The organism is Vibrio sp. FF266 (assembly GCF_041439695.1).
Taxonomy (GTDB): domain Bacteria; phylum Pseudomonadota; class Gammaproteobacteria; order Enterobacterales; family Vibrionaceae; genus Vibrio; species Vibrio tasmaniensis_A.
The window spans coordinates 1-40,472 of record NZ_JBGOOO010000039.1 but is presented as its reverse complement, the minus strand read 5'-3'; the positions used below and the strand labels follow the sequence as shown (position 1 = coordinate 40,472).

Sequence of the window (40,472 nt, the reverse complement as noted above, 5' to 3'; positions counted from 1 at the left end):
TATTCATCAACGAGTGCCCACACAGATTGATAGGTTTAAATTGTTAAAGAGCTTCTCTTCGTTGTGACTTACATCACTTCGGAAGAGGCGGCCATTCTAGCGTTTTAATTCTCAGTGTCAAACACTTTTGAAAATTAATTTCTACTTTCTAAAAGTAGAAGCGAATTATCGCTTAAAGCTAGTTGCCTTACTAACATTCTTCGCTGAAGCCTTGTGGCGTCTACCGTGTCAGTGAGGCGGCATTATAGAGATGTTCCTCACATTGGCAAGTGTTTATTAAAGAAAAATGTAAAAATAACGGTTAGATGACGAATAAACACTCAAAGCCTTATTTGTGCAAGTTTAACTACAAAGTACCTACAGAATAACCACAGACTTATCCACAATTGCTCTAATTTTCACCCTAGAAAACAAAAAAACTGCCTTATGGCAGCTTTTTAAATGGCAATGAGTCTAAATCCCAGAGCCATATTGCTCTCCATCGTCTTCATGGAGACCACATTCTCGTTTTAGACCATTAAAACGGGTTTCTTCTTCAGTCATACCCGGTTCCCATTTCTTAGTAGTATGAGTATCTCCAACAGAAAGGTACCCCTGATCGCGAAGTGGGTGGTAACTGAGACCATGCTCCTCTAAGTAATAATGAACATCTTTATTTGTCCAATCAATTACTGGCAAGAACTTAAACACACCATTTTGGATAGATAAGATAGGTAAGTTTGCACGCGATTGAGATTGCTCTCTTCTCAACCCAGAAAACCAAGTGCCTGCCTCTAGTTCATCCAACGCTCTTCTCATCGGTTCAACTTTATTAAGCTTGTTGTACTTCTCTATCCCTTCTATACCTTGATCCCAAAGTTTGCCATATTGCGCTTCTTGCCAATTAGGGCTCTGCTGAGAACGAAAGACTTGAAGGTTTAGAGTCAACTTCTGACTTAACTCATCGATAAATCGATACGTTTCCGGGAATAGATACCCAGTGTCCGTAAGAATAACCGGAATATCTGGTTTTGCTTGAGTCACTAAGTGCAGCATCAACGCCGCTTGGATTCCGAAACTAGAAGACACCACATGTGTCCCTTCTAAATGTTCTAGTGCCCACTTAACTCTTTCTAATGCGGTTAGCTGCTCTAACTCAGCATTGATTTGTCCAAGACGAAGTATTTGCTCCGTCTTAGTCAATGCGAGTAGCTCTGCTAACTTCAGTTTTGAAGCGACAGAATTATGCATGCAGATCCCTCTTTGAAATGATCACCTCTTCGATGATGCCAGCTCGGATTGTAAAATCACCGAACCCTTCATTGTCGTTACGTTCCGTAGCCCAACGTCCCACCAGCGAATCAATCTCTTCTAAGATCTGAGCTGAAGTGATGTTCTCTTTATACATCTTCGGGATACGAGTTCCGGCTTTGTTGCCACCTAAGTGCATGTTGTAACGCCCCGGCGCCTTACCGACTAAACCCAACTCAGCCAACATTGCACGACCACAGCCGTTTGGACAACCCGTGATGCGAAGGATGATGTTATCTTCTTCTGGTAATCCGTGTTTCTTCAGAATGTCTTCAACATCCGTTACAAACTCAGGAAGAAAACGTTCGGCTTCTGCCATTGCTAACGGACATGTTGGGAATGCCACACACGCCATTGAGTTCTTGCGCTGTTCTGAAACGGCATCATCCATCAGACCGTATTGACGTGCCAGCTTTTCAATTTGTGCCTTTTGGCTCTTAGGTACACCTGCAACAATGAGATTTTGGTTCGCTGTCATGCGGAAATCACCTTTGTGGATCTTCGCTATTTCAGCAACACCTGTTTTCAGCGCTTTACCCGGAAAATCAAGTAAACGACCATTTTCGATGAATAACGCTAAGTGGTGCTTACCATCAATACCTTCCGCCCAACCGATACGGTCGCCACGGCCAGTAAACTCATAAGGACGACTTTCAGCAAACTCAACGCCTGCACGTTTTTCTACTTCTGCTTTGAATACATCAATACCAACACGGTCTAGTGTGTATTTGGTTTTGGCATTCTTACGATTCGAACGGTTACCCCAGTCACGTTGTGTCGTCACAACAGCTGCCGCTACATCTAACGTTTTCTCTAATGGCACAAAACCAAAGTCGTCAGCTTTACGTGCATAAGTAGAAGTATCGCCGTGCGTCATTGCAAGACCACCGCCCACTAATACGTTAAAGCCCACCAGCTTTCCGTCTTTAGCAATCGCAATAAAGTTAAGATCGTTAGCATGAACATCTACGTCATTTTGCGGAGGAATTACAACCGTCGTTTTGAACTTACGTGGTAAGTAGTTACTACCTAAGATAGGTTCTTCATCTGTTGTTGCGAGCTTTTCACCATCTAACCAGATCTCAGCATAAGCACGAGTTTTAGGTAATAGGTGTTCACTGATCTTTTTCGCCCACTCATAAGCTTCTTGGTGTAGCTCGGACTCAACCGGGTTCGTGGTACACAAAACATTTCGGTTTACATCACCCGCAGTAGCGATCGAATCAATACCAATACTGTTTAGTGTTTGGTGCATTAACTTAATGTTCGGCTTCAACACACCATGGAACTGAAAGGTTTGACGTGTTGTTAGACGAATTGAACCATAAGAGGTGCTTTCATCTGCGAATTTATCAATCGCGAGCCACTGCTTAGGAGTGATGATGCCGCCTGGCATACGCGCACGTAGCATTACATTATGTAAAGGTTCTAATTTTTGCTTGGTACGTTCGTTACGAATATCACGGTCATCTTGTTGATACATACCGTGGAAACGGATCAGTTGAAAGTTATCTGCGGTAAAACCACCAGTGATACGATCTTGAAGATCTTGTTCAATCGTACCGCGAAGGTTTTTACTTTCACGCTTCAGACGTTCATTGTCAGCCAAAGGTCCCAGTACTTGACCTAGCACTTCTTGCTCTATTACTTGCTTGCTCATTAGTACACATCCCTTTGGTAACGTTTCGCTTTACGTAAATCATTAATATATTGTTCAGCTTGTTCGCGGCTCTGATTGCCATGTTTTTCCGCTATCGTAACTAACGCTTCATGGACATCTTTTGCCATTCGAGTTGCATCGCCACATACATAGAGGTACGCGCCCTCTTGAAGCCATTGCCAAACCTGCTCTGCCTGCTCAATTAATCGGTCTTGAACATAAACCTTTTCTTTTTGATCACGACTAAACGCAACATCAAGCTTGGTTAATGCACCAGATTTAAGATACCTCTGCCATTCAACTTGATATAAGAAATCTTGAGTAAAGGTACGGTCACCAAAGAACAACCAGCTTTTACCTTCAGCGTCATTGTTTTCACGCTCTTGAACAAAACTACGGAAAGGTGCGATACCTGTACCCGGGCCAACCATGATGATTGGTGTGTTGTCGTCTTGCGGCAGTTTGAAGTTATTGTTGTTCTCTACAAACACCTTAACTTCACCACCTTCTTCAAGGCGTTGAGCTAAGAAACTTGAAGCACCACCCAGACGAGATTCATCGCCCTTTTGGTATTCAACCAGACCAACCGTTAAGTGAACTTCTTCATCCACTTCAGCTTGGCTTGATGCAATAGAATAGAGGCGTGGAGTTAACTTACGTAGTAGGCCAATCAGTTCATCAGCCGATAGCTTGGTCTTCTTCTCAGCTAAAACATCAACAACTTGAGTATTACCCGCGTATTCACGAAGCTTGTCTTTATCTTCCACCAGCTTAATTAACTTCTTGCTGCCCGATAGCTCAGCAAACTTAGTCACTAGCTGAGGGTTTGAAGATGTAATCTCAAATTTGCTGACGAGTGCGCTATGCACAGACAAGTTGTCACCATCGACATCGACACTTTCGATACCAGACAGCCCAACCTTAGAAAGAATTTGATTTGCGAGTTCTGAACTGTTTTCAAACCATACGCCTAGCGCATCACCCGGTTGGTAAGTAATACCCGACTCATCAAGATCAATTTCGATATGACGAACATCTTTGCCCGAATCACGACCAGTGATCTTTTGGCTCGTCAATAATGTCGCGGTGTATGGGTTTTGTTTGGTGTATTGCGAATGACCAGCAGCCGCTTGACCGACTGGTAATTGAACCACATCGGCTTCAGTACCTGTCGATAGCGTCTCTTTTACTTGCTCTAATGCTTTAGCGCGCCATTCCGTTGCTGATTCTTCGTAATCAACATCACAATCAAGACGGTCAACAAACGATTTAGCACCAAGCTTAGCGAGGAAGTTATCGAAGTCTTTAGCCGTTTGGCAGAAGAACTCATAGCTTGAGTCACCTAAACCAATCACACCGTATTGTAGGTTTGATAATTTTGGCGCTTTCTTCGATTGAAGGAATTCATGCAACTCAATAGCGTTATCAGGGGCTTCGCCCTCACCATTGGTTGAAGCTACAAAAATGACGTGTGTCTCTTTGGCTAAGTTCTTACCTTTATAATCACTTGCATCGAAAAGCTCGACAGCAATCCCTAAGGCTTTCGCTTCTGCCTCAAGCGATTCGGCGACACCTTTCGCATTACCGGTTTGGGATGCGAAGATAATGCTGAGCTTACCCGCAGGTTTTGCGGCTACTGCAGCGGCTGCTTGAGCGATTGGCGCGGCGGCCCCCACCGGCTGAGTTTGGCTCACACCCCAAAGGTAACCACTGACCCATGCCAGTTGTTGAGAAGATAATTCAGAAACAGTTTGCTGAAGATGACCCAATTGTTGGTCATTAAGTGGTGCTGCTAGCCCAGGTAACTCAGTAGCCCCAGACTGTGCATTATTATTTTGTGAAGACTCTTTCTTATTTAAAGACATGGTCACGACATCCCTAATCATTGCGTGACGATAGATTAACCACTCCTTTTAATAACAAGAAAGAATAGAAAAGTATGTTTTATAACTTTTTGGAAGTAAAAACCGATTGAAACGTCAATTGAGTTACTGATTTTCAATACGAACTTGTTGAAAGCCAACCGCCATTGCCGACTTAGATGCTAGGTCTAAATCCGCGTAATGACACTCTTCACCATGAACATCAGTAAGCAAAACAAAGCCACCGCCCATATGGCGAAACTCCACAACCCAAGACCCCTCTTGAATTGAGGGCTCTATGATCGCTTCAACCAACAGATTTTCTCGATATAAATTTCGTAATTCATTGAGTGTCATATTCCATCCCTTGCTTTGACCTCACAACATAGACCTTATAAGAATAGACGCTAATTAGATCTCTGTATTAAGGATGGTCGAAAGTGATGAATGTGCTAACTAATTCCAGAAAAGTATATACCCAAGTAACTTCAAGATGCTTGGGTATAACCAATAGATATAAAAAAACGCCACTTAATAAAGTGACGTTCTTAAATTTCGTTCTAGATTCGTTTTAATTGCCTAAAAGCGTACTTCTACGCCAGCAAACCAACCATCAACCATAACAAACGATTTAGGTGGCCCTGGCTTTGGGTCATCTAACGGATCAGGTTCTTTGTCTGTCTCAAGAGGTTTGTTCAGCTCTGAAGAGAAGAATTTGTCCGAATCAAGGTCGATCACACGATAGCCACCACGAAGTGCTATTTCAGTATCTGCCACTGGAATACGGTACTGAACACCCGCCATCAAATCGGTACTCTTAATACCGTTGCTATCACCAAATTCCATCGTACCAATGATATCAAGCTGAGTATTAGGGACATTGATTTCTGCGTTACCGTAGAAGCTCCAGGTAAACTCATCAAAACTTGTCGTTTTCGAACTGTACGGATCTTTGTAATGTGAGTTTGCATACTGAGTAAATGTCACACCCGCATCGAAGTTCATCAACTTGTGATCCAACATTGTGTAGTAGAACGTGTAGTCATACTTATCAAACGCTAACAATGTTGTATCAACAGTAGAGTAGCGGAAACTCGCATTTGGCAGCTTAGGGGCATTATGCTCAAATGCGAAATACAACGAAGGTGAGTTTGAGTCACTCGACCTAGCTTCGTTCAGCTTTGTACTTCCCCACCACATATCAGCACCGATCTTAGTCGTGTAAGAAAACTCTTCTTCAGCGGACACAGCCGAACTTAAAGAAAGCATTCCCACTAAAGCAATTAATGGCATTTTATTCATTTGAGATAGCTCCAATTCCATATCGTTGTGCTAATTGTATGCACATTCATAGATTATTGGGGAAAATTCTACCACACATCTTAAATTCTAAAACGATAAACCGCTGACGAGTAAAGATTTGACGACACGATGACCTTAATAACGTCTTTGGTTAGAGCTGTGTACATAGTTTTTGAAAAACCACACACCCACTGCAATCACGATCAGCCAAGGCAGCAGTTTAAACACAACGCCCATCATACCTAAGACCAGCATGACCGCTAACGCGATTCCGGTTGCCGCTAGTACCGTCATAAACGTAATACCAGTAACGAGTAAAGTTGCGACGAAAATAAGAACAAAGATTAATTCAAACATAATGGTCTCCCTAATGAGTTCATGACCTATCTTTCCTACTTTCTAACATTGCAGCTTCCATACCAAGTTAGCCACAACCATAAACTCCTTATTTATCAGGCAAATAAAAAGCCACGCATCTTCATGCGTGGCTTTTCGGAAACTCACAGTGGTAAATTTAGCCTCTAATGGCGAATTTAGCCTTGTTATTTAAACCTTAAGCTTCTAACTTTTAATTCTTAGCTTTTGGCTTTTGCTTTAACCTTAAGGGCGTCTATACATTTAGCTCTTTAGGGATCTTAGCCAATGCCGTCTGAATCACCTCAATGCCCGCGCCTTTCTTATGTGCATTCTCACTGATGTAACGACGCCATTGTCTTGCGCCCGGCATGCTTTGGAACAAACCAAGCATGTGACGAGAGATATGACCAAGGCTCGCTCCATTCGAAAGCTGACGCTCAATGTACGGGTACATCTCTTCAACCACTTGTGAACGCTTCTTGATTGGCGTGTCTAAACCAAAGATCTGCTGATCAACTTCAGCCAAGATAAACGGGCTATGGTATGCCTCACGACCGATCATCACACCATCAAGGTGCTGCAAGTGCTCTTTAGTCTGTTCTAATGTTGTGATACCACCATTTACCGCAATCACAAGATCTGAGAAGTCTTTCTTGATTTGGTACGCGCGATCGTAATCTAGCGGTGGGATCTCACGGTTCTCTTTCGGGCTAAGGCCACTCAACCACGCCTTACGAGCATGGATAGTAAATTGCTCACAACCGCCCTTTTCAGAAACAGTAGAAACAAACTTAGTCAGAAACTCGTAAGAGTCTTGGTCGTCGATACCAATACGCGTTTTCACCGTAATTGGAATATCCGTGACTTCTTTCATCGCTGACACACAATCTGCCACCAGCTCAGGCTCAGCCATTAGGCAAGCACCAAAGCGACCATTCTGAACTCGGTCTGAAGGACAACCTACATTGAGGTTCACTTCATCATAGCCACGCTCTCCAGCAAGCTTGGCACAAGCCGCCAAATCAACCGGGTTTGAACCACCAAGTTGAAGAGCTAATGGGTGTTCTTGCTCGTTATATTCTAGAAAGTCGCCCTTACCATGTAAGATCGCGCCTGTTGTGACCATTTCCGTGTACAGAAGCGTCTGCTGAGATAGCAAACGGTGAAAGTAACGACAGTGGCGGTCAGTCCAATCCAACATGGGTGCAACGGATAAGCGGTTAGCCGCGTATTTACTGGTATTGTCAGGTTTCATAAAGCGTTACTCAAAATCTATACACTGCATATATATACAGAAACTCGCTAGTTCTGCCGCAAACTCACCCACTCAGTACGCCTATAGTACGTATTGATGAAGTGAAACGAAGGCATCTAGCATTAAAAAGAACACTTCAAAGCGGTGAATCACGCTTCACAGTGGACATTGTAGTCAAAAATAATTGGGCGATTATACACAGGGAATCGAAAACATTCAGGAACAAAGACGAACTTATTTTCCCTTACAACTCACGAAGTGTTAGTGCAGGTTTGCAGCGAGTAAGAAACGAATTGGGTATTGAGGATTTGAGGTATCACGACCTACGAAGAGAGGGAGCAAGTCGATTGTTTGAAAAGGGCTACTCAATTGAAGAAGTAGCCCAAGTCACTGGGCACAGGAATCTGAACATTCTTTGGCAAGTTTATACTCAATTGTTTCCGCACAATTTACATAAAAAATAGATCATTGTCTTATCCATAAGAATACTCAATTGATCGCGTATTCATATGAGCACATAATGGCCTTTTACCTTAAAAATAGGAAGGTTATATGAGCGTTCATCATTATTTCCCGAGATTACGTTGGAAAGCCGCAGAATGGGAAGCTCTTCAATTGCTTCCAAGTAGTGTTTTAGAGGGGGTCACTCCCATTTTCAATGTTCTAAACATTGATTGGGATTATGTAAATAGTTGTTATAAAAAAACGCTAGCGGATTACCTGAGTAATTTCGGATCAACATTGGCAACGTCTTGGACTTTACCTCGAGCGGTTATGCTTGATGTTGAGCACTTAGATATCCATAGCTCTGTGACTCATCACCCACTAGATATATGTTGCCATGACGCCAACACACATGGGAAAAGTATAATTCCTGTGTATTCACCTCATTACTCAAACAACTATCTTTTATCAGTGCAAAGAAACAATCACCACGGCGTAGCGCTGAAGCTAAAGGCCGGCCTATTGTCACAAGGGCACTACCAATTGAATTCTATCTTGGCTGCAATAGGAGTTGCCTCAAACCAAGTAGACCTAATCATAGACTTTGAAGATATTGAGACGAATACTGCGCAGCATGTTCAGCAAACAATTACGACTTGCCAGAACTTAATTAACGCTGCTAGTTGGAGAAATATTATTATCTCTGCAACGTCTTATCCAGCATCGCAAGCCGGTATCCCACAACATGCTATTCACTTGCATAGACGTGAAGAATGGGATCTTTGGAAGAGCGTAATCCAATCACGACAACTATCTAAAACACCTGGATTTAGTGACTACCCGACAGCCTCAGCTCAGGTAACGCAGGTAGACCCTAGATTTATGTCTCAGTATGTATCGATTCGCTACTCTGATGAGACATATTGGATTTTTGTAAAGGGTACTGCAGCAAGAGGGAATGGCTGGGGGCAAACACAACAACTTTGCGATATTTTGGTGAACTCACCTTACTATTACAGCCCTCAATTTAGCTGGGGAGATCTGTATATTAGCGAGCGAGCGCAAGGTACAAATCGAAGCGGAGGCTCTAAAGAATGGAGAAAAGTAGCACATACTCATCATTTAACTTTAGTTGCAGGCCAATTGCTTAATCTCTCAGCAACACACCCTGCAATCTGATTAAGCCCCCTTCCAGTCAGGCCTTTGTTTAAGTAATACACGTACCTCATCTCGGAGTTTATTTTCAGGAATACATTCCGAGATTATTGGCCAGAGTAGGTGTCTCGGCTTACTTTTATTCCCTTTAATAGCTCCCCATTTATCAAGTAAATTCAAGCATTCTTCTTTCCAAAGTAGTTGAACTAAACTAATAGGGTCAATCTGTTTATTCTTTTTTTCCGCACGTTCATGAGCTATGTGATAGCTACCATTCTTTCCTTCAGATACAATTTTCAATCCCCACCATTCAGGAACGATTTTTTTTGCTTCCAAGAAATGATTTTCAGCGACAACTAACGTGACTTTGTCCATTACAGCAGAGTAATACTGTACCTGACTTGGCAACCTGTCCAACGTATCTTTTGAGCTTTTTAGCTCATAACCATGCAGTGAACCATTAACAACTGCAATGTCAACGCGGCAAGCCCCCAAACAAATACCTAACTCATCAACAACCAATGTATCAGGATCGTTATGATGCTTTTTAAGAAGTTTTTTGTGTACTGCCCGACGGACATCTATATCATTCATTTCCACACCAATACAGCTAGACACTTTTGAGGGCGGGTATCATAGCTCCAAAGTTGAGTCCAAACAATTTATACCAATCAAATATGTTTTCGATTGTATATCCCATATTGTAAATCAGTACATATTTTCATGCCTCCCAGTAACAACAGTGGGTCATATATCCAAAAATCGCCAATTCAATGTGATTTCCCCTCCAATCTAACTAACCTTAATCCATCTTTTCCATCATTAAGCGCAGCCACTTAACATCGGTCTTGAGTGTAATGCCAACGCCCACACCGCTAGATAACGCACTAACAATGGCGATTATTAATGTTTGATACTCTGCCATTACTTGAACTCATTGCGTAGGGTTTCCCATAGGCCAAATACTATTGGAGTACTTGCGCCAATAATGCCTCCGAATTGAACACCGTCTGCCGATACACTCGCGGTGATAAGTTCAGGGTGACCAGATACCAAAACTGCTCCTGCGCCAGATAACACTTAACCCTTTTTAGTCGATGACAGGCCAATGTCGATTAAGAACTTTCGCCCAATAAGCACATTGTTGCAATTGATATTTTCAAACTCATTCACCAGATCTCTAATTCAGCTTGATTAATCAGTTATGCCTTGAGTCACACTGTCGTTTTGAGTTACCTTGTCTTATTCAAAGTCGTAGGTCACAATACGCTCTGTACCTGACTTTAATAAAATCAATGTCTCCTCAAACAAGGTTACCTAGCAATAGGGGCTGAATGGGGATGTTTGATTGAACGGTGAAAAATTTGGACCACACATTAATAGAGCAAGTTGAAGGGATATGCGTATCGCGAGGTGTTAGGCTAACACCCCAAAGAAAGCGAGTGTTTGAGCTTATCCTATCTAATAAAAAAGCCTCCAGTGCTTATGAATTATTAGAGCAATTGAAAGTCAGTGAACCGCAAGCCAAGCCTCCTACAGTTTATCGCGCTTTGGATTTTTTGTTAGAGCAAGGGTTCATTCACCGAGTTGAGTCAACGAATAGCTTTATATGCTGCTGCTCTTGCAATGCCAACACGCATTTTTCCCAATTACTGATCTGCGATAAATGTGGCACTGTGATAGAATTACAAGACGATGCGCTTGTCGCCCTACTCGCGAGTAACGCCGAGCAGCATGGATTCAAGTTGACCAACCATGTCATTGAATCGCATGGCATTTGCCAAACTTGCTCCTCCGAAATGAAAGAATAAGATTATAGAAGAACATTATGCGCGCTGAATTTGTAAACCCGTTTTTAGCTTCTTTGATGAACGTACTAAAAACGATGGCATCTCTAGAATTAAAGCCTCAGAAACCAAGAGTGAAGAAAGATGAAATCGCTCGTGGTGATGTGTCCGGCCTAATTGGTATGGTTGGTACACAGTCTCGTGGCTCAATGTCGATCACCTTTGATGAAGGGCTTGCTCTAGAAATCATGGAAAACATGCTAGGTGAACGACCAAACGGTTTGAACGAAGAAGTGACCGACATGGTGGGTGAAATCACTAACATGGTAACCGGTGGCGCAAAGCGTATTCTTGCAGAAAGCGGCTTTGACTTCGATATGGCAACGCCAATCGTGGTTTCAGGTAAAGGCCATACTATTCGTCACAAGTGTGAAGGCGCAATCATCATCATGCCTTTCTCATCTCAGTGGGGTAATGCTTTCATCGAGATCTGTTTCGAATAGAGACAATCGACTAAATAAAAAGCGAAAGGCTGACGTACATACGTCAGCCTTTTTTTATTGCCGTAAATCAACGGACATAAAAAACGCCAACCGAAAGGTTGGCGTTTACAATTATTACTTGGTGTTACTTAAACAGTCTTAAGCTTTCAGCGCTTTAAATGCGTTGATTAGACCGTTAGTAGAGCTGTCGTGAGACGTTACTTGTGCATCGTCTGCAAGCTCTGGAAGAATTTGGTTTGCTAGTTGCTTACCAAGTTCTACGCCCCATTGGTCGAAGCTGAAGATGTTCCAGATAACGCCTTGAACGAAGATCTTGTGCTCGTACATCGCGATTAGGTTACCTAAAGAGCGAGGGTTGATTTGCTTAACAAGAATAGAGTTCGTTGGGCGGTTACCTTCAAATACTTTGAAAGGTACTAGCTCAGCAACTTCTTCAGTTGTTTTGCCAGCCGCTAGGAATTCAGCTTCTACTGTCTCTTTTGTCTTACCGAAAGCTAGCGCTTCAGTTTGAGCAAAGAAGTTAGACATTAGCTTCTGGTGGTGATCAGATGCTGGGTTGTGGCTGATAGCCGGAGCAATGAAGTCTGATGGGATCAGCTTAGTGCCTTGGTGAATCAGTTGGTAGAACGCGTGCTGACCGTTTGTACCAGGTTCACCCCAGATGATAGGGCCTGTTTGGTATTCTACTGGGTTACCTTCACGGTCAACGAATTTACCGTTAGATTCCATATTACCTTGCTGGAAGTAAGCAGCAAAACGGTGCATGTATTGATCGTAAGGTAGGATTGCTTCTGACTCAGCGCCGTGGAAGTTGTTGTACCAAACACCAATTAACGCAAGGATCACTGGAATGTTGCTTTCAAATTCCGTTGAAGCAAAGTGGTTATCCATCTCATGTGCGCCATCGAGTAGCTCAGCGAAGTTATCGAAGCCGATAGATAGTGAGATAGAAAGACCGATCGCTGACCATAGTGAGTAACGACCGCCTACCCAATCCCAGAATTCGAACATGTTGTCAGTATCAATACCAAACTCAGCAACTGAAGCCGCGTTTGTTGATAGTGCTGCGAAGTGCTTAGCAACATGTGCTGAGTCGCCTGCTTCAGCCAAGAACCAATCACGCGCAGAGTGTGCGTTCGTCATTGTTTCTTGAGTGGTAAATGTCTTAGATGCCACTAGGAAAAGTGTTGTTTCTGGGTTAAGAGGCTTAAGTGTCTCAACGATGTGAGTGCCGTCTACGTTAGAAACAAAGTGCATGTTTAGGCGAGTTTTGTATGGCGTAAGTGCTTCAGTTACCATGTATGGACCAAGGTCTGAACCGCCGATACCGATGTTGACGACATCAGTGATCTCTTTACCTGTGTAACCTTTCCACTCACCAGAAACGATACGGTGTGTGAACAATTCCATTTTTGCTAGTACTGCGTTCACTGCTGGCATTACGTCTTTGCCATCAACCATTACTGGCTTGTCGCTACGGTTACGTAACGCAGTGTGAAGAACTGAACGACCTTCAGTCTTGTTGATTGCATCACCGCCGAACATTGCTTCGATTGCAGACTTAACTTCAGTCTCGTTCGCAAGAGCAAATAGGTGCTGCATCGTTTCAGCGTCGATAAGGTTCTTAGAGTAATCCACTAAGATGTCTGAACCGAAACGAGTAGAAAAGCTCTCGAAACGCTTTGCATCTTGAGCAAATAGCTCTTTCATATCCATATCTTGAGCAGACTCAAAATGTGCAGTTAGAGCTTTCCACGCTTGTGTTTGCGTTGGGTTGATATTTTTCAACATGGTATCTATCCCGATGTTACTGTAGGTTTTATTCTAGACGTCACCAAAGTGATGAATAGAACCCCCGATTAGGCGAAAGTTTATATTTTTCTATGATGACCAAATCGCATCACCACTGAAAGATTCTTTGTAATTTTTTTTCACGACGTATTATGCCGCATATGAAGAGCGGTACCTTGAGATAAATCAGAATTAGATTTCCTGATAGAAGAATCGGTACTGACTCTAGCGCTCACTTCATTAAATGTGAGCGAAACCTGATAAATTCAAGTTCAAAAGATAGCGTTAAACCACTTTTTTTCCAAATACATTATAGAGGATGGCGTATGTGGATTCAGAAGACGATACACCTACACGCACAAAAACGTGGATTTCATCTCATCACTGATGAAATTGAACAACAGATATCCGATATCCATTCACTGTCTGTTGGTTTATTACATCTATTCATTCAGCATACATCTGCTAGCCTTACGCTAAATGAGAACGCAGACCCTACTGTCCGCACTGATATGGAATCACACTTTAATAAGTTTGTTCCCGAACGAGCACCCTACTACAAGCACACCTACGAAGGTGATGATGATATGCCCGCTCACATTAAAGCATCGACACTTGGTACCAGTGTGACAATTCCAATTACCAATGGTCGTCTAGCATTAGGGACATGGCAGGGCATTTACTTAGGTGAACACCGAGATTGTGGCGGAAGTCGTACCGTTATTGCGACCATTCAAGGTGAGTAACGTTACGTCATCAACAATGAAATACCGCTTAACGAACATAATGGTAGAAAACAAAAAAGGGTGACACAGTTATGTGTCACCCTTTAAAAATATAAGAGAGTCGAGTTGGTAAAACCAGAATTAGAAAGGCTGGTTTATCATAACCCTAAAGGTCCCTTCATCACCGCCTCGCGCTAATTCAGCACGTACAACAATGCCTTCAACCTGGAAACGAACTGCGCCGCCTAGGCTCCATTTCATGTCTGTGTGCAGTGTTTTGATATCGTACTCATCAGCAACACGCCCGACTTCAGCAAACGCCACCCACTGCCACCAAGGCAAATCGTAGTAGTTAATCAGTGGGATATCGTCCAGCGGTTGCCAATCAGGAAGCACTCGATATTCCGCAGAGTAGTGAATAGCAGAACGACCGTGGTAACGGCCTCCGGTATAACCTCTTAAGCGATATAAGCCACCGAGTCGAGCTTGCTCTGTTTCCGGTGGACGAGCACAATCTTGCCCTGAACAGTTGCCCCACGTAGGTGTGTCAGCGGTATAGACATCAAATGCCACGACTTGTTGGTCGAACAAGTTCCCCAAAGGACCCAATGCAAAATACTGACTGTTTTGGAATGTCCACTTCAGCCATAAGTCATCGTTAGACCAACTTTCAGCGCCGGTAGTAAACTCAAGATTGGTATGAGACCCCTTGGTTGGGTTGCGTGTGCTATCACGGTTATCCCAATCAAACGCCAAACTAAAACCTGTCGCTTGTTCGCTATTGTTTAAGCCTTCTAGCTCACGAGCCGTATAGAAAGGCGTAAAGACAATCGAACTGACACCTGACTCTAATGGGGAAGCAAAGCTCACATCTTTGATGGGTTGGAAAGCTCCTAGCAAGCCATGCTCTGCAACATTGCCCCAAGGCAGCAGATACTTAAACTCAACCTGATAGTTTTCTTCTAAGCCGTCGGCAATGGTTTTATCATCAATGGATGAATCATTATCGCCTTGAGAGCCAATGTAATACGGGTTTTCGTTAAAGCGAGCTTGGTACATCTGAGTACTGAACAATACGTTCTCAGACAGTGCGAAGTTAAAGGCTGATAAGAAACCAACGTAGCTGTCTTTATCTGAATAAAGCGCCATGCCAAACAGAGCGGCTTGAGGTTGCCAAACACCCTTTGCGACACCAGCAACCCCGAAGGTATTACCCATGGTTTCAGTACTAAAATAGAAAGGAACAAAGGCTGAATCTTTTTCTTCACTCACAGCGGGAGAAGACAAGCTGACACTGGTTAATGCCATTGCAGACATTAACCAGTGTCGAGTCGTTCGTATGAACATCATTTACTTATAGGATCCATAGTTACTTCGCATTAGTTACTTCACATTAGCTACTTCACGTACTCCATCGCAACACGCGAAGTCAGCTTAGTGACCAGCTCGTAAGCGATAGTGCCAATATGTTCTGCGACTTCTTCTGAAGGTAAATCTTTACCCCATAATGTTGCTTCATCACCGACTTTATCTGCCGCATCAGGCCCAAGATCAACCGTTAACATGTCCATTGATACACGTCCTGCAATCGGTACTTTTCGGCCGTTAACGAATACTGGAGTGCCGTTAGGAGCAGTGCGAGGATAACCATCACCATAACCTATCGCGATCACACCAACCTTGGTATCTCGCTCACTGGTCCAGTTACCGCCATAACCCACACTTTCACCCGCTTTAACATCACGAACGGCTATCAGGTGAGAGGTCAAAGTCATTACAGGATAAAAGCCGAGATCTTGCGCTGATTTATCAGCAAAAGGAGAAACACCGTAAGAGATAATTCCCGGGCGAACCCAATCAAGATGGCTGTCTGGCCAAGCCAATAGACCCGCAGAAGCAGCAAGTGAACGCTCACCTTCACAACCGTCGGTGAGCGATAAGAAAAGCTCGGTCTGTTCAACGGTGGTTGCTCTATCAAGTTCATCAGCACAACCGAAGTGGCTCATGTAGCGCAGAGGTTTAGCAACATTCGCACATTGATGTAAGCGCTCAACAAAGTTTTGGTATTGCTCAGGACGAGCACCTAGGCGATGCATACCACTGTCGACTTTTAGCCAAACCACAACAGGTGTTTCCAACTCTGCATTCTCTAGCGCGCTTAATTGCTCTTCACAGTGCACCACAGTTTGGATGTTATTGGTCACCAAGATTGGCAAATCACCCGAAGAATAAAACCCTTCTAGCAACAAAATAGGTTTAACAATGCCACCAGCACGAAGCTGTAATGCTTCTTCAATACGCGCCACACCAAAAGCATCAGAGCTTTTTGAATGCTTGGCAATATGCAGTAAGCCATGTCCGTAGCCATTGGCTTTCACAACAGACATTACCTTGCAATGAGGAGCCTTCGACTTTATCTGGTTCAGGTTATGTTCAAGCGCGTTTAAGTCAATACTCGCCGTCGCTGCTTTCATGTAAGTCATTAGTGATTACTCATCATCAAATGCAGGACCTGCATAGTTATCAAATCGGGAGTGTTGACCTTGGAACGTAAGACGAACCGAACCGATCGGACCGTTACGTTGCTTACCAAGGATGATTTCAGCGATGCCTTTCAATGAACTATCTGGGTTATAAACCTCATCACGATAGATAAACATGATTAAGTCGGCATCTTGCTCGATCGAACCTGATTCACGCAAATCCGAGTTAACTGGGCGCTTATCAGCACGTTGCTCTAGGGAACGGTTAAGCTGAGAAAGTGCCACAACTGGCACGTTGAGCTCTTTTGCTAGTGCTTTCAATGAGCGAGAAATCTCGGCGATCTCTAGAGTACGGTTATCAGATAACGAAGGTACACGCATTAATTGAAGGTAATCTATCATGATCATAGAGATACCATCATGCTCACGAGCAATTCGTCGAGCTCGAGAACGTACTTCTGTTGGCGTTAGACCCGAGCTGTCATCGATATACATATTCTTCTTATCCATCAGAATACCCATACTCGACGAGATACGAGCCCAATCTTCATCGTCTAACTGACCGGTACGAATCTTGGTTTGGTCTACGCGAGAAAGTGATGCAAGCATACGCATCATCAGCTGTTCAGCTGGCATCTCTAGCGAGAAGATTAACACTGGCTTGTCTTGCTTCATCGCTGCGTTTTCACATAGGTTCATCGCAAACGTGGTTTTACCCATCGATGGACGCGCAGCAACAATGATTAAGTCAGAACCCTGAAGGCCTGCCGTTTTCTTATTGAGGTCGTTGAAACCCGTATCGACACCTGTCACACCATCTTGTGGCGATTTATATAAGATTTCGATACGTTCTAGCGTCTTCTCTAGAATGCTATCAACGTTTTGTGGACCTTCATTTTCACTTGCTCGGCCTTCGGCAATCGCGAAAACTTTACTCTCAGCAAGATCAACAAGTTCTTCCGATGTACGACCTTGCGGGTCATAACCAGAATCCGCAATTTCATTTGCTACACCAATCAGGCTACGCACCAATGCACGTTGTGCCACGATATCTGCATAGGCATTGATGTTTGCCGCACTTGGCGTATTTTTCGCTAGGTCAGCAAGGTAAGCAAAGCCACCCACTTCTTCAAGTTGCTCACGCAGCTCTAAATGTTCAGAGAGTGTAATAAGATCCAGAGGAGAGCTTTCTTCAAGGATATCCTTTACCGCTTCAAAGATCAGACGGTGAGGACGGCTATAAAAGTCTTTGGCCACAACCTTTTCGGCCACCGTATCCCAGCGTTCGTTATCCAATAACAAACCGCCAATAACAGATTGCTCAGCTTCTAATGAATGTGGCGGGACCTTGATGGCGTCCACCTGATCGTTGGCTGATTTCTGACTTTTGGTATCCACTATGACTACACTCAATAACTAATAATGATCGTTCATTATACCCAAGAACATCCGTTTGTAATCCGATCCTATGAGTTTGTTTTATTCTTCAGCAAGAATTTACCTATTGCTGACGGAATTAACCAAAGGTAGCATTACGATCCTTCCATTCATTCACTGTATAACTGAGGTATGCGTGTCCAAATTATTGGCTCTGAGCACTGGTCTTCTAAGCTATAGTCTTCTAAGCATCGGTCTCCTGAGCACTCCGTCGGCCTTAGCGGATGATGCTAAAGCCTCTGTTGATGCAATCCTCGACTCGATAGTGGTACCAGAACCGGCTGCTGAGCCGATCGTCGTTGCACCGACACTTGAAAAAGATATGGATATCGCACCGAGTGATTCAGAACTGCCGAACCCACTGAATACTGAAGTCGAATTTGGATATCAGTCGCATACTGGTAATTCTGATTCTCGATCGCTGAATGCACGCCTGAACGGTGAGTACACGGCTGGCCGTCATAGAACCAGTGGCGAATGGAAATACTACAATCTCTACAAAGATGGCGAAGAAGATAAAAGGCAATCGACATATTCTGCTCAGAGTGACTACAAGTTAAGTCCGAAAACCTACCTCTATGGCAGCTTTAAAGGGGTCGATTCACGATACAGTGCTTATTTTAAGGACTACACCGTTTCTAGTGGTCTAGGTTATCAGTTTTCGAATACAGAAGAGTTTGTGTTGGAGGTTGAAGTGGGCCCGGGTTTTCGTTACCAAGAACCGAACCTTGATGAAATAGACGATGATGACATCATCTTCCCAGAGATCGTTGAAGAAGCGATTTTCCGTGGCAATGTAAATACATCATGGCAGGTATTGAAAAATTTGAAGCTCAAAGCCGATGTGACGTTGGTATCCGGCCACAGCAACCTAAAATTTGATACTGAATTAGAAGCCATCAACGATATTACCGACAATATCGCACTGAAGATTGCTCACTCTCGACAGTACCACGACAAGGTACCTGAAGGGTTGAACAAAGAAGATTCCGTACTGTCTGTAAATCTACTTTTTCAATTCTAAATTTGAGAGCGGGTAGAACGATGTATCGATAAAGAACACCCTCGTTTTTTACTATGTAAGCCCCTCCTCTCTAGTGCTTTCTACTCCTGCAATAGTCGCTGTTCCAAAAAGCTTAAAACTCATATTGCAGACATAAAAAAACACCAGCCGAAGCTGGTGTTTAAAACTTTCAAAAGAAAGAATTCGTCTTGGTACTGAAATTACTCAGCTGCAACGATAGCGATTTTCGCAGTAGCAAAAACTTCAGAGTGAAGTTGGATGCTTACTTCGAATTCGCCGATGTTACGTAGAGCGCCTTCAGGTAGGCGTACTTCGCTCTTAGCTACTGCAACACCTGCCGCTGTAATAGCGTCAGCGATGTCACGAGTACCGATAGAACCGAATAGTTTACCTTCGTCACCAGCTTTAGAAGCGATTGTAACGCCTTCTAGAGTGTTAACGCTCTCAGCGCGAGCTTCTGAAGCAGCTAGTTGCTCAGCAACTTTAGCTTCTAGTTCTGCACGACGAGTTTCGAACATAGCAACGTTGTCTTTAGTTGCCATAACTGCTTTACCCTGTGGGATAAGGAAGTTACGAGCGTAACCAGATTTAACGTTTACTTGGTCGCCAAGGCCACCTAGGTTACCGATCTTATCAAGTAGAATAACTTGCATTATCTTAGTCCTCTTAAACTATTATTAACTATTACCGATTACTGATGCTTGTCAGTGTACGGTAGTAGTGCTAGGTAACGAGAACGCTTGATAGCGCGAGCTAGCTGACGTTGGTATTTAGCACTTGTACCAGTGATACGGCTAGGTACAATTTTACCAGCTTCAGTGATGTAGTTTTTTAGAGTTGCTACGTCTTTGTAGTCAATCTCTTGTACGCCTTCTGCAGTAAAACGGCAGAATTTACGACGACGGAAGAAACGAGCCATGGGCTATCTCCTGATCTAAATTTAATAATGCGGTACTCACACGAACTTATAAATAAGTCTAAGCAAATGCTTGTAGTGAGAATACCTAAACGAGTTGAATAAAATTTAATGACCTAAAAGGCCAAAAAAGAATTACTCAGCAGCAGCTTCTGGCTTAGCTTCTTCTTCACGACGTGGTGCACGTTCTTCACGGTCATCACGACGAGGAGCACGCTCTGCACGCTCTTCTTTTTGCTTAAGCATGATAGATTGCTCAGTCACAGCGCCTTTAGTGCGCATGATCATGTTACGTAGAACTGCATCGTTAAAACGGAAAGCAGTTTCTAGCTCGTCCATCACTTCTTGGCCAGCTTCAACGTTCATAAGAACGTAGTGAGCTTTGTGAAGTTTGTTGATTGGGTAAGCCATTTGACGGCGGCCCCAGTCTTCTAGACGGTGGATAGTACCACCAGCTTCAGTGATTGAACCAGTGTAACGCTCGATCATGCCAGCAACTTGCTCGCTTTGATCAGGGTGAACCATGAATACGATTTCATAATGACGCATTTGGTTGCTCCTTACGGATTATTAGCTTCCACGAAAGGCTCGGTCGTCCAAGGGAAGCAAGGAACTAAAGAAAAATGACCGAGTTTTAAGGACGGCAAATATTATAGAAAGAACCCGGTATTGGCAAGCGGTATTTGGCTAATAATGAAACAGTTTTTCTGTCGCCATCTAGCCATCCGACAAACCGATGGCTTTTGCTATAACAGCCTAAAAAGAAACGCTCACCAACAAGAGGCGAGCGTTAATAAATTCATAGACTTAGGGTCGTTTTGCCTTTTGACTCAGCTTAACCCTATTGAGCTAGGCGCTGACGTACCGCTTCGAACAGACAGATGCCTGATGCTACCGAAACGTTTAGGCTCGACACGCTGCCTGACATTGGAATCTTAATTAGGTCATCACAGGTTTCACGCGTTAAACGACGCATCCCGTCACCTTCTGCACCCATAACTACCGCAAGAGGACCCGTTAGCTTCGCTTGATAGATATCATGCGTTGCTTCACCTGCGGTACCCACGAACCATACACCCTGCTCTTGCAGTGCACGCATTGTACGAGCTAGGTTGGTTACGCGTACTAGAGGAACGGTTTCAGCTGCGCCACAAGCAACCTTACTTACGGTTGCCGTTAGCGGCGAAGAGCGGTCTTTCGGTACGATAACAGCAGCAACACCCGCGGCATCCGCATTACGCAGACAAGCACCTAGGTTATGAGGGTCTGTTACGCCGTCTAGAACCAACAGCAGAGGCTGTTCGTGCTGCGCAAGGATATCGTCTAGGTGAGTTTCATTAAGCTGCTTAGCAGGCTTCACCTTAGCAATAAGACCTTGGTGATTCGCACCTTGTGCTTTTTCATCAAGCGGCTTACGACCCATTTGTTGAATCGATACGCCAAATTGCTGCAATTGATTCAGTAATGGAAGCAGGCGATCGTCTTGACGCCCTTTCAGTACATAGGCTTCGATAAAACGTGCTGGATCTTTTTCTAGTACGGCTTTCACCGCGTGAATACCGTAAATAAATTCGTTACTCATTGTCTCTGGTTACTCTTATTGCTCAGAGGTGAATGTCATCAAACCCGATGCACCCATCTCTGTATTGTTTATTTCGAGAGCATGCATCTTCCGTCTGATACTCTCGCATTTAAATTCGTTAGACGTTTAAGCCCTACTCGTCACTGTAATGACGATAGCTTAAGACTTATCAGCCTTTGGCTTACGGCTTGCTGCACGCTTTTTCTTTGCACGAGCTTTAGCAGCACCAGTTTTATTCGCTGGCTTTTTCTTCTTAGCTGAGCTTTCGCTACTTCCATCAGGTCGTTTAGTTGGTTCAACTAAAGGCGTTGCAGGTACACCCGGCTTATTGCTCTTCACCGCTGAACGCTTCTTGCTTTTCGCCTTTTTCATCGCTTCAGCAGCACGCTTCTTGGCTGTTTTACCTTTACCACGCGGCTGACGATCGGTGTCTTCTAAATCAAAGTCGATTTGACGAGTTTCTAAGTTAACCGCAGAAACCTTCACTTTAACCGAATCACCCAAGCGGTAAATATTACCTGAGCTTTCACCCACTAGACGCTGACCAACAGCATCAAATTGGTAGTAGTCATTCGCTAGCGCAGAAATATGTACCAGACCATCGATGTGCAGTTCAGTTAGACGCACAAAGAAACCGAAGCCAGTCACGTTGGCAATCACGCCATCCATCACTTCGCCAACATGGTCTTGCATGTATTCACATTTCAGCCAGTCGTTCACTTCACGTGTAGCATCATCAGCACGACGCTCAGTCATTGAACACTGTTCGCCGTAGAAGTCCATATCATCGAAAGTGTAGTGGTAACCACCGGTTGGCGTCCAACGCTCGCTGTTACGACCTTCTTCTTTCGCAATAAGGTACTTAATCGCACGGTGCAATAGCAAATCTGGGTAACGACGAATTGGCGAGGTAAAGTGAGCATAGCGTTTAAGAGCTAGACCAAAGTGACCCGCGTTATCCGCGTTGTATACCGCTTGCTTCATTGAGCGTAGCAGCATAGTTTGGATTAATTCACGATCTTCACGTTCGTTAATCTGCTGCATCAGTTGTGCATAATCTACCGGAGATGGCGACAGGCCACCTTCCAGCGTTAAACCTAATTCACTTAAGAAACTCTTAAAGCCCATTAAGCGCTCTTCACCCGGAGTATCGTGAACACGGTACAGCGCAGGCTCTTTTGCTTTTTCTACATAAGATGCCGATGCGATATTCGCAAGAATCATACATTCTTCGATGATCTTGTGTGCATCGTTACGGATTACTGGCTCAATACGGTCAATCTTACGATCCGCATTGAAGATAAACTTAGTTTCTACCGTTTCAAATTCAATCGCACCACGTTCGTCACGCGTTTTCTTAAGCACCTTGTACATATTATGAAGCTCTTCAAGATGTGGTACTTCTGGTTCGTAACGTTCACGTAATTCTTCATTGCCATCTAAGATCGCGCCTACTTTGTTATAAGTAAGACGAGCATGGGAATTCATGACTGCTTCGTAGTGCTTGTAGCCTGACAGTTTACCTTTGTCTGAGATAGTCATCTCACACACCATACACAAACGGTCGACTTGAGGGTTCAATGAACACAAACCATTTGAAAGTACTTCTGGTAGCATTGGGACAACTTGTGACGGAAAGTATACCGAGTTACCACGGTTAATCGCTTCTTTGTCTAGCGCTGTCTCTGGGCGAACGTAGTAACTTACGTCAGCAATCGCTACCCATAAACGCCAGCCGCCGCCTTTCTTCGCTTCACAGTAAACCGCATCATCGAAGTCACGCGCATCTTCGCCATCAATCGTAACCAATGGGAGTTTGCGTAGATCAACACGTCCTTCTTTTGCTTCTTCAGGAACATGCTCACCAAGATTTTCGATTTGCTTATCTACCGCTTCAGGCCACTCTTGTGGGATCTGGTGAGTACGGATCGCGATCTGCGTTTCCATACCCGGAGCCATATTCTCACCAAGAACTTCGGTCACTTTACCCATCATGTTACGAGAACGACCACCACGGTCCGTAATTTCAATCACAACCACATTACCCATTCGAGCACCGCCTTTATGCTCAGTTGGGATCTGGATGTCGTGACTAATACGCGAATCATCAGCAACCACATAAGAATGGCCGTACTCTAGGAAGAAACGACCAACAAGTGGCGTTTTACGCTCTTCAAGCACACGAACCAAACGGCCTTCACGACGGCCACGCTTACTGTTGTCAGTAGGCTGAACCAATACGTAATCACCGTGCATGATGGTTTTCATCTGATGATGCGGCAGCACGATATCATTGTCTTTACCCACACTGCCGTCTGGGCGTACCCAACCATGACCGTCTTTATGACCAATCACAAAGCCTTTAATCAATTCCATCTTCTCAGGCAATGCGTAACACTGACGACGGGTAAAGATAAGCTGCCCATCACGCTCCATTGCACGTAAACGACGACGCAGCCCTTCATATTGTTCCTCTCCAGCCAAACCCAAAGCTTCGAATAGATCGTTGCGGTTCATAGGAATATTCGCGTCTGTTAGAAACGAAATAATGAACTCACGGCTTGGTACTGGGTTTTCGTAATTTTTCGACTCTCGGTCGGCAAAAGGATCAACAGTGGTTGTCGCTGTCGTGTTTTCTGACATTGGTGTGTTTTTTGACATAGGCGGGCCTGCTTAAGCAAGGAAGGTATATTACCCCTAGTATATCTGATGCTAGAGGTAAGCTACAGATATGCTTTGGAAAAGCCTAAAATAACCTAAGATTGATACATATCTTCACTTTGTTAAACATCACTTCATAGACGCGGACTATCATCAAAATTTCAAGCAAACGATAAAACAAACGTTTGCGCCATGAATGAAATACACTATTATCCACACACTTTAACAACACCTGTTCTGAGTATTGATATGAAACTAAAACGCACCCTATTGGCTTCAGCGATGGCAAGCCTAGCTCTATTTCCATTTGCGAGTTCAGCAATGGAAAAAGCTGACCTGATGATAACCGATGCCATGGTTCTAACCATGAACCAAGAAAAAACGGTTTACGAGAGCGGCACTGTTGTGGTCAAAGACAACAAAATCATTGCGGTTGGCGATGCTTCACTAGAGAAGCAGTACCAAGCTAAACAAGTGCTAGACGTTGATGGCGATATCGTAATGCCAGGTCTCATCAATACTCATACTCACGTATCCATGACGGTTTTCCGTTCGTTGGCCGATGATGTGCCTGATCGCTTGCACCGCTACATCTTCCCACTTGAAGCTAAGTTAGTATCTCGCGATATGGTTCGTATAGGCGCTAACCTTGGTAACGTTGAAATGGTAAAAGGTGGCGTAACTACTTACGCTGATATGTACTACTTTGAAGACGAAGTGGCTAAAACTGTTGATAAAATTGGTATGCGTGCAGTATTAGGCGAAACAGTAATCAAATTCCCAGTGGCTGATGCAGCAAACGCAGAAGAAGGTATTAAATACGCTTTAAACTTCATTGAAGAATATAAAGATCACCCGCGTATTACGCCTGCATTTGCTCCTCACGCCCCTTACACAAACACAACCGAAGTCCTTCAAAAAGTAGCAAAGCTTTCTCTAGAACTTGATGTTCCAGTAATGATTCACTTAGCTGAATCTCATCGTGAAGAAGAAAAAATTGCAAAACGAGCTGAAGGTTTATCTCCGGTTCAATACATGGACAGCATTGGTGCACTAAACAAAAACTTAGTTGGCGCACACATGATCCTAGTAGACGATCATGATATCGAGCTAGTGAAAAAATCAGATATGGGCGTAGCTCACAACATGAGTGCTAACATCAAGTCAGCAAAAGGCGTGTCACCTGCGCTTAAGATGTATGACGAAAATGTACGTATCGGTTTAGGTACTGATGGCCCAATGTCAGGTAACACATTGAGCACCATTGATGAGTTCAACCAAGTCGCTAAGGTTCACAAATTGGTGAATAAAGATCGTGCTGCAATGCCGCCGATCAAAGTGATCGACATGGCAACAATGGGCGCAGCAAAAGCACTACACATGGAAGATAAGATCGGTTCTCTTGAAGCAGGCAAACTAGCCGACATCATAGTGATCGACACCAAGGCTCCAAACATGGTTCCTGTGTACAACCCATACTCAGCATTAGTTTACTCAGCTAACTCGGGGAACGTTCGTCACACCATCGTTGATGGCAAGATCATCATGCAAGATCGCGACATGCTAACGGTCGATGAAGATCAAATTCGCCAAGAAGCACTCGATTTCACCAAAGTCGTTCGTAAGACGGTAATTGAATCTGGTGAAGTTGTTCAGTAACGTCATCGAATGAAATAAACGGTTTTCCGTTCAGATCAAAAAGGCCTCATAGGTATTTACCTATGAGGCCTTTTTATATCGATATCTTTCTAGTTCAAGGTTGATGGTTAACGAGTGCAGTCGTTAATCATCAACCTTAATTAATAATTGTAATTACCAGAACACGTCTCGACGTTTTGCTCGAGCGATAATGTTGTCTGGCATTCTCCGCTCTAAACCGCTTCGAAGCACAGTTATACGCTTATGTTGCCTTTGATCCGCAGTCACCGAGTTGTATAACCAGCGATAAGCATCTTCATAATCTAACGGGCTACCGTAATCACGTAGCAAGAGTTCCGCTAAGTGGATACTTGCACTTAAGTTACCCATCGAGGCGGCTTCACGTAAATACGGGATCGCACGCTCTTTGTCTTGCTGCACCAAAGTGCCAAGAGAATAATAACGTCCTAACTGCTCGAGTGCCGCTGGTAAACCTTGATGTGCTGCGTTTTCCATATAGTAAAGACCAAGCTCTACATCTTGCGGAACACACACACCCCAAGCCAGCATATCACCGTATAAAAACTCATAAGAAGGCAAGCTAATACGTGTTGCACGAGCAACGATATCTTCAACTAACTGGCACTTATCAGCTTTCACTCGCTCTAGGTGTTGATTATTCTCAATTAAATTAATCAGTTCAGCTTCTGTATATATTGGAACGGGCTCTCCCACATCAGCCAAATCTGCATGACTCAAGGGTGAGCTCAGCGCCACTATCAATGAAGCTGCTACAATTCGTAGCTTCATACCTGCACTCTATTATCTGTCGTTAAAGCTATCTATTGAGGGCAGCAGACGATTTCTGCACGCACCAAAATAGGGTGAACTTCACTTTCCATGATATCTGTATCGGCAATAACCTTGACGGCTTTAGACAAAACTTGCCGCTAATGGGCAATATTTTGCCATATGGCGTTCAAAAGATCATCACGAACGGCTTCGTTTTCAAATTGCAGGTATTAAAAAGCCGACTTAATAAAGTCGGCTTTTAGAAAACTATTTCATTATCAAAGTACTTTAATTACCTCAGTACGGTTCGTGCTGTGGTAATCACTCAGCTGGCATTATGCGCCGTATGGGTGAACCTTGATGATAGTTTCGTTACGATCTGGGCCAGTTGATACGATATCAATTGGAACGCCAGTTAGGTCTTCGATACGCTTGATGTAATCTAGAGCAGCTTGTGGAAGCGCGTCGATAGATTTAGCACCAAATGTGTTTTCAGACCAACCAGGCATTGTTTCGTAGATTGGCGTCGCTTCTTCGAATGACTCAGCAGCCATTGGAGAAACTTCTAGGATAGAACCATCTTTCATCTTGTAACCAGTACAGATTTTTAGTTCTTCTAGGCCATCTAGAACGTCTAGTTTAGTTAGACACATACCAGATAGAGAGTTAATTTGGATTGCACGACGCATAGCAACAGCATCGAACCAACCTGTACGACGTAGACGACCAGTAGTTGCGCCAAACTCGTGACCAACATCGCCTAGGTGCTTACCGACTGGATCTTGCTTCTCAAGGCCATCGTATAGCTCAGTTGGGAATGGACCTGAACCAACACGAGTACAGTAAGCCTTAGTAATACCAAGGATGTAACCGATGTGACGAGGACCGAAACCAGAACCTGCAGCAACACCACCAGCAGTCGTGTTAGAAGACGTTACGTATGGGTAAGTACCGTGGTCGATATCTAGTAGCGTACCTTGAGCACCTTCAAACATGATCTTGTCGCCGCGCTTACGTGCTGCGTCTAGTTCGTCAGTTACGTCGATAACCATCGCAGTTAACATGTCTGCGTAGCTCATCGCTTGCTCAAGTACTTCTTCGTAGCTTACTGTTTCAGCTTTGTAGAAGTGCTCTAGTTGGAAGTTGTGGAATTCCATAACTTCTTTTAGCTTCTCAGCAAATGCTTCTTTATCGAAAAGGTCGCCAACGCGTAGACCGCGACGAGCAACTTTATCTTCGTAAGCAGGACCGATACCACGACCTGTTGTACCGATAGCTTTAGCGCCACGAGCGATTTCACGCGCGTTGTCGATAGCAATATGGTACGGAAGAATTAGAGGACAAGCTTCAGAGATGAAAAGACGCTCACGCACTGGGATACCGCGTTCTTCAAGAGGCTTCATCTCTTTAAGAAGTGCGTCAGGCGATAATACAACACCGTTACCAATAACACATTTAACGTTATTGCGTAGGATGCCTGATGGAATTAAGTGAAGAACGGTTTTTTCACCGTCAATTACAAGTGTGTGACCTGCATTGTGACCGCCTTGGTAGCGAACCACGTATTTTGCATCTTCAGTTAAAAGGTCAACGATTTTACCTTTACCTTCATCACCCCATTGGGTGCCTAGAACGACTACGTTATTTCCCATCTTTCCAATTTCTGTTGCTAATTAAAAATGGATTCTAGCACTGAATCACACTTCTTGCAGTCACTTTTTGTTCATAAACGTTAACGCTGTACAAAAATAAACCAGCGATAACTGAGGGCGAATGTGTAAAGATGCTGATATCATTGCATTTTATAGACAAAAGGCAGAACCATGTCTCAATCAATTTGGCTCGCTATTGGGCTCGTTCTTATCGTTGAAGGGCTCGGCCCCTTGATTGCACCCAATGGCTGGAGAAACATGGTCGCGCAACTGAGCGAGCAACCAGACACGCAACTGCGCCGTATTGGCGGCTGTCTTGTGGTGGCCGGTGCCGTTATCGCTTTCATGACCTACCGTTAGGTTTTCTCAAAATACGGAGTTGTCACTACGACTTCCCTCGAATATTCAATGGTCAACCCGCAGTATTCAACGAATAGAAAACAAAAAGGCTCCCATTATGGGAGCCTTTTGATTTTTAGGTACTTCGCTAATTTAATGAATTAACGAATCAGCTTATTTTGCTGGAGCACCGCTTGCTTGATTCATGTATTGGAAGAAGTCAGTCTTCGGATCCAGTACTAGAATATCGCTCTTATCGCTAAATGATGTCTCATAAGCTTGCAGTGAACGCATGAAGCCATAGAACTCAGGGTCTTTGCTAAATGCATCAGAGTAGATCTTCGCTGCTTCTGCATCAGCATCACCACGAGTCACTCGAGCAGTACGGTCAGCTTCAGCAAGAACAGTCGCGACTTCTAGCTCAGCTTGAGCACGGATAACTTCTGCTTTCTCACGACCTTGTGAACGGTGTCTACGAGCAACCGACTCACGTTCTGCACGCATACGGCGGTAGATAGATTCACTGATTTCGTCAGGAAGGTTAATCTTCTTCATTCGGAAATCAACAACTTCAACACCTAAATCAGCCATCGCACTTTCTGCCGTTCCAGACAAAACGTTTTCCATGATCTTATCGCGTTCGCCATCAACTTCTAGTGCTTCTGCAGCCGCTACCGTTGTGACAACTTCGCTATCAGCAGAGTCTGGCAGGATGTCCTTATTACGAGGACCTGACACGATCTGCTTAATTTCACGAGAACCAATTTCAGAACGAAGAACATCTGTCACTTTACGCTCAAGAAGTGCTTCTGCCGTCATGATATTGCCGCCGCCGGTACTCAGATAAAAACGTCCAAAATCAGCAATACGCCATTTTGCGTAGGTATCAATTAGAACGTCTTTTTTCTCTGATGTTACGAAACGGTCAGAACGACCATCCATCGTTTGAATACGAGCATCAAGTACTTTTACGCGATCAAACATCGGCAGTTTAAAGTGCAAGCCTGGTTCATAGATTCGTGATACGCCGTTGTCATCGAGAACTCGACCAAAACGAATTACCATGCCACGTTCGCCTTCTTGAATCACAAATAGTGACATCAATAGAAGGGCAATCGTCACAACTAATACAGGGATCATTAATTTACGCATTATTAGTATCTCCCTTGACGTGAACTGTCTGAACGAGTTTGAGTGCTAGACTTTGGATCGGCTTGAGTTTCTAACTCAATTTGATCGTAAGTTGATGATGTTTTTGCAGGGCGAGTGCCCGACTGAGAACCACCTTGTGCGCCTAGCTTATCAATTGGTAGGTATAGCAAGTTACCGCTTGATTCAGAATCAATCAGGACTTTCGATGTGCTTGAGTACACTTTTTCCATTGTATCAAGGTACATACGGTTACGTGTTACTTCAGGAGCAGCTTGGTATTCAGGTAGCAGTTTCTCGAACTGAGCTACTTGACCTAGAGCACCATTAACTGTGCGCTCTGAGTAACCCACCGCTTCTTTCTTCAAACGCTCAGCACGACCTGTTGCTTTTGGAAGAATGTCATTTCGGTAAGCTTCAGCTTCACGCTCGAAACGCTCTTCATCCTCACGAGCCGCGATAGCATCATCAAATGCATCTTTCACTTGCTCAGGTGGACGTGCTGACTGGAAGTTCACGTCAACAATCAGAATACCCATGTCGTAGCTATCAATAATACGGTTCAACGTTTCTTGAGTGCTTTGACGAATCTGCTGACGACCACTTGTCAAGATACTATCCATTAGTGAGTCACCAATTACCGCACGAAGCGCAGAATCGGTTGCTTGGCGTAAACTGTCGTCTGCATTCGTTACACGATACAAGTATTTGTATGGGTCAGAAACACGGTATTGAACACCCATTTCAACGGTCACAACGTTTTCATCTTTCGTTAGCATGGTGCCAGCAGCACGTAGAGAACGAATCGCTTGAACGTTTACCAGTTGCTCATCTTTGATTTCATCGATAAAGCGTGGGTGCCAGTTAAGACCAGGTTCCTCAATACGGTCGAACTGACCCAGTCGAAGTACTACTGCTCTTTCTGCTTCGCCAACGGTATAGAAACCAGCGAAGAACCAGATAGCAATCGCAATGACAGCAATGACACCAAAGCCAATCGCACCGCCACCACCAATAGATGGCCCGTTACCGTTGCCACCTTTTTTACCAAACTTGCCACCTAACTTTTGACTTAGTTTACTAAACACTTCGTCTAAGTCTGGCGGTCCTTGATCTCGGCCGCCGCGATTATTGTTCTTACCCCAAGGGTCGTTATCGCGGCCGTTATTATCGCCGTTGTTGTTATTTCCAGGCTCATTCCACGCCATTAGAAAGCTCCATCATTTGATATGACGTTATACTGTAGCAGTCTCTTTGGTAACGATAAAGCCACCTAAGAGTGCCCCTTCTCTTTTTTCAAGTTTAGACCAATCTATTTGTTGCATTCGGATATCTATCAACAAGTTACCATTTTCATCATACTCTTCTTGTTGAATACATTTCATCTCAAAGAATAAGCTACGAATACGGCCCTGATGTTGATGTGGAATACACAATCGGAATTGAACCATTTGACTTGCTAAACGCTCAGTTAAAGCTTCAAACAGCAGTTCAATGCCTTCTCCTTCCATTGCAGAAACCCAAACAGCGCGAGGTGCGCCCTCTTCGTCTCTTTCAATTCGAGGTTTTTGGTCTTCCATGCAGTCAATTTTGTTCATGACTACAAGGGTTGGCACTTCATGAGCATCGATTTCTTCTAATACTTCATGAACAGCCTGAATGTTCTCACGAAAGCGGTCATCACTGGCATCAACTACATGTAACAAAATGTCAGCTTCCTGCGTCTCTTGTAACGTAGCCTTGAACGCAGCGACCAAGTCGTGTGGTAGATGACGGATAAAACCTACGGTATCTGCGAGAATTGCAGGCCCGACATCTGCCAAATCAATCTTACGTAGTGTTGGGTCTAAGGTTGCAAACAGTTGGTCTGCCGCATAAACACCAGCACTTGTGATACGATTGAAAAGTGTTGATTTCCCCGCGTTGGTATAACCAACCAAAGAAATTGTTGGGATTTCAGCTCGATTACGAGCACGTCGTCCTTGTTCACGCTGCTTAGCGACTTTCGCTAAACGACGTAATATTGCCTTTATACGGTCACGCAACAAACGTCGATCGGTTTCCAGTTGAGTTTCACCTGGACCACGAAGACCAATACCACCTTTCTGCCTTTCAAGGTGAGTCCAACCACGAATCAATCGAGTAGAGATATGACGAAGCTGAGCGAGCTCAACTTGTAGCTTACCTTCATGAGTTCGCGCACGTTGTGCAAAGATATCTAAGATCAAACCCGTGCGATCTATCACACGACATTTACACAATTGCTCGAGGTTTCGCTCTTGGGCAGGAGAGAGGGAGTGGTTAAAAATCACAATTTCAGCACCGGTTAGCTGAACAGCTTGTGCGATTTCTAGGGCTTTACCTTCTCCAACGTAGTATTTAGGGAGTGGGGATTGTCGGCTACCAGTAATCACTTGTAGCGTTTCTACCCCCGCTGAGGAGACCAGCATTTCACATTCGCTCAGGTCTTCCCATTCTCCCTCTTGCGTGAAGTTGATATGAACAAGTACGGCTCGCTCGCCGGATTCATAACGGTCAAACAAGCAACCAACTCCTTATTACAGCGCAAGCTGTATCAATTGAACGATTAATCTTCAGTCTTCTCAGGACGATCAGATGGCGCGCGTTGTTGCTCGCCGCTGTGGTGACTAACTGCACGAGCAGGAACCACAGTAGAAATCGCATGCTTGTAAACCATTTGGTTTACTGTGTTCTTCAATAAGATCACGAATTGATCGAAAGACTCGATCTGACCTTGCAGCTTGATGCCGTTAACAAGATAGATAGAGACTGGAATGCGTTCACGACGGAGTGCATTTAGGAATGGGTCTTGTAGCGATTGCCCCTTAGCCATTTTATTTTCCTTATTTATATTTTGTTGTAATTATTTAGCTAGTGGTGCACAAAAAGGTGCGGCCTTTGCATCTGAGCTAAACGAATAAAAAAACTCCGTTGTTATTGAAAGGCTGTGATTTTTAAAAGCCTCAACAACTGATCCTTTCCAGAGTATATTCACGCAAAAGCGATCACATTATACACAGCAATACTAATCAGATGCTATTGCATCTGAAAGAGTTTCTAACGCCTGTTCAATGTTTTCGCTATCCAACCAAGTTAAATCATCCCAACTGCGTAACCAGGTGATTTGTCGCTTGGCCAATTGACGGGTTGCGCAGACACCACGGAAAACCGCTTCGTCTAAATCGCAATTCCCATCTAAATAATCCCACATCTGCCTATAACCAACGCATCGGATCGATGGCAGTTCAGGGTGAAGATCCTCTCTGGCGTACAACGCTTTCATTTCATCTTCAAATCCCGCTTCTATCATCTTCTCGAAACGCAGCTCAATGCGGCGATGGAGTTCTTTCCTTTCCTTGGGAGCTATTGCAAATTGTTTTACACGAAATGGCAGGCTATCGCCTTTCGTTTGAGTTAGCTCTGTTAATGTTTTACCCGAAATTCGATAAACTTCCAATGCCCTTGAAAGCCTTTGTGGATCATTTGGGTGTATTCTTTCAGCGGATACGGGATCTATCTCTCTTAATTGATCATGCAATGCCTGCCAACCCTGTTCAATAGACTCCGCTTCAATCTGCTTACGAATCTCTTGATCCGCGGCGGGTAGTGGCGATAAACCTTCCAACAATGCCTTGTAGTAAAGCATTGTGCCACCAACAAGTAGCGGGATTTTACCTTCCGCTACAATCTTATTCATTTCACTGATCGCATCACGACGAAAGTCAGCCGCAGAATACGCTTCGCTTGGGTCTAGAATATCAATCAAGCGATGAGGCGCGAGCGCGAGCTCTCCTGCATCCGGCTTAGCAGTACCAATATCCATGTCTTTGTAGATTAGCGCCGAATCGACACTGATGATCTCTACCGGGTATTTCTGACGTAAGCGGATAGCTAAATCTGTTTTTCCTGATGCCGTTGGGCCCATTAAAAACAACGCTAAAGGTAATTTTTCAGTCATGATATTTTGTATTTATTTCTCTGTTAGAGCACTTAATTAAAAGGCTTCATGTCGCGATACACTTGTCTACTAAGAAAAGCCTCATCGCAACAGTTAAATCGTAAACAGCCGAAGCCGTAAATAAGCTTAATTTATCTAAAACTCAGCTGTGAAAATTCACCTACAAACTAAGCCATAAAAGCAGCGATGGTTGCAGAAAAGTCGATAGGATTAACAAATTCGGGATCATCTAATGGAAGTAGACCATGCCAAAGTTGCTCAAGTTCCCCAACTAGTTGAACCGCTTCAGATAAAGTGTAGTCGTTTTTTACTTGTGCTGTCTGAATCCCGATCCAGTTAACCAGTAATGGTAACGTATCGCTAGAAAAGCTATGACCTTGAGTTTCCGAGGCCTGAGCGTTTATTGAAGCCGCGTACGATAACAGATCTGGGATCAAAATTTGTAAGTTTTGCTGCCTCAAAGGAGAAGGCACTCCCATCACCATTATCGCTTCGTTATTCCTAGCTTTAAGCTCGATACCAAGCACAGACAGTATGGGACTTAGCGCCTTAGCGACATCGACTAAATCAGCGCCTAATTTGATGGATAAAGGCACTAATAATGGTTGGCTCTTTAACGCGCCATCACGCGTATCAAGCTGACCAACAACACGCAATAACTCAGCCTTAGCCAAAGAAACCAACACACTGCCGTTCTTGTTTCCCATTACCAAATATTGGCATTCCACTACCGAGACTGCTTTGCCTAAGTCCGTCACAGGTGCTCTTGGCTTTAAATGAACAGGGTTCTGTTGAGCAGGCTTAGCTTCTTTATTTTCTATGCTGTCTATATTTTCTAAGTTGTCTCTGGTTTCTACTGGTGCCACATGCTCGTGAGGTGAGGATGGTTCTACAACTTGGTCATCAAAATCTGGCGTTTTCAGAAGCTCTTTATAGGCCTTCACTTCTCGCTTAGATGGAGCAGGTTCACCATGATGTTGGTGCGGTTCTTTTTCTTTTTTAGGTTCAGGTCGAGACTCTATCCACTCTTGGCGAGGCGAGCCTGTAAAACTGGTTTCGCGATCCGACGAGCCTCTGCTAGACGATGAACCTCGGTTAGCTGGTGAGCTATAACGCTGCCCACCATCATTAACGCTGTGCTGAGGGTTATCATAAACCTGTTCAGATTCGGCTTTTCTTGGGTAGGCTGGCGTTTGCTCAATAGCATATCTTTCACTATCAGATACTTGAGGTTGTTCTGAACTGCTCGGCATTATGCTTTCAGGCTCTGAGAAACTGGCAATCTCTCCGATACCCGGATTCGAGCTACCTTGCTGATGATGCATCACTTCTGACTGATGAAACGCAGACTGCTTGATCGGTGCTGCATCAATTTGTTTGCTTTGGGCTAAGCCATCACTCAAGGCTTGGTAGATAAAGTCGTGTACAAGGCGGGCTTGATGAAAACGCACTTCATGTTTTGCAGGATGAACATTCACGTCCACCTGATGTGGGTCTAGCTCGATGAACAACACATACGTAGCGAATTGGTCGGGGCGCAAGCTAGTTTCGTAGCTTTGACGAATCGCATGGTTGATGAGCTTGTCACGCATCATACGACCATTCACATAACAGTATTGCAGATCGCTTTGTTGTCTTGCTCCTTCAGGCGTGGTGATCCAGCCATGAAGTTTTAAGCCTTGATGCTCAAGTTCGATCTTAAGCATATGGCGAACAAAAGGATTGCCACATACAGCTGCGATGCGCTTTTCGGCTTGAACTTGTGTTTTTGCAGCGCGGTACTGACGAATCATTTTACCGTTATGACGAAGGTTAATCGTCACATCAAAACGGCTCAATGCAATGCGTTTAAGCAGCTCATCGATATGCGTGAATTCAGTTTTCTCGGTGCGTAAGAATTTACGTCGTGCCGGAGTATTGAAGAACAGATCCAATACCTCAACCGAGGTGCCGATGGGATGCGCTGCTGGCTGCAGTTTCACCTGCATATCACGACCTTCACTATGTGCAGCCCAAGCTTGATCCTGAGTCGTAGGGCGTGAAGTCATAGTTAGACGCGCAACAGAGCTAATACTCGCCAGTGCTTCACCTCGGAAACCTAGGCTGACGATCGCTTCAAGGTCATCAAGAGTATGAATTTTAGAGGTAGCATGACGGCTTAATGCCAAGGCAAGCTCATCTTTAACAATGCCCTTGCCGTTGTCACGAACGCGGATCATCTTAGCGCCACCTTTATCGATATCGATATCGATACGTGTCGCACCAGAATCCAAACTGTTCTCAACCAACTCTTTCACAACAGAAGCTGGTCTTTCTACCACTTCACCCGCTGCGATTTGGTTCGCTAACCGAGCTGGCAGTATTTTGATCGTCATATTTATAGTTACCTTACTGCCACTGATGGAAACATGTCTGCGTTAAAAGTTTATTTGTGTGGAATAATCAACACCTGACCCACTGCTAGGCTGTCAGATCGTAGCTTATTCGCTTGGCGAATGCTGTTGACGCTCACGCCGTATTTAGAAGCAATCTTACCTAGGTAGTCACCTCTTGCGACTTTATGCTTGCGCAGAGGTACGTCTTTCACTTCAACCGTAATACGTAGCTTCTGGCCTACTCTCACGGTTTCAGACTTCAAGCGGTTCTCACGTTTGATATCTGCAACTCGAACTTTGTAACGGCTGGCTATCTTGCCTAGATACTCTCCAGACTTAACCGTGTGTGTCACCGTTTTACGGCTTGTTGTGGTAGCCGCTTGTGAACCCGAGCTTGGAATTTTTAGAATTTGCCCTACCGCTAAGCTCGTCGACTTCAAACCATTCAACTTCACTAATGCTTGTGTAGACGTGCCGTACCTCTTCGCAATCACAGACAATGATTCACCACGCTGTACTTTGTGCTGACTGGTAGAGTTAGAAGATGCCGCCGCGTTAGAAATAACAATCCCTTCTGGTGGATTCGCTTTCAAATATTTAACGACCGCTTTGGTCACAGCTCGCGCAAGTTTGTCTTGATGCGAACGTTGGAAAAGAAGCTTCTCTTCGGTCGGATTCGAAATAAAGCCCGTTTCTACAAGTACCGATGGAATTTGTGGTGAACGTAACACAGCCAAGCTGGTGTTAATCGGCTTACTGTTATGCAGTTTTGCGACCTTACCCATTTCAGAGAGAATAGTCGTTGCCAGTTTATAGCCCTCTTTTTGAGAGTGGCTAAACTGCAAATCAAGCAGGGTTTGGTTGACGTTTTTATCTGCAATATTGCCAGTAAACGCAGCACCGCTGCCGCCCAGCAATTCTGACTGCTTCTCTTTGTTCTCAATCCAACGGGAAATCTCAGTATTTGCCCGTCGAGTATTCAACACGAACACCGAACCACCTCTTGGTTGAGGCGTCGTAAAGGCATCGGCGTGAATAGAGATCAAGAGGTGTGCTTCGTTCTCACGAGCAATTGCAACACGTCTGTTCAGGTTTACAAAGTAATCAGCATTACGTGTTAAACGCGTTTTGATTCCTGGAACCGCATTTAACTGCGCAGCGATCTTTTTCGAAATACTAAGAGTCGCATTCTTCTCATATTTACGAGATGGGCCAATGGAACCAGGATCTTCACCACCGTGGCCTGGGTCAATCACAATCAGAACATCACGCTGACGCTTAACTTGATTGAGGTTCTTACTCACTGTTGGCTTACTCGGCGTTGATGTTGCTTTGCCTTTACTTGCCGCACCATGAGGCAAGTCGATCACCAAGCGATGTCCGTACTGACCACCAGGAGTCGGACTGAGTTTAAACAACTCTGCTTTAGACGACTTCTTTAACTCAAAAACCAAGCGATACGTGTTTTTGTCTGGCGGTGAGCTTTTACGAATCTTAGATAGAACGGGGCTGTCTTTCACCACGACCGGTAACTTAGTTGCAAGGTTGGTCTTTTTTAAATCAACAACCAAGCGACTCGGGCTACTCAGGGTGAAATAGCTGAAATCCGCTTCTGATTTTAAATCGATAACCACACGAGTTTCTTCTGGAGAAGGCCAAACCCTTAAACTCTTTAGTGAGTTTGCAGAAACAAGTGAAGAAAACAATATAGAAAAAACAGCAGCCAACATAGCTACTGCTGAAATAAGGCGTCTAGAAATCAACATAACTCCAACTGACTAAGTAAGCGCTGTCCGTATTCACTGTTAGCGGTTAAAGAAACAATGCGGTGATCGTCTTGGTAACGAATATCAATATCCAAATCAGCTTCTGGTAGCATTCCATAACCTTTCTCTGGCCATTCAACCAAACAGATAGCATCTGGCGTGAAGTAGTCACGAATCCCCATAAACTCTAATTCTTCAGGATCGGCTAGGCGATAAAGATCAAAATGGTACACCTGCCAATCGGCAAGTTGATAAGGTTCAACTAGAGTATACGTTGGGCTCTTTACATTTCCTTGATGGCCAAGTGCTTTTACAAAACCACGACTGAAGGTCGTTTTACCTGCGCCAAGATCACCATGCAGATAAATAGTTGTCTGCTGTGAGCAAAGATTAGAAAGCTCCGTTCCTAATTGAATCGTTGCTTGTTCATCTTTCAAAGTAAATTGTTTCGTGCTCATGAATACGTTCTCTAAAAATCGATCGTTGACTATATAAAAATCAAAAGAACAAGAATAGTAAACCGTGATGCTTTTGGGAGACAAGCACTCAAGTGTAAGTTCTATGAAAAATACTGATCAAAACACGTCTGTTCTGGTCAATACCACTAAGATCCGTTAAGATCCGCCCCCATTTTTGCCGAACCTAATTTTAATTAGCCTTATCTCTAATTGTAAAACAGAGAAAATAAGAATTAAGAATGAAGCCATGAATCTAGACCATCTTGCTGAAAAAATTAAAATCTGGGGAAAAGAACTCGGCTTTCAAAAAGTTGGCATCTGCGATGTTGATTTAAGTGAACATGAAGCCCCTCTTCAAGCATGGCTAGATGCTGGCAACCACGGCGAAATGGATTGGATGGCTCGACATGGGATGATGCGTGCTCGTCCCAATGAACTTCACCCAGGCACCATTCGAGTGATCAGCGCCCGAATGAACTATCTACCACCAGAAGCTCAGTTTGCCTCTAACCTAAGCGATACCACTCAAGGTTATATCAGCCGTTATTCTTTAGGCCGCGATTATCACAAATTGTTCCGCAACCAGTTGAAAAAGCTGGGACAAAGAATCGAAAAGGAAGTCGAAGGTTTAGACTCACGTCCTTTCGTGGATTCAGCGCCCATCTTGGAACGACCGCTCGCTCAAAAAGCAGGGTTGGGCTGGACAGGTAAACACTCATTAATTCTTGATAAAGACGCTGGCTCTTGGTTCTTCCTAGGAGAATTGTTAGTTAACATTCCTCTTCCAACAGATGAACCCAGTGTCGATGAGTGCGGCAAATGCACCGCATGTATCACCTCTTGTCCAACGGGCGCCATTATTGCTGATGGCGTAGTGGATGCTCGAAAATGTATCTCGTACTTAACCATTGAATATGATGGTGTGATCCCGGAAGAGTTTAGAGACGCAATTGGTAATCGTATTTACGGTTGCGATGACTGTCAGTTAGTTTGCCCGTGGAACCGCCATGCCGAACTCACTGAGCAAACAGACTTCCACCGCAGAGAAGACTTCCGAGAGGCAGACCTTGTTTCACTTTCAAGTTGGGATGAAGCTACCTTCCTAAAGAAGATGGAAGGCTCAGCGATAAGACGTATTGGACACACCCAATGGTTACGCAATATCTTTGTTGCTATGGGCAATGCGCCATTTCAACAACGCATTGTTGAAACACTGGAATCTCATCGAGGCAACAACGAAATGCTGGATGTGCATATTGAGTGGGCTTTAAATAAACAACTACAACAGTTACCCAATGCTAGCAGCATGCAAGAAGATAGCTCTACGCAGAAAAATAGTTGTGTGCAAAAAGATAGCAGCAAAATCCTCACCAAAAAGCACAGGCTAATACGCATCGTTGAGAAAGGGCTACCAAGAGACGCCTAACCCCTTAGGCATCAACGATTGGCAGGCCAATCCACACCAACAACCCACCATACAACACAACTCGTTGCACATAATTTTCGAACAATGTTTGACCTTGTTCTCAATTCTAACAATGTGGAAAAAATTCAGAACTCTCGTAAACTTCCGACACCCACGTAAAGTTAAACACAGTACCGATAAATGATTAAGATCAAAAAACAACAAGTTAACGATCTTTTATCAAATTCAAGGCAAGTATTCAACCTGATAAAAAACAATGAGTTACGATCGTCGCAATTCAGCTAATATACTGAAAACAAGAAAGATCTTTTAGAGAAATGTAAAGAATTGGGTCTGAAATAACTTTATCAACCAAGTTATCCACACTTGATACTTTGTGGATAAGTCTGTTTATAGATGTGAAAAACCTCAGGTATCTACTTCAGAGACCTGATGTTTACTAGCATTCTTGTTGCTAACAAAAATTTAAGACAAAAAAATATCCACCATAATGGAGGATTATTTGCTTTTTGGGGGGATTATGCTTCGCAGCATTAAAGAAAGAGCGTGACCGGTAAGGTCGTCTTTAAACACTGTGGCTTAAAGAGTTTTGTCTACATGAAAAGTAAACTGGAGCGATACATCGGGTTCGAACCGATGACCTCAACCTTGGCAAGGTTGCGCT

38 protein-coding genes are annotated in these 40,472 nt (G+C 44.1%); 9 read left to right on the top strand and 29 right to left on the bottom strand.

What is annotated here, in order from left to right:
* Positions 1-453 precede the first annotated feature (453 nt).
* The 7 genes from ACED59_RS20525 to dusA all read right to left on the bottom strand — a co-directional run bounded on the left by ACED59_RS20525 (position 454) and on the right by dusA (position 7,726).
* Positions 454-1,230: a phosphoadenylyl-sulfate reductase gene (locus ACED59_RS20525; RefSeq protein ID WP_017097267.1), complete on the bottom strand. Its 777-nt coding sequence runs from the start codon at positions 1,228-1,230 to the stop codon at positions 454-456.
* Positions 1,223-2,950 carry an assimilatory sulfite reductase (NADPH) hemoprotein subunit gene (gene cysI, locus ACED59_RS20520; protein ID WP_017097266.1) on the bottom strand — a complete coding sequence of 576 codons (1,728 nt, stop codon included), beginning with the start codon at positions 2,948-2,950 and terminating at the stop codon, positions 1,223-1,225. The genes ACED59_RS20525 and cysI overlap by 8 nt, the downstream gene beginning before the upstream one ends.
* Complete coding sequence (locus ACED59_RS20515; protein ID WP_032499707.1) at positions 2,950-4,815, bottom strand: assimilatory sulfite reductase (NADPH) flavoprotein subunit; 1,866 nt, start codon at positions 4,813-4,815, stop codon at positions 2,950-2,952. The genes cysI and ACED59_RS20515 overlap by 1 nt, the downstream gene beginning before the upstream one ends.
* Before the next feature lie 123 nt (positions 4,816-4,938).
* The gene (locus ACED59_RS20510) at positions 4,939-5,169 is read right to left on the bottom strand and encodes a hypothetical protein (protein WP_004735813.1); all 231 of its coding nucleotides are present in this window, start codon (positions 5,167-5,169) and stop codon (positions 4,939-4,941) included.
* A gap of 222 nt (positions 5,170-5,391) precedes the next feature.
* Positions 5,392-6,114, bottom strand: coding sequence for a TIGR04219 family outer membrane beta-barrel protein (locus tag ACED59_RS20505; protein ID WP_080518003.1), 723 nt, complete (start codon positions 6,112-6,114; stop codon positions 5,392-5,394).
* Positions 6,115-6,249: 135 nt separating this feature from the next.
* Entirely contained in the window at positions 6,250-6,471 is a 222-nt protein-coding gene (gene pspG / locus ACED59_RS20500) for an envelope stress response protein PspG (RefSeq protein WP_009847904.1), read from the bottom strand.
* Positions 6,472-6,724: 253 nt separating this feature from the next.
* Entirely contained in the window at positions 6,725-7,726 is a 1,002-nt protein-coding gene (gene dusA, locus ACED59_RS20495) for a tRNA dihydrouridine(20/20a) synthase DusA (protein WP_009847903.1), read from the bottom strand.
* A 161-nt stretch (positions 7,727-7,887) separates the two neighbouring features.
* Between dusA and ACED59_RS20490 the strand changes: the two genes are divergently transcribed.
* On the top strand, positions 7,888-8,190 hold the full coding sequence (locus tag ACED59_RS20490) for a tyrosine-type recombinase/integrase (protein WP_017097264.1): 303 nt from the start codon (positions 7,888-7,890) through the stop codon (positions 8,188-8,190).
* A gap of 88 nt (positions 8,191-8,278) precedes the next feature.
* A complete protein-coding gene (locus ACED59_RS20485) occupies positions 8,279-9,349 on the top strand; it encodes a beta family protein (protein WP_017097263.1) in 1,071 nt (356 codons plus the stop codon).
* Here the strand turns inward: ACED59_RS20485 and ACED59_RS20480 are convergent, their stop codons facing one another.
* From ACED59_RS20480 to ACED59_RS20470, 3 genes are all read right to left on the bottom strand, one after another.
* Positions 9,350-9,919, bottom strand: coding sequence for a sce7726 family protein (locus ACED59_RS20480; protein WP_017097262.1), 570 nt, complete (start codon positions 9,917-9,919; stop codon positions 9,350-9,352).
* Positions 9,920-10,127: 208 nt separating this feature from the next.
* A complete protein-coding gene (locus ACED59_RS20475) occupies positions 10,128-10,250 on the bottom strand; it encodes a hypothetical protein (RefSeq protein ID WP_017097261.1) in 123 nt (40 codons plus the stop codon).
* Positions 10,250-10,405 carry a hypothetical protein gene (locus ACED59_RS20470; protein ID WP_158008829.1) on the bottom strand — a complete coding sequence of 52 codons (156 nt, stop codon included), beginning with the start codon at positions 10,403-10,405 and terminating at the stop codon, positions 10,250-10,252. Before ACED59_RS20470 ends, ACED59_RS20475 begins: the two co-directional genes overlap by 1 nt.
* 275 nt (positions 10,406-10,680) lie before the next feature.
* Between ACED59_RS20470 and zur the strand changes: the two genes are divergently transcribed.
* Together zur and ACED59_RS20460 are read left to right on the top strand one after the other, a co-directional pair.
* Complete coding sequence (zur, locus tag ACED59_RS20465; protein WP_012603115.1) at positions 10,681-11,136, top strand: zinc uptake transcriptional repressor Zur; 456 nt, start codon at positions 10,681-10,683, stop codon at positions 11,134-11,136.
* 17 nt (positions 11,137-11,153) lie between these two features.
* Positions 11,154-11,615 carry a chemotaxis protein CheX gene (locus ACED59_RS20460; protein ID WP_009847897.1) on the top strand — a complete coding sequence of 154 codons (462 nt, stop codon included), beginning with the start codon at positions 11,154-11,156 and terminating at the stop codon, positions 11,613-11,615.
* A gap of 138 nt (positions 11,616-11,753) precedes the next feature.
* On the opposite strand, the gene pgi is transcribed toward ACED59_RS20460, so the two are convergent.
* Positions 11,754-13,406 (bottom strand): glucose-6-phosphate isomerase, encoded by a 1,653-nt coding sequence (gene pgi, locus ACED59_RS20455; protein WP_017097259.1) that lies wholly within the window; start codon positions 13,404-13,406, stop codon positions 11,754-11,756.
* 326 nt (positions 13,407-13,732) lie between these two features.
* Between pgi and ACED59_RS20450 the strand changes: the two genes are divergently transcribed.
* Entirely contained in the window at positions 13,733-14,152 is a 420-nt protein-coding gene (locus ACED59_RS20450; protein ID WP_009847895.1) for a secondary thiamine-phosphate synthase enzyme YjbQ, read from the top strand.
* A gap of 120 nt (positions 14,153-14,272) precedes the next feature.
* Here ACED59_RS20450 and ACED59_RS20445 read toward each other — a convergent pair whose 3' ends face one another.
* From ACED59_RS20445 to ACED59_RS20435, 3 genes are read right to left on the bottom strand one after another with little or no spacing between them, the layout of a single operon-like run.
* Positions 14,273-15,478, bottom strand: coding sequence for a BamA/TamA family outer membrane protein (locus ACED59_RS20445; RefSeq protein ID WP_032499706.1), 1,206 nt, complete (start codon positions 15,476-15,478; stop codon positions 14,273-14,275).
* A gap of 50 nt (positions 15,479-15,528) precedes the next feature.
* Positions 15,529-16,614: an alanine racemase gene (alr, locus tag ACED59_RS20440; protein WP_017097257.1), complete on the bottom strand. Its 1,086-nt coding sequence runs from the start codon at positions 16,612-16,614 to the stop codon at positions 15,529-15,531.
* A gap of 6 nt (positions 16,615-16,620) precedes the next feature.
* Positions 16,621-18,012, bottom strand: coding sequence for a replicative DNA helicase (locus tag ACED59_RS20435; RefSeq protein ID WP_009847892.1), 1,392 nt, complete (start codon positions 18,010-18,012; stop codon positions 16,621-16,623).
* 175 nt (positions 18,013-18,187) lie between these two features.
* Here ACED59_RS20435 and ACED59_RS20430 point away from each other — a divergent pair, with 175 nt between their 5' ends.
* Positions 18,188-19,075 carry a DUF481 domain-containing protein gene (locus ACED59_RS20430; RefSeq protein ID WP_029223846.1) on the top strand — a complete coding sequence of 296 codons (888 nt, stop codon included), beginning with the start codon at positions 18,188-18,190 and terminating at the stop codon, positions 19,073-19,075.
* Positions 19,076-19,275: 200 nt separating this feature from the next.
* On the opposite strand, the gene rplI is transcribed toward ACED59_RS20430, so the two are convergent.
* From rplI to rnr, 5 genes are all read right to left on the bottom strand, one after another.
* A complete protein-coding gene (gene rplI / locus ACED59_RS20425) occupies positions 19,276-19,728 on the bottom strand; it encodes a 50S ribosomal protein L9 (RefSeq protein ID WP_009847890.1) in 453 nt (150 codons plus the stop codon).
* A gap of 38 nt (positions 19,729-19,766) precedes the next feature.
* Complete coding sequence (rpsR, locus tag ACED59_RS20420; RefSeq protein WP_000090472.1) at positions 19,767-19,994, bottom strand: 30S ribosomal protein S18; 228 nt, start codon at positions 19,992-19,994, stop codon at positions 19,767-19,769.
* 132 nt (positions 19,995-20,126) lie between these two features.
* Positions 20,127-20,540: a 30S ribosomal protein S6 gene (gene rpsF, locus ACED59_RS20415; protein WP_004735855.1), complete on the bottom strand. Its 414-nt coding sequence runs from the start codon at positions 20,538-20,540 to the stop codon at positions 20,127-20,129.
* A 292-nt stretch (positions 20,541-20,832) separates the two neighbouring features.
* Positions 20,833-21,573 (bottom strand): 23S rRNA (guanosine(2251)-2'-O)-methyltransferase RlmB, encoded by a 741-nt coding sequence (gene rlmB / locus ACED59_RS20410; protein ID WP_004735856.1) that lies wholly within the window; start codon positions 21,571-21,573, stop codon positions 20,833-20,835.
* A gap of 159 nt (positions 21,574-21,732) precedes the next feature.
* Positions 21,733-24,234 (bottom strand): ribonuclease R, encoded by a 2,502-nt coding sequence (gene rnr, locus ACED59_RS20405; RefSeq protein WP_017097255.1) that lies wholly within the window; start codon positions 24,232-24,234, stop codon positions 21,733-21,735.
* Positions 24,235-24,483: 249 nt separating this feature from the next.
* On the opposite strand from rnr, the gene ACED59_RS20400 reads away from it, so the two are divergent.
* Positions 24,484-25,893, top strand: a complete 1,410-nt coding sequence (locus tag ACED59_RS20400; protein WP_009847887.1) for an amidohydrolase — start codon at positions 24,484-24,486, stop codon at positions 25,891-25,893.
* A 153-nt stretch (positions 25,894-26,046) separates the two neighbouring features.
* Here the strand turns inward: ACED59_RS20400 and ACED59_RS20395 are convergent, their stop codons facing one another.
* Entirely contained in the window at positions 26,047-26,682 is a 636-nt protein-coding gene (locus ACED59_RS20395; protein ID WP_009847886.1) for a tetratricopeptide repeat protein, read from the bottom strand.
* A 317-nt stretch (positions 26,683-26,999) separates the two neighbouring features.
* Positions 27,000-28,316, bottom strand: coding sequence for an adenylosuccinate synthase (locus tag ACED59_RS20390; RefSeq protein WP_009847885.1), 1,317 nt, complete (start codon positions 28,314-28,316; stop codon positions 27,000-27,002).
* Positions 28,317-28,487: 171 nt separating this feature from the next.
* Here ACED59_RS20390 and ACED59_RS20385 point away from each other — a divergent pair, with 171 nt between their 5' ends.
* Positions 28,488-28,676 carry a DUF2065 domain-containing protein gene (locus ACED59_RS20385; RefSeq protein ID WP_010434105.1) on the top strand — a complete coding sequence of 63 codons (189 nt, stop codon included), beginning with the start codon at positions 28,488-28,490 and terminating at the stop codon, positions 28,674-28,676.
* Positions 28,677-28,829: 153 nt separating this feature from the next.
* Here ACED59_RS20385 and hflC read toward each other — a convergent pair whose 3' ends face one another.
* The 8 genes from hflC to tsaE all read right to left on the bottom strand — a co-directional run bounded on the left by hflC (position 28,830) and on the right by tsaE (position 38,382).
* Positions 28,830-29,807, bottom strand: coding sequence for a protease modulator HflC (gene hflC / locus ACED59_RS20380; protein ID WP_009847883.1), 978 nt, complete (start codon positions 29,805-29,807; stop codon positions 28,830-28,832).
* 2 nt (positions 29,808-29,809) lie between these two features.
* A complete protein-coding gene (hflK, locus tag ACED59_RS20375; RefSeq protein ID WP_009847882.1) occupies positions 29,810-31,012 on the bottom strand; it encodes an FtsH protease activity modulator HflK in 1,203 nt (400 codons plus the stop codon).
* 27 nt (positions 31,013-31,039) lie between these two features.
* Positions 31,040-32,347, bottom strand: a complete 1,308-nt coding sequence (gene hflX / locus ACED59_RS20370) for a ribosome rescue GTPase HflX (RefSeq protein ID WP_009847881.1) — start codon at positions 32,345-32,347, stop codon at positions 31,040-31,042.
* Between the two features lie 44 nt (positions 32,348-32,391).
* The gene (gene hfq, locus ACED59_RS20365; protein WP_004735866.1) at positions 32,392-32,658 is read right to left on the bottom strand and encodes an RNA chaperone Hfq; all 267 of its coding nucleotides are present in this window, start codon (positions 32,656-32,658) and stop codon (positions 32,392-32,394) included.
* A 192-nt stretch (positions 32,659-32,850) separates the two neighbouring features.
* The gene (miaA, locus tag ACED59_RS20360) at positions 32,851-33,783 is read right to left on the bottom strand and encodes a tRNA (adenosine(37)-N6)-dimethylallyltransferase MiaA (protein ID WP_009847880.1); all 933 of its coding nucleotides are present in this window, start codon (positions 33,781-33,783) and stop codon (positions 32,851-32,853) included.
* 167 nt (positions 33,784-33,950) lie between these two features.
* Positions 33,951-36,158: a DNA mismatch repair endonuclease MutL gene (gene mutL, locus ACED59_RS20355; protein ID WP_017097253.1), complete on the bottom strand. Its 2,208-nt coding sequence runs from the start codon at positions 36,156-36,158 to the stop codon at positions 33,951-33,953.
* A gap of 50 nt (positions 36,159-36,208) precedes the next feature.
* Positions 36,209-37,924 carry an N-acetylmuramoyl-L-alanine amidase gene (locus ACED59_RS20350; RefSeq protein WP_017097252.1) on the bottom strand — a complete coding sequence of 572 codons (1,716 nt, stop codon included), beginning with the start codon at positions 37,922-37,924 and terminating at the stop codon, positions 36,209-36,211.
* The gene (gene tsaE, locus ACED59_RS20345; RefSeq protein WP_004735870.1) at positions 37,918-38,382 is read right to left on the bottom strand and encodes a tRNA (adenosine(37)-N6)-threonylcarbamoyltransferase complex ATPase subunit type 1 TsaE; all 465 of its coding nucleotides are present in this window, start codon (positions 38,380-38,382) and stop codon (positions 37,918-37,920) included. The genes ACED59_RS20350 and tsaE overlap by 7 nt, the downstream gene beginning before the upstream one ends.
* Positions 38,383-38,629: 247 nt before the next feature.
* On the opposite strand from tsaE, the gene queG reads away from it, so the two are divergent.
* Positions 38,630-39,808, top strand: a complete 1,179-nt coding sequence (queG, locus tag ACED59_RS20340) for a tRNA epoxyqueuosine(34) reductase QueG (protein ID WP_029223845.1) — start codon at positions 38,630-38,632, stop codon at positions 39,806-39,808.
* The last annotated feature ends 664 nt before the right edge of the window (positions 39,809-40,472 follow it).

Bases quoted from the DNA above. Each gene is read 5' to 3' on its own strand.
- hflK (WP_009847882.1), bottom strand. From the start codon at position 31,012: ATGGCGTGGAATGAGCCTGGAAATAACAACAACGGCGATAATAACGGC.
- ACED59_RS20445 (WP_032499706.1), bottom strand. From the start codon at position 15,478: ATGTTCATACGAACGACTCGACACTGGTTAATGTCTGCAATGGCATTA.
- pgi (WP_017097259.1), bottom strand. From the start codon at position 13,406: ATGTTGAAAAATATCAACCCAACGCAAACACAAGCGTGGAAAGCTCTA.
- hfq (WP_004735866.1), bottom strand. From the start codon at position 32,658: ATGGCTAAGGGGCAATCGCTACAAGACCCATTCCTAAATGCACTCCGT.
- ACED59_RS20485 (WP_017097263.1), top strand. From the start codon at position 8,279: ATGAGCGTTCATCATTATTTCCCGAGATTACGTTGGAAAGCCGCAGAA.
- ACED59_RS20385 (WP_010434105.1), top strand. From the start codon at position 28,488: ATGTCTCAATCAATTTGGCTCGCTATTGGGCTCGTTCTTATCGTTGAA.
- rpsF (WP_004735855.1), bottom strand. From the start codon at position 20,540: ATGCGTCATTATGAAATCGTATTCATGGTTCACCCTGATCAAAGCGAG.
- ACED59_RS20400 (WP_009847887.1), top strand. From the start codon at position 24,484: ATGAAACTAAAACGCACCCTATTGGCTTCAGCGATGGCAAGCCTAGCT.
- ACED59_RS20505 (WP_080518003.1), bottom strand. From the start codon at position 6,114: ATGAATAAAATGCCATTAATTGCTTTAGTGGGAATGCTTTCTTTAAGT.
- mutL (WP_017097253.1), bottom strand. From the start codon at position 36,158: ATGACGATCAAAATACTGCCAGCTCGGTTAGCGAACCAAATCGCAGCG.
- rnr (WP_017097255.1), bottom strand. From the start codon at position 24,234: ATGTCAAAAAACACACCAATGTCAGAAAACACGACAGCGACAACCACT.
- ACED59_RS20515 (WP_032499707.1), bottom strand. From the start codon at position 4,815: ATGTCTTTAAATAAGAAAGAGTCTTCACAAAATAATAATGCACAGTCT.
- rlmB (WP_004735856.1), bottom strand. From the start codon at position 21,573: ATGAGTAACGAATTTATTTACGGTATTCACGCGGTGAAAGCCGTACTA.
- cysI (WP_017097266.1), bottom strand. From the start codon at position 2,950: ATGAGCAAGCAAGTAATAGAGCAAGAAGTGCTAGGTCAAGTACTGGGA.
- ACED59_RS20480 (WP_017097262.1), bottom strand. From the start codon at position 9,919: ATGAATGATATAGATGTCCGTCGGGCAGTACACAAAAAACTTCTTAAA.
- alr (WP_017097257.1), bottom strand. From the start codon at position 16,614: ATGACTTACATGAAAGCAGCGACGGCGAGTATTGACTTAAACGCGCTT.
- ACED59_RS20390 (WP_009847885.1), bottom strand. From the start codon at position 28,316: ATGGGAAATAACGTAGTCGTTCTAGGCACCCAATGGGGTGATGAAGGT.
- ACED59_RS20510 (WP_004735813.1), bottom strand. From the start codon at position 5,169: ATGACACTCAATGAATTACGAAATTTATATCGAGAAAATCTGTTGGTT.
- tsaE (WP_004735870.1), bottom strand. From the start codon at position 38,382: ATGAGCACGAAACAATTTACTTTGAAAGATGAACAAGCAACGATTCAA.
- ACED59_RS20350 (WP_017097252.1), bottom strand. From the start codon at position 37,924: ATGTTGATTTCTAGACGCCTTATTTCAGCAGTAGCTATGTTGGCTGCT.
- ACED59_RS20475 (WP_017097261.1), bottom strand. From the start codon at position 10,250: ATGGCAGAGTATCAAACATTAATAATCGCCATTGTTAGTGCGTTATCT.
- ACED59_RS20525 (WP_017097267.1), bottom strand. From the start codon at position 1,230: ATGCATAATTCTGTCGCTTCAAAACTGAAGTTAGCAGAGCTACTCGCA.
- queG (WP_029223845.1), top strand. From the start codon at position 38,630: ATGAATCTAGACCATCTTGCTGAAAAAATTAAAATCTGGGGAAAAGAA.
- miaA (WP_009847880.1), bottom strand. From the start codon at position 33,783: ATGACTGAAAAATTACCTTTAGCGTTGTTTTTAATGGGCCCAACGGCA.
- hflC (WP_009847883.1), bottom strand. From the start codon at position 29,807: ATGCGTAAATTAATGATCCCTGTATTAGTTGTGACGATTGCCCTTCTA.
- rpsR (WP_000090472.1), bottom strand. From the start codon at position 19,994: ATGGCTCGTTTCTTCCGTCGTCGTAAATTCTGCCGTTTTACTGCAGAA.
- ACED59_RS20460 (WP_009847897.1), top strand. From the start codon at position 11,154: ATGCGCGCTGAATTTGTAAACCCGTTTTTAGCTTCTTTGATGAACGTA.
- dusA (WP_009847903.1), bottom strand. From the start codon at position 7,726: ATGAAACCTGACAATACCAGTAAATACGCGGCTAACCGCTTATCCGTT.
- rplI (WP_009847890.1), bottom strand. From the start codon at position 19,728: ATGCAAGTTATTCTACTTGATAAGATCGGTAACCTAGGTGGCCTTGGC.
- ACED59_RS20395 (WP_009847886.1), bottom strand. From the start codon at position 26,682: ATGAAGCTACGAATTGTAGCAGCTTCATTGATAGTGGCGCTGAGCTCA.
- pspG (WP_009847904.1), bottom strand. From the start codon at position 6,471: ATGTTTGAATTAATCTTTGTTCTTATTTTCGTCGCAACTTTACTCGTT.
- ACED59_RS20450 (WP_009847895.1), top strand. From the start codon at position 13,733: ATGTGGATTCAGAAGACGATACACCTACACGCACAAAAACGTGGATTT.